Source organism: Nitrospira sp., assembly GCA_024760545.1.
GTDB lineage: Bacteria > Nitrospirota > Nitrospiria > Nitrospirales > Nitrospiraceae > Nitrospira_D.
Window position 1 is genome coordinate 2812588 of record CP060501.1, and the last position, 57671, is coordinate 2870258.

Here is a 57671-nt window from a genome sequence, read left to right on the forward strand (position 1 = left end):
TACCCCTCCCGTCGCATCTGTTCGATCAACACGGAGAGATGGAGTTCGCCTCGGCCGGCCACAAGAAAGCGATCGGCGCTGTCCGTCTCATTGACTCGGAGCGAGACGTTGGTCTCCAGTTCCTTGAAGAGTCGCTCACGCAAGTGGCGTGACGTCAGGAACTTGCCTTCACGTCCGGCGAAGGGACTGTTGTTAACCGAGAAGGTCATCTGAACCGTCGGCTCATCGATGGAGACGCGCGGGAGGGCGACCGGACGATCAGCATCCGCAATGGTATCGCCAATGCTCACGTCATCAAGCCCGGCGACCGCGACGATCTCTCCGGCGGCTGCCTGTTCGGTGTCGGCTCGTTCAAGGCCTGAATAGACCGCGAGATCGGATACTCTTCCGGGAATCTGAGCGCCGTTCTTGCCGAGGACCATGACATTCTGCCGGCGGGCAATGGAACCGGACTGGATCTTGCCGATGCCCATCTTCCCTTTGTAGGAATCTTGCACAAGGGCCAGCACAAGAATCTGGAGCGGGGCCTCGACGGTAATGGCTGGGGCAGGAATCTTCTCCAGCACCGTATCGAGGAGCGGTATGATATCGGTACCGGGCTTGTTGACATCGAGTGTGGCGATCCCTTTAATCGCCGACGTATAGACGATCGGAAAATCGAGTTGTTCGTCGGTGGCTCCCAGATGAACGAATAGGTCGAAGGTGCGGTTGACGACGTCGTCGATGACGGCGTCCGGCCGGTCAATTTTGTTGATGACCACGATGGCTTTGTGCCCAAGCGCCAAGGCTTTCCGCAACACGAAAGTCGTTTGCGGCATGGGGCCTTCTTTCGCATCGACTAAAATCAATACACCGTCCACCATCCGAAGCGTGCGTTCCACTTCACCGCCGAAATCGGCATGGCCCGGAGTATCGACAATATTGATTTTCACCCCGTTGTAGATGACGCTGGCATTTTTGGCCCGGATCGTGATCCCACGTTCCCGTTCCTGGTCCATTGAGTCCATGATGCGTTCGCCCATATCGTCGATCTTGCGATGGACGTGCGTTTGGCGGAGCACCGCATCGACCAGCGTCGTTTTGCCGTGATCCACGTGGGCGATAATGGCGATGTTACGGATATCGCTCCGGCGGTCATGAGGGGCGCGTAAGGTCGTCATGGTGAGGGTACTTCCGTAATGACAAAAAAAAGACGCCCCATGAGTGAGGCGTCGGCGGAAGTATACATGAGCACCGGCCATCTCACAAGCGATCATTCAGGTGACATTAGACGGCGGAAGCTTGAGTTTTGGGAAGACGCATTGTAAGGTTTTGGTAACCTCAGGTTCACGTCTACTGGACTCCATACCCGATGCCGGACGACGGTCGATTCGTAGAGAGAGCTTTGCAACGGCCACGCCCTCGGCGCCGGTGGCCGATTGTCTTGATCAGTTTGGTGGCCATCGTCATCGTCGGCGCGACATCGGTCGCGGGAGTCATTTGGCATTTTGCGCAAGATCTGCCTTCGCTCGACCTGCTCCAAAACTATCAACCCAGTCTGGTCACGACCGTCTACTCGGATGATCGCCGACCAATCGGCCAATTCTTCATCGAACGCCGCATTCTGACTCCTCTTCCTGAGATTCCCAAAGCGCTGACGCAAGCGGTGATCGCGACGGAAGACGCGCGGTTTTTCGAACATCCGGGGTTGGATGCGATCGGAATGCTGCGGGCGGCTTGGACGAACATTCGGCATGGCGGCAAGAAAGTCGAAGGCGCGAGCACGATCACCCAACAGTTGGCCCGTTCGCTGTTTCTTTCGTCCGAGCGGTCCTATGAACGCAAGATTCGCGAGCTGATTCTCGCCTACAAAATGGAGGTGGTCTCCGGCAAGGAACAGATTCTCGAAACCTACTTGAACCAGATCTACTTCGGACAGGGAGCCTACGGGGTAGCCTCGGCCGCTCAATCCTATTTCGGGAAAGACATCAGAACACTGACCCTGGCGGAATCCGCATTCTTGGCCGGACTGCCGAAGTCTCCCAGCCGGTTTTCCCCTTTCACCGCTTATGAGCTGGCGAAAAAGCGGCAAGAGCATGTTCTAAGCCGCATGGAAGAGGTCGGGTTTATTACTGCAGCTGAGCGGGAAACGGCCGCGCAAGAGAAATTGAATTTCCATCGACCTGGGAGCGAGCATCTTGCACCGTACTTCGTCGAATATGTTCGCCAATTGCTCGTCGCAAAGTACGGTGAGTCGATGGTGTACAAGGGCGGCCTCCAAATCTACACGACCTTGAATTTGGAGATGCAAAAGGCGGCGGAAACAGCGTTCTTGTCCGGGATTCGTGAGCTCGACAAACGTGAGGGGTGGCGAGGATCTCGACGAACCGTAGACTTGGCGACTTTTCAGCCTTCCCAGCAGGCGTCGTCGGATCAACCGCTGAAGTCCGGGAGTTTGGGCGAGGGAGTCGTCTTGAGGGTGGCAAAGGATCACTATGTGGTTCAGGTCGGGGCATTTACCGCGAAGCTGGCGTTCGACGACATGGCGTGGGCGAAGCGGATTCTTAAGGGACCAGATCCCACCGTCGACTTCGTCGTCAATCCGAATCTGAAGCAACTCCTGAAGCCGGGAGATGTCATAGAGATCGCGATCAAAAAAATCACGAAGGAGGGCATCCTCCTCACTCTGGAGCAGACACCCATTGTCGAAGGCGGCTTGATTGCGATCGATCCGAAAGTAGGCGCAATACGGGCGATGGTCGGAGGCTATGATTTCTCCCGCAGCGAGTACAATCGTGCAGTCCAGGCGCATCGGCAACCCGGATCGGCGTTTAAGCCGCTCATTTATGCCACGGCGATGAGCCAGGGGTTGAGTCCGGCGACCCAGATTCTTGACGCCCCGGTCGTGTATGAGCAGGAAGAGGACGACAAAATTTGGAAGCCTGAAAACTACGGGCGAAAGTTTCACGGCATGGTGAGTCTTCGGGATGCGTTGGCCCACTCGCACAACCTTGCGACCGTTCGGTTGTTGGACAAGGTCGGAGTGAAGAACGTGATCGAATTCTCGAGATCAGTCGGAGTGACAAGTCCGCTCCCTGCCGATCTGTCCCTAGGGCTTGGTTCATCTTCGGTCGGTTTGATGGAGTTGACCTCGGTCTATGGCGTATTTTTGAATCAGGGAAGTCGAGTGGAGCCTTTTGCCGTCAAATTAGTAAAAGATAATACCGGCAACACACTCGAGGTGGTCGAATCCGACCCCCATGAAGTCATTGCCAAAGAGACCGCCTACCTGATCACCAACATGATGGAAGATGTCGTGCAGAAGGGAACCGGGCAGGCCGCAAAAGTTCTGGATCGTCCGATCGCGGGGAAAACCGGCACGACGAACGACTACATCAATGCCTGGTTCATCGGCGGCACACCGAACTTGGTCACCGGTGTGTATGTCGGGTTCGACGACCGTCGTTCGCTCGGGGAAAGCGAAACGGGCGCTCGTTCGGCCTTGCCGATCTGGATCGCCTTCATGAAAGAAGCCCTCAAACAGCTTCCCGTTGTGCCGTTCGAAATCCCGGACGGTGTGACCTTTGTAAAGGTTGATTCCTCGACGGGACTTCTGGAGTCGGAACAGGAAGGAGAAGGTCAAAAAGGAACGGTGGAACTCTTTGCGAAAGGCAGTGAGCCCACCCAAGCGGCTCCACGTCGATTGGATCCCACGGATTTTTATAAACTTGATCAGATTCCAGAGGGACAACCGGCGGGAGAGGGCGGTTTCTAGCGTCTCAGGCTACGACTTCGAATCCTGATATTCCTCATGCCAGGCCATTTGAATCGCTTCTAAGATTTTCTCGTTCGACTTCTTCGGGTCGTCCTTAAATTCCGGCAGGGCCACAATCCAGGCGTGCATGTCCGTGAAGCGCACGGTCAGTGGGTCCGTCTCGGGATGTTCTTCCACCAGCCGTATGGCGATATCTTGTACGTCTTGCCACTTGAGATCCATGGTCTCCTCGTCTTTCGTCGTCCCCGAGGCAGGGGTGACCGCGGACGGTCTTTCTATGACACCTCGGAGACTTTCTTTCCTTGCAGACTTTTCTTGAGAGAATCGTCCAGCATCACGACGTTCAAGCGCTTTGCGGCCTGCTCGAGCGCTGCCATGTGTGCACGGACGGCGCGAGGATCGGGGCCGTCCTTCGCGCTAGACAACTGAGAGAGTGCCGCACGTATGCCATCAGCTTCTTCCGGCGCGATCAGGTGGCCCGCGTCGACGAGCGATTTCTCGGTCGTTTTCATCAACGCTTCAGCGTCCAGTCGAGCTTCGATCAGCTTCCGGGCGTTGACATCCTCCGCGGCAAACTTGAACGAGTCCTCGATCATCCGCTCAACTTCCGTGTCCGAGAGTCCGTACGATGGCTTGACGTCGATCGACTGACTTTGGCCTGTTCGCATGTCTTTCGCCGTCACGTTCAAGATTCCGTTAGCATCGATCAAAAAGGTCACTTCGATGCGAGGCACCCCTGCAGGGAGGGGCGGCACTTTAAGGCGAAATCGCGCGAGGCTCCGATTATCTTTGACGAGTTCGCGCTCGCCCTGCAGAATATGGATGTCCACTCCGGTCTGACCGTCGACGTAAGTCGTGAACATTTCTTTGGCGCTCGCCGGAATGGTCGTGTTCCGGCGGATCAAGCTGCTCATGACCCCGCCCATCGTTTCGATGCCGAGAGACAAGGGCGTTACGTCCAACAGCAACATGTCTGTCGTCCCGCCGCTCAGAATATCGGCTTGAACGGCCGCCCCAAGTGCGACGACTTCGTCCGGATTCAAGTGGTAATGCGGCGGCTTTCCGAACAGCGCTTCCACACGTTGCCGAACCAGCGGCATACGGGTCGAGCCCCCCACCAATACGACTTCGTCGATATCTTTGGGTGCAAGCCCGGCATCCTTTAACGCCATACGACAGGGAGCCAATGTGCGTTCGATGACACTCATCGCCAGGGATTCGAGCTGATCACGTGTCAGCTCCCTGGTGAAACGTCCCTTGTCTTCCGGTAGCTCAATCGTGACGTCGGTCTTCAGCTCATCGGACAAGCGGACCTTGGCCCGCTCCGCCTCCAACCGAATCGCCTGCATGTGATCGGGGTGGTTGCCGACGTCGATTCCGTGCCGGTTTTGGATCTCTACGACGAAAAGATCGACCAGCAGACGATCGAGATCGTCTCCGCCGAGGTGTGTGTCACCGTTGGTTGCCAAGACCTCAAAAATCCCGTCTTTCAACTTTAAGATCGATATGTCGAACGTGCCGCCGCCGAAATCATAGACCGCGATCGTGCCTTGCGTTCTTTCCTGAAGCCCATAGGCCAGAGAAGCGGCGGTCGGCTCATTGATGATGCGCAACACCTCCAGCCCGGCAATGAGGCCGGCGTCTTTCGTCGCCTGTCGCTGGCTGTCGTTGAAATAGGCCGGAACGGTGATGACGGTTTTCGTGATGCTTTCGTTGAGATAGGCCTCTGCACGCAGCTTCAATTCTTTGAGGATCATGGCGGAGATCTGCGGCGGTGAATAGCTCTTCTGGCCGAGACGGATCCGAATGACACCGCCGGTCTCGGTCAGATTGTAGGGAAAATAAGCCAGCTCGTTCTGAACATCGGCCAATCCCTTGCCCATGAATCGCTTCACGGAGTAGACCGTCCGCTCCGGGCTTCGTGTCAGATGTTCTTTCGCAGGATCTCCAACAATCAAGCCATTGTCAGTCAAGGCGACGACCGAAGGCACCATCGTCCGACCGTGCCGGTCGGGAACGACGCAGGGCTGGCCATCCTTCATATAGGCGATCAATGAATTCGTAGTACCGAGGTCAATGCCGACTATACGTGCCATGTCAAAGATGTTGAAAGCGAGTTCCCTACTCGATGGTTGCAGCCAGGTCGTTGACGATATTGTTGACGTACGTCCGATGCGAGAGCAGATCACGCATCTGCTTCAAGATTCGGTCCCGCTCAGCTCTCGCCTGGCTTGTGGCTTCTCCACGGTCCTGCAGCGCATCCCAGTCCGTAAACAGCTGCCGAAGTTGACACGCCATTTCCTCCTTGCGTTGCTCTAATGCCTGTTGTTCTGTTTGGAGCGCGGTGCGGAGACGATGGCTATTATCGGAGTCGCGATCCGATGCCCGGTATTCTTCCAGGGTGTCCTGCAATTCCAGGATTTCTTCGAAGAGATCGGCAGGAGGAGAGGTTCGAATGTCTTTGACCGAGCCGGCTTCAAGACCCAAGAGATACTCAGCGCGCTGAATAGGGTCACGGAGTGTGCGATAAGCCGTATTCAGAACGGCAGCGTTGCTGAGGCTGATCGTCTGCTCCGTCGGACTCTTGGTCTGGTAAAAATCCGGATGAAAGGCCCGGCTCAATTCGTAGAATTTGGCTTCCAGCTGCTGTGGATCCAGCGAGAGACGCCGTGGAACCCCCAAACAACTAAAGTAGTCGGTGTCCTTCGAAACGGGCTGGACCTTTACACACCGTTCACAGAAGTATTCTCCCGACATCTCGGATTGGCAATGCCAGCACATGCTCCGTGCCATCTGCAGCTGGCGACGGGTATCGGGATGGGTCGATGGTTGATTGTTATCCATGAGTAAAAACGGGCATGGCGCATGAGCCATGCCCGGTGGTCTCTCCTACTCGTTTCGAATCAAGCTGAGAACGATTCTCCGCAGCCGCAGGTTTTGTTGGCGTTCGGATTGATAAACTTGAAGTTCCCGCCCATGAGATCTTTTTGGTAGTCCAATTGGGTGCCCTGGAGATAGATAGCGCTCTTGGCGTCGACGATCACTTTGACACCGTCGAACTCATAGACTTGGTCGTACTGTCCGATCTTTTCGTCAAAATTGATCGTGTAACTCAAGCCCGAACAGCCGCCACCTTTGACACCCAGGCGAAGTCCACCTTCCTCGATCCCTTGCACATTGATCAGTCGCTTGACTTCTTTCAAGGCCGCATCGGTGAGCGAGATGATCGGAGCCTGAGTCTCTACGTTCGTGGTGTCCATGTGGCGCTCCCTTCGTGGTAATTACTTGGTGCCGGTCGGCTGCGCGTCAGTCTTCTTCTGATAATCGGCCAACGCGGCTTTGATCGCATCTTCCGCCAGGACCGAGCAGTGAATTTTCACGGGCGGAAGATTCAGCTCCTGCACAATATCCGTATTCTTGATTTTCTGGGCTTCATCGATCGTTTTCCCCTTGAGCCATTCGGTGGCCAAGCTGGAACTGGCGATCGCCGAGCCGCAACCGAAGGTCTTGAACTTCGCATCGACGATCGTATCGTTTTGCACCTTGATCTGCAGCTTCATGACGTCCCCGCACTCCGGGGCCCCCACCATACCGGTGCCCACGCCTTCTTCGTCCTTCTTAAAGCTTCCCATGTTCCGAGGGTTGTTGAAATGATCGACGACTTTATCGCTGTAGGACATAGTATCCTCCGAAATTTGCGTTATATGTCAGTTAATGCGCCGCCCACTGGACGGATTTCAGATCCACACCTTCTTTTGCCATTTCATAGAGCGGGGACATTTCCCGCAACTTGGTCACTACCTCAATAACCTTCTTGATCGTATAGTCAATCTCGTCATCCGTATTGAAGCGGCCCAAACCGAAGCGGATTGAGGAGTGAGCGAGCTCGGTTCCGACGCCGAGTGCGCGCAAGACATAGGAAGGTTCCAGTGTGGCCGACGTGCAAGCCGAACCGGACGAGAGTGCGATGTCCTTCATGCCCATGAGCAGCGACTCCCCTTCGACGTAGGCGAACGAAATGTTGAGGTTGCCCGGCAAACGGTTCGTCGGATGGCCGTTGAGATAACTGTCTTCGAGGGCCGCCATGATGTCGGCCTGAAGGCGGTCGCGCATTTTAGACAACCTGGCCGCTTCCGATGTCATCTCTTGTTCGCAGACTTCACAGGCCTTTCCGAATCCGACGATCAGCGGTACCGCTAAAGTACCGGACCGCATACCGCGCTCATGTCCCCCTCCGTCCATCTGGGCCGCGATCCGTACGCGGGGATTCCGCTTTCTGACGTAGAGCGCACCGATTCCCTTCGGGCCATAAATCTTGTGGGCTGAGAACGACATGAGATCAATGCCCATGGCTTGTACATCGACGGGAATTTTGCCGACGCCCTGTGTCGCATCGCAATGAAACAGAATTCCCCTCGCTTTCGCGATCTTGCCGATTTCCTGGATGGGATTGATCGTGCCGATCTCGTTATTGGCGAGCATGACCGAGATCAGGATCGTCTTATCAGTAATGGCCTTTTCGATGTCTTGCGGATTGACCATGCCGTTCTTGTCGACCGGTAGATAGGTTGCGGTTGCCAGCCCCTTGGCCTCCAGGGACTTGGCCGTGTCGAGTACAGCCCGATGTTCCGTGGTCGCGGTGATGATATGGGTGCCCTTTTCCTTGTACATCTCCAAGACACCCTTCAACGCCAGATTGTCCGATTCAGTGGCCCCGCTGGTGAAGACGATTTCTTTTGAGTCGGCCTTGATGAGCCGCGCAATCTGTTTGCGGCCCTGTTCCACGGCTTCTTCCGCTGCCCAGCCAAAAGCGTGATTACGGCTGGCGGCATTGCCGAACTTCTCGGTAAAATACGGCAGCATGGCTTCCAGGACTCGGGGATCCATGGGAGTGGTGGAATGATTATCGAGGAAAATAGGAAACTTCATCGTTCAACTCCTTGTGCTGAGGGAGACTGGATCGTGATCAGGGGTGTGCCGCCCATCATGTCTTCCAACGTCATATTGTTCAGTAACTGGTAGATGCTGCCTTGGATCTTCAGCAACGGTGTGCGGATGTTGCAGTGCTCGCGCTGCATACAGAATTCGCCCTCTTTCTCATGCGAGCAGTCGGTGATGCCCAGAGGGCCTTCGATGCTTTCGAGAATCTGCGCGATCGTGATTTGTCCGGCATTGCGTGCCAGAAGGTAGCCACCCTTCGGGCCGTTGTGACTTTCGATCATGCCGTTCTTTGAGAGGACTTGGAGGACCTTCGCCAACAATTCCAACGGAATGTTGTATTCCTCGGCGATCTCTTTCGTATTCACAACTCTGCCCGGAGTAATATCCCCGAATTGCACCGAAGCGATGTGTTGGAGCGCCATGAGTGCGTAATCAGCTTTTTTTGAAATCTTTAACATCGCTATTGCCGATCTGTTAGATCGGAGACTATAATGATCTCCGATCATTCTGGTCGGATTAAGACTAGCACGCATGTTTCTCGGGTGTCAATACGCGGCTAGAGTCTAACGCTAGCTCGGAAAGGAATAGGCATATGGGCGGGACGAACCCGTATATTGAGAAGGCTGATTACGAACTTCCCAAAGTCTCCTATACCATCACATTTATTCAGCCGAATGGAACCTCGACCACCGTTGCTGTCGATCCTGAAAAAATCCCCTACGGCGCCACCGGGTTACCGGGGAGCGTTTTAGATATTGCGATGGGGCACGGGATTGATTTGGAACATGTATGTGGCGGGGTGTGTGCCTGCTCGACCTGTCATGTCATGGTGAAGCAGGGGCTGGAAACCTGCAACGAGGGCACGGACGATGAGTATGATCAGTTGGATGAAGCTCCCATGACGACATTACAGTCTCGTCTGGGATGCCAATGTGTGCCGAACGGAACGAAGGATATCGTCGTTGAAATTCCAGCCGTCAATAAGAATCTCGTCAGAGAAGGACACTGATTTAGTCGTAGGTTTCTATTTTCACTTCCTTCCGGTCGTAACCTTTTTCCTTAAAGTACGCGCGTAAGGGACGGACGAAGGCTTTGGTTCCACAGAGCATGGGAACCACTTTCGGCTGTCCCTGAATCAATGGAGTAAGGACGGACAAGGTTTTCTCCACGGCCTCCCTCTCACCATTCTCCGCGACCAAAGGGAGGTAGCGGAAAGACGAACATTGCACTGCCATCGTGAGCCATTCCTGATGAAACAATATCTCTTTCTCGCTGGGTGACACCGCAATCAATAAGACAGGCGTCTGGAGTTTGGCGAAAAATATCTGTTTCAACAGGCAGCGCATCGGAACAAGACCCGTGTAGCGAGCGATCAACACGAGTTCACGATCGAGGGGTTGGGGGAGGGCGAAATTTCCGTACGGGCCGGACAAGGAAATTTCATCGCCGGATTTCAGCTGACACAGATAATTGGAACCGAGTCCACCGGGAACACGATCGAAGACCAGCGTCAGCTCTCCATAGGGCGAGGAAGGGTCGGCCATGGAATATGCGCGATTGAGCGGTGGCTTTGGTCCGACCGGCAATTTGAGCGATACCCATTGTCCCGGCTGAAAAGAGATCTTGGTGGTCTTGGGTTTGACCACCAGTTGACGGACTTGGGGTGTGAGATCAGTGACCGAAAGCACTGTAGCAGGCTGAGTGAGTTCCGCCATCCCGACCTCCTGGCATGGTCATATCAGAAGCGGTTATGAGATGGAAGCGCCGGGGCCAAGTGCAAGGATTTTCACAGCGTGATATAGATGTCGGCGTCGATGACATGCCATGAAGGGATGACGCGATCATGAACCAGGTCCGTGTCCGGTTCGCTCCGAGTCCGACGGGATTTCTCCATATTGGGGGTGTGCGCACTGCCCTCTTCAATTGGCTCTTTGCGCGCCAACAACAGGGGACCTTCATTCTTCGTATCGAGGATACCGATCAAAGCCGGTCGACCGATGAATCGATTCAGGCCATCATCGAGGGGATGGAGTGGGTCGGGCTCGATTGGGATGAAGGTCCATTCCGTCAAACTGAGCGAATGGATCTGTATCGCAGTCACGCCATGAGGCTGCTCGAGGCAGGACAGGCGTACTGGTGCATATGTAAGGCGGAGGAGCTGGAGGCACGACGAAAAGAAGCCGAAGCCAAAGGGTTGTCGCCTCGTTATGACGGTCGCTGCCGCAACTTAGGAATCGCGAACCCGCCGAGTGATGCGGCGCTTCGATTCAAGGCTCCACAAGAGGGTCAGACGGTCGTCCATGATTTAATCAAAGGCAAAATTGTGTTCGACAACACCGTGCTAGATGATCTCATCATACTGAGGTCCAACGGATATCCGACCTATAATTTTTCGGTCGTGGTCGACGATGCGCTGATGCGCATCACGCACGTCGTGCGAGGAGACGACCATCTTACCAACACGCCACGGCAGGTTCCAATTTTTGAAGCGCTGGGGTTTGCCGTTCCCCGCTTTGGACACCTGCCGATGATTTTAGGATCGGACAAAACACGGCTCTCCAAGCGCCATGGGGCCACCTCGATCATGGCGTACAAAGATATGGGCTATCTCCCCGATGCCATGGTCAACTACCTGGTCCGACTCGGCTGGTCACACGGTGATCAAGAACTGTTTACCCGGCAAGAGCTGATTGAAAAGTTCTCGTGGGATCATGTGCAAAAGTCGCCCGCCGTCTTCAATCCGGACAAGCTACTCTGGATGAATGCCGAATACATCAAAACCAGCCCTCCGCACCAGGTTGCGCAAGCGCTCGTGCCATTGTTGGAGCAAGCCGGGTTCAAGAAGGAGGTCGAGTCTGTCTCTGATGATTGGCTCACCCAGCTGGTGGTTTTGGTGAAGGAACGAGCCAAGACGCTGCTCGAAATGGTGGAGTGGGTCAAGCCGTATTTCGGGCAATCCGTCATCTTCGAAGCGGAAGCGGCAAGAAAGTTTCTAACATCGGCCATCGCTCCGACCCTGAACAAGCTGACCACACGCTTGGAAGCGTTCCCCACCTTCTCCAAATTGGAATGGGAGCACAGCTTCAAGCAGGTGGTTGAGGAAGAAGGCATGAAGATGGGCCAGCTCGCCCAGCCGGTCCGCGTCGCCTTGACCGGACGAACGGCAAGCCCCGGACTGTTTGAGGTGATGGAGATCCTGGGTCGAGAACGGACCCTCTTTCGGCTCCGCGAGGGAATCGAACGCGCAAAAGCCAACCAGGCTTGACGGACCGAGTAGTCGTGTATTACGTTGAACGCCGGTTGGGGGATCGTCTAGCGGTAGGACGTCAGTCTCTGGATCTGACTACCTAGGTTCGATTCCTAGTCCCCCAGCCAATATCTTTTCTCTGCCTTCCCAACCGCGTGTCGCTTCAGTACCGCGCTGGGGGATCGTCTAGCGGTAGGACGCCAGCCTTTGGAGCTGGCTACCTAGGTTCGATTCCTAGTCCCCCAGCCATATCCTCCATTCGGTTGCATCCCCGCTACTTCAATAGTGACTTCATGTCGATGACGAACCGGTACTTTACATCGCCTCGGAGTACTCGCTCATAAGCCTCATTGACCTGTTGAATGGGGATCAGCTCGATATCCGACTCAATTTGATGTTGTGCGCAGAAATTGAGCATTTCCTGTGTTTCTTTGATCCCGCCGATGAGAGAGCCGGCGAGGCGCCGACGTTTGGAAATGAGCGAGAAGGCCTGGACCGGGGTTGGCCTCTCAGGCGCCCCCACGAGGATCATGGTGCCGTCGGTTTTGAGGAGGTTCAAATAGGCGTTGTAATCGTGCGGGGCCGATACGGTGTCGAGGATGTAGTCGAAATACTTATGCAGCTTGGTAAAGGTCTGGGGATTAGAGGTCACAGCAAAGCTCGTGGCACCCAATCGCTTCGCATCTTCCCGTTTCTTCTCCGACGTGCTTAACACCGTCACCTCGGTTCCCATCGCCTTGGCCAGCTTCACCGCCATGTGGCCGAGGCCGCCGAGTCCGACAACCGCCAATTTATGATAGCGACCGACGCCCCACTGGCGCAGGGGCGAGTAGGTCGTAATCCCTGCGCAGAGCAATGGCGCCGCTCCCGCTGGTGAAAGTGTCGAGGGAATATGCAAGACGTAGTTCTCGTCCACGACAATTTGAGTCGAGTAGCCGCCTTGGGTAATCCCACCGGACTTGTCCTGTCCGGCGTAAGTCCAGAGTGCACCGCCGTCACAATATTGTTCGAGGCCCTCGCGGCAGGCTGTGCACGTTCGGCAGGAATCGACGAAGCAGCCGACGCCGGCTCGATCACCGACTTTGAAGGCTTGAACGGCCGATCCCACCTGCGACACAGCGCCTACAATTTCATGTCCGGGCACCATCGGATAGAGGGAGATGCCCCATTCGTTCCGGGCTTGGTGGATGTCGGAGTGGCAGATGCCGCAATGTGAGATTGTGATCAGGACATCGCGCGGTCCGACGTCGCGTCGCTCAAAGGAAAAAGGTTGTAGTCTCTCCTTGGCGGCCAATGCCGCATAGCCTTTCGTCTCCAGCATAGAATAGTTCCCTTCGACAGATGGGTAGAGAGCAAGACCTTAGCAAGTTCGTCCAAACTTGCCAACAGGCAATTCACGAGCGTTTGCCATCGATGGGACTGATCGCTCGTGTAGAGTGCTTCCGCCAAGATTTTGCCCGAGGGGAATGATATGGCCGTGGTTTCAGGCAATCCATGCTCGATCAGCAGGCTACGGACCCCTTTGGCTATCCTTCGCCTTCACCTCCGTTCTTACTGTTCATCCTTGTGGGGTCAGCGTCTCCTTGGCCGGAGGTGGGACCTGGAATACGGTACTGTTCCGCCGCCCACGTCCCCAGGTCGATGAGCTGGCACCGTTCAGAACAGAAAGGGCGCCACGGGTTCCCTTCCCATGGTGCGGGTTGGCTGCACAGGGGACATGTCATGGGCCTAGTGTAATGTCGGTGCCGGAAGAAGAAAAGGTGTAGGCAGGCCGGTCAATCTTGAGGCACGGACCGCGGTGTAGCAATGTGAAGGAGCCGTTGCAACCGGTTCCGATCCACATCAGTGAGACGCACGAATTCGACTCCGAATTCCCCATGGTTGACCCATCGAACAGCAGCGGAATGGACGGTGATCGGGACCGCCAGATCGGTGGCCTGGATCAACAATTTGACACCGGCCCCCGGCGCAACCGGAGCGGTGCTGGTCACTGCGCAACCCCCAGCGGAAATATCGAACATCGTACCTTGACGGATATCCGTCTGATTGGTCGTTGAAAAGAAGACTTGCAAGTCAACGGCGATTCGCGGATGTTCCCGACATTCGATCATCGTGACCTCCACAACCGAGAGTAACCAAATGCCTTCCGCAAGATTGGCGATCATCGGACATAGTATAGCCCTACCGGCTCGCGGTGGCACGCATCGAGTGAGAATCAGCATGCCCAGCGGCTTTCGATCGCCAGGCCTCAGCGATCGTCAGTTTCGTGGTGTTTGCTGGGTTTTCTCCAGCTTGGCCCATGCATCTTTGAGAGACACGGTGCGGTTGAAAAGAAGGGTCTCGGATGATGAATCGGGATCGACGCAGAAGTATCCCTGCCGCTCGAATTGGAATCGAGAGCCGGGCGTAGCTGAACGAAGGCTTGGCTCAACCAAGCAGCCGCTCAACTGTTCGAGCGACTGAGGGTTCAATGAGTGAGTCCAGTCCTGGTCAGCCGAGGCTTTGGCCTGGGCAGGGAGAAGAAGCGCATGATACAGACGAATGGTCGCATTGACCGCATGGGAGGCCGACACCCAGTGAATGGTGGCTTTTACCTTGCGTTGTTCGTGCGCTGATCCGCTTCTGGTTTCCGGATCGTAGGTGCAGTGGAGTTCGGTGACCAGACCGGTCTGAGGATCTTTCGTGGTGTGCACACACTTGATGATGTACCCATAGCGAAGCCGGACCTCTCGGCCCGGCGCGAGGCGGTAGAACTGTTTCGGCGGATCTTCCCGGAAATCGTCCTGCTCGATGTAGAGCGTCCGCGAAAACGGGACTTTTCGAGTTCCTGCAGAGGCATCTTCCGGATTATTCACAGCGTCGAGCTCTTCAACGACACCGTCCGGATAGTTGTCGATCACGACTTTCAACGGCCGGAGTACTGCCATCACGCGTGGTGACCGTTTGTTCAAGTCTTCTCGGATGAAGTGTTCGAGCAGCTGCATCTCGACGATCGCGTCGCGCTTCGCGACGCCGATGTGTTCGCAAAAAGCACGAATCGCTTCCGGAGTCACGCCTCGGCGGCGGAGGCCTTTGAGTGTGGGAAGGCGTGGATCATCCCAACCGGCCACCAGTTTCTTTTCGACCAATTCCAGAAGCTTGCGCTTGCTCATCACCGTGGAGGTCAGATTGAGTCTTGCGAATTCGATCTGCTGGGGGCGATGCGGAGCATGGGCCTCCGCGACAACCCAATCGTACAAGGGACGGTGATCCTCAAATTCCAGCGTGCACAGCGAGTGAGTAATACCTTCGATGGCATCGGAGAGCGGATGCGCAAAATCATACGAAGGATAGATGCACCACGCGGTCTCTGTTCGGTAATGGGTCGCATGTCGGATCCGATAGAGAATCGGGTCTCTGAGGTTGATGTTGGGAGAGCCCATATCGATCTTGGCGCGCAACACATGGGCTCCGTCCGCAAACTCGCCGGCTCGCATGCGCGCGAATAGATTTAGATTTTCATCGATGGATCGAGCTCGAAAGGGACTGTTGCGGCCCGGTTCCGTCAGGGTGCCCCGGTATTCACGGATTTGATCGGCTGGGAGACTGTCGACGTAGGCTTTCCCGTTGTTGATCAGCACCATGGCGAACGCGTACAGCTGCTCGAAATAATCGGATGCATAAAACTTCTTTCCTCGCCAATCAAATCCCAACCAGCGGACATCCTCCTGAATCGCCTGCACATATTCCGGATCCTCGGTCGTGGGATTCGTATCGTCGAATCGAAGATGACAGACGCCGTCCGGGGTTTCGTTGGCGATCCCAAAGTTAAGGGCCATGGATTTGGCGTGCCCGATATGGAGGTATCCGTTGGGTTCAGGAGGAAATCGCGTCACGACCAGGCCGCCGTGTTTGCCGGCTGCACGGTCGGCCGCGACGATATCCCGAATGAAATCCGAGGGGGTGGTAGATTCTGGAGTGGTCATGAGGTCTTGTGGGAAAGTCTTTGCATAGTCATGTGCGGAGGCCACCTCCACGAGGCTGTTCTATCATAGAGTGGCTAATGGGAGGAATGGGGAATAGCTAGGCAGACGGTTCGGTGGAGGGAAGGTTCGGCCTCGACATGACGTTGAAATCTTTTTGCGCAATAAGATGGCCCTCCATGCGCAGCCGAAATTCATACCGACCAGGTGCAGGAAAGATCAACAAGGGGATGTTGATGCCGAAGTCTGAAATCTGAAGGCGATCACTGATTTCAATGTTGGGCAGCGTGGCCCGGCAGACGAGTTGCTCGGAGTTGAGGTAGATCAAGTCGATATCAAAGTGGTAGAGACCTTCGGCATCGGTTAAGCAGAAGTAGAGGCCCATCTGCTGATGTTGAAAGGGAAATGAGGCGGTTTGTAGATGGGTGAAAATCCCGATCAGGCTTTTCTTTTTCGTCAAGCTATCCTCGATGACTTGGTCGCAGACGAGAAACGCTTGGACAGTGGGCTTTGGGATATCGCTCATAGCCGCTATTCTAAGGAATAGGAGGGGGAACGGCAAAAAGGTTCTCGTTTTCCTGCAGGATGAACAGAAGATGCCGTGTCCGCGAACAAGCTCGACAGCACAGTCACTGCATGATTAATGAGGCGATAAGGATGGAGGAAAACTAGCAGTCCGTGAGAAACGCACGTTCAGCCCAAGACGACTGGCCCGCCTCGAGTTTCCAGGATGTCCCCAAACCGCGTGGTGACGGAGCTAATTCGACAGTAGTGAGAGGTAATCTCTACCAGTGCTCCTTTGTGTGAGCAAAACTTCCCGCATGTGATATGAACCCGGTTCTCCGAAGTCATCCGCGCTTCGAGAATGGTCTCGCTGGACTGCAGATCCGTCACGCGAACGGAAGGAATCACGACCGACGACAGGTTTTGACCGAACTGAACATCGACGGCGAATCGCCCGCCTTCGTTCAGTACGAAGGCGTTCCTGCGCAGGTGGGCGATGCGTGCTCCATGCTCATCATAGAAATCCGCGGTTGCAAACAGCAGTCTGTACTCGGGTTTTGCCTCAATAACGAGTTGCTCTTTACCCTGAATCGTGACCACACCACTGGTGTTTCGAAAAATGTTGGATCCAATGCGAAGTTCGAGCCCAGACTTTGGAAGCACTTCAGCGGTTGTCGCATGACCAACAGGGTCAGTCCTGCGAAACGCTATCGATTCATCCATGGACAACCTCGAACCATGATGTTCTTAGGTCGTGTGGAACTGATGCAAGGCATAAGGAGCTTCGTACAATATTCTGGGAAGGCTAGGCTTTCTGCTCCATCCTGTCAAGAGCACCTAGTGGGCGAATCGTCGTGAATTTTGGCCCGAGGCAAAAGGCCTGAGAGGAGGTTTTCAAAGAGGCTCCTTCCACGGTGGAACGCCCTTCGTTGCAAACCGAAAACCGCGTATGCTACGGTTCACGCTTCGATACATCTCCAGGATGGTCCCATCGTCTAGCCTGGCCTAGGACGGAGCCCTCTCAAGGCTTAAACACGGGTTCGAATCCCGTTGGGACCACCACCCTGAATTTATTGTAGTTTTAGACTCCTGGTTTGAGGAACATGCGCATGTTCCTCAAACACAGATTTCTCGTCACTCTCGAAAGCCGCCAGCATCAGCTTCGCCGGTTCCTCATAGAACGACATGGCTTGCTTCAGTTGAGCTGGACGAATCATCGTGTAGATTTGCGTCGTGTCGATACGCGCATGTCCGAGCAGCGCACGCACCTGTTCTAAGTCATGGCGCTGCTCCAGCACTTCCATCGCCACCCCATGGCGCAGATCATGCGGCTTCAGCATCGGGTACCCGATCATCCGTCCGTACAGCTTGCATAACCGCCAGATGTTTTTCCCGGTCATCGGGGCACGATGTTTCCCGACTGATCGGCGACCCCACACGGACCAGAACAACGGGGTCTCTGGTGTTAAGGTTCCGACTGCTGGGAGCACACATTGCTCGACGTATGCGTGGAGATACCGCATGACGGGCTTCGGTAATGGAATGTCTCGTGTCGCTCCACCCTTCACGCGCACGCGCCGCAATCCCCAGAGCGCGTCCAGGTGTCTCACTTGGAGCGTCGCCACAGATTCTCGCCGCATGCCCGTGAAGCGCAGGATCAAGAAGATGGCCACATCACGAGGCCGTCCGCGTTTCCTCGCGGCTTCAATGAGTGCATCCATCAAGCCCGGAGCCGGCACCTGCTTGGGTGGTTCGACCGCATGCGGAGGCCGATCCATCCCACTCACGGGATTTGCCATGAGCCACTCCCGTTTGACTAGCCAACCACACAAACTTGACAGCGTGGATTGTCGAATTCGCATCGTGTTCAACGAGAGATCCCGTGCCGCCATGTCATCCATCCATTCCTGAATGACGGATTTCGTGAGGTCGCTGAGCCGCCCCACGCGTCCCAATCGCGCCCGTGTGAAGACGAGAAACTGTTCCAGATTCCATCGATAGGCCTGTATGCCTCCTTCTGTCTTCCCTCGCTGTTTGAGTTGGTACTGACAAAACTGCTCTACGACTTCAACTAATGGTCGTGTCATTCCAGTGCCTTTCCGGTCCCTGTCACGACGACGACTTCGCCGAGGGGCAGTATGGGGAGGCACCAGCCACCCGTCAAGCGGCGAAGAGGGGAGAGGCAAATTAGATTTGGCGGTGACATTCGGTATAGTCATGGACAGGCGATATACCGTGACCACGTCAGGGCTCACAAATATCCGACCGATGGTCTGAGGGCGCAAACACAGGTTTGTAAAAAACATCATCTTGCCGCTTCGTATTCGGGGGTTGACAAGATATAGTTGTATATGCAACAGTATGACATGGCGACCACGGAAACAAATAAACGAATGAATCAAGGCAACGGTCTTATTGATCAGATCGCCGGTGAGTGCCTGTTGATGCGCGTGCGCAAACTTGATCGTGTGCTCACGAGTATTTACGATGCTGAACTTCGTCCATTTGGCTTGAAAGCAAGCCAAACAAATCTTCTGGTTCTTATAGCAAAGGCTGGCCCCGTTCGACGTATCGAGATTGGAAAGCGTCTGTGCCTCGACCCCTCCACGCTGACCCGGAATCTGAAGATCATGCTGACCAATGGTTGGATCCAAGAGATTGCCGATGGGGAAGACGGTCGAGGCCTTCCAGTGCAGATTACAGCCCAAGGTCGTGACCTCCTGAGCCAAATCGGTTCGGCTTGGCGGAAGGCCCAAACCCGCACCCAGAAGTTTCTCGGAGAAGATGGCACGACACTTTTACGAAGGCTTGCTGCAAATAGAATGGATGTGCCGTCAGCGTAGAGCGTTTTTTTGACCATGTACTTGTATATACAACTACATAAATGCCATCACGCCGTATCGTCCTCAATCCTCACAAGGAGCACATGTATGAAACTCGCTCGACCCTTCCTTGCCTATTTCGCCACGTATTTCAGTGGTGTGTTGCTTGTGGCAGTGATGGCGACCCTGGGATGCAGCCATCAAGACGAGCAAGCCCAACAGATTGTCCGGCCTGTGAAAGTGTCACGGATCGTGGACCAGAGTGACAGGGAGATGAGTTTCGCCGGAGACGTGCGCGCGCGCTATGAGACCATATTGTCCTTCCGCGTGGCCGGCAAGTTGTTAACACGACACATCGACGTGGGAGACCGCGTACGCAAGGGGCAGGTGCTCGCCCAGCTGGATCAGAACGACTATCGTCTCGCCGTTCAAGACCTTCACGCTCAGCTGGCATCTGCAGTCGCCAATAGAGACTTTTTACGAGACGATGTGGCGCGATACCGTGAGCTGGTGACGCAAAACGTCACCAGCTCACCTGAATTCGACCGCCACCAAACTGCCTACACCACGGCGCGAGAGCGGGCGGCGGCGCTCGAAGCCCAACTGGGCCACGCAGTCAATCAGTTGGCCTACACCGCGTTGTCGGCTGACCGGGACGGCGTCGTGACGGCACTGGAGGTCGAGAGGGGGCAGGTCGTCAGCGCTGGTCAGGCCATCGTCAAGCTGGCTCAACTCGACGAAAAGGAGATCCATTTCGATGTCCCCGAGCATCGCCTGCCGGGACTCAAACGCCAACAGGCAGTCAATGTCACTTTATGGACTGCTCACGAAAGGCGTCTAAAGGGCCAAATCCGAGAAATTGCTTCATCAGCTGACCCGGCCAGCCGCACGTATCGCGTCAAAGCGACACTGCTTGAGGACCAAGACACTGCGCAACTGGGCATGACGGCAACAGTCTGGATTTCTTCGAGCATGTCCTCTCGAATGACTATTCCGCTTTCCGCCGTGTTCACCCCGCAGAACAAACCGGGACAACCGCATGTGTGGCTAGTGGATGAGCAGACCGGCACGGTCAGATCTGTGCCGGTTCAAGTTGGAGAACCCATGGATGGAGAACACATTGCCGTCACGGGACTCGCATCTGGACAGTGGCTGATCACTGCCGGCGTCCAGCGCCTGGCGGAGGGACAGGCCGTGCGATTGCCGGATGCCATCGCCTTGGCGATGAATCGAGCAAGCGCTGAGAACGGAGGGCGTCAGCCATGAAAGACTTCAATCTGAGCGAATGGGTCCTCACGCACCGCGCGTTCACCAGTTTTGTGATGGTGCTGGTGCTGTTGGGTGGGATTTTCGCGTATTTCCAACTGCGACAGCGGGAAGATCCGGAATTCACGTTTCGGGTCATGGTCGTCAAAACCATATACCCCGGCGCCACCGCGCTGGAAGTGGAACAGCAAGTGACCGACCGGCTGGAAAAGAAAATTCAGGAACTGCCAAACCTGGATTATGTGCGCAGTTACTCGAAACCCGGCGAATCGGTGATTTTTATCACGCCCCGTGAAGATACGCCACCCAAAGACATTCCAGATCTCTGGTATCAAGTGCGCAAGAAGGTGGGCGACATCCGGATGACGCTTCCTCCGGGGATCGTCGGACCATTTTTCAATGACGAGTTTGGCGATACCTACAGCCTGGTCTATGCCTTTTCTGGCGAGGGCTATAGCTATGCCGAGCTTAAACAGATAGTCGATTCGACCCGTCAGCAACTCCTGCGCGTGAAGGATGTTGAGAAAGTCGAGCTCATCGGCGTCCAGGATGAAAAGATTTTTGTCGAGTTTTCCGACAAGCAGCTGGCCGAACTCGGCCTGGACGCTTCGGTGGTTGCCGTGGCCTTGCAGGCGCAGAACGGCATGGCACCGGCCGGAACGGTGATTTCCCCACAGCACAATATCCACCTCCGACTCACCGGCTCCTTCGACTCGGTGGAAAGCATGGCGAACCTTCCAGTGCGTATCGAAGGCCGAACCTTGCGCGTCGGCGATTTTGCCACGGTCACTCGGGGCTACATCGACCCGTCCGAATTCAAGATGCGCTTCAACGGCAAAGAGGTTATTGGCCTCGGCGTTACCATGAACAAAAACGGCGACGTGCTGGAATTGGGAAAGGCGCTGGAAGTAACCATGAGTCGCATCGAGGAGGGACTTCCTGTCGGCATCGACGTGGAACGGGTCGCTGACCAATCGCGGGTGGTCCATACCGCCATCGGCGAATTCATGCGCACCTTCTTCGAGGCCTTGGCGGCGGTGCTGCTCGTCAGCTTTCTGAGTCTAGGATTTCGAACCGGCTCCGTTGTAGCGCTCACGGTGCCCCTGGTTTTAGCCGGCACGCTGATATGTATGCTGCTGTTTGGGATGGACATGCATCGTATCTCTCTGGGGGCGTTGATCCTTGCCCTTGGCCTCCTGGTAGACGACGCGATGATCGCCATCGAGATGATGGCACGCAAACTCGAAGAGGGCTGGGATCGGATGCGCGCCGCCACCTATGCCTACCGCGCCACTGCGTTTCCAATGTTGACTGGAACATTGATCACCATTGCGGGCTTTCTGCCGGTAGGCCTGGCGAAGTCGCAAGCTGGGGAATACACGGTGGCGATTTTCCAGGTGGTGGCAATTTCGTTGTTGCTGTCATGGATCGGCGCGGTGACCTTCACGCCCTATTTGGGATTTTTGATGCTCAAAGTCCGTGCGAATTCCGGGACGCTCCGATACGACTTGTTCGATACACCGTTCTATAACCGGTTGCGCCGTTGGGTGGGTGCGTGTGTTGAGAATCGTAAGACCGTCATCATCGGCACGGTGGCATTATTCGGCGTCGGTGTCGCGACTCTGACTCAAGTTCCCGAACAGTTCTTCCCGCTCTCTAACAGACCCGAAGTCATTATCGACCTCTGGTTGCCGGAGGGTAGTTCCTTCACGCAAACCGAAGCCGCCGCCAAGCGCATGGAGGCGGTTCTCGCCAAGGATGAAGATGTGGTGAATTATGCGACCTATCTCGGTGGTGGGAGTCCGCGCTTTTTCCTGCTCATCGTCCAACAATTGGCGAATACTAATTTGGCCGAATTTGTGGTGATGACCAAAGACAACGGCGCACGCGAACGGGTGATGCAACGTATTCGATTGGCCCTCGCCACGGATTTCCCGGAGGTGCGCGGACGTGTCATGCGCCTCAATGTCGGACCGCCGATGGACTATCCGGTGGTGTTCAGGGTGTTCGGCGAAGATCCCATAGTCCTTCGAACCCTCGCGGACCGGGTGGCCGAGGTCGTGCGCGGCAACCCCCAGACAGTGGATGTCAACGATGACTGGCATGAGCGCCTCCCCTCGTTCCGTCTCATGCTCGACCAGGACAAGGCGCGTGCGCTCGGAGTCTCAACGTCAAGCCTCTCACAAGCATTGCAAGCTCACTACACGGGAATCCCCGTCGGGCAGTTCCGTGAGGACGACAAGCTCATCGACATCGTGTGGCGGGCGCAAAAGAACCTGCGCGTCACAGCCGACGGATTACCCGGCGTTACGATTCGCACGGCCAACGGGCGGTCGGCACCGCTAGCCCAATTCGTCAAGTTTGAAACCGTGTTCGAGGACGGCGTGCGCTGGCGCCGCAACCGCTTCCCGGCTATCTCGATCCGCGCCGACGTGATTGAGGGCAAGCTCGCCCCTGACGTGGCGGCGCAAATCATTCCTCAGCTCAAATCCATCGAAGCACAACTACCCGCCGGCTATTTCATCGAGACCGGCGCAGCTAAGGAGGACGCCTGGATCGCCCAGAAATCCATCATCATCTGGATACCCTTGGTGGTTATCGCGACACTCGTGCTGCTGATGGTGCAGTTGCAGAATCTGTCCCGGACCTTCCTAGTATTCGTCACTGCGCCCTTGGGGGTGATTGGCGCGGCATTCGCCCTGCTACTGTTCCGGGCTCCCTTCGGCTTTGTGGCCCTACTCGGTATCCTCGCGCTGGCCGGCATGATTATGCGCAACTCGGTGATCCTCGTCGATCAGATCGAACAGGACGAAAAGGCCGGACGTGACACCTGGTCCGCCATCGTCGAATCGACGGTGCGACGTTTCCGGCCCATTTTGTTGACGGCGGCGGCGGCCATTCTGGCCATGATACCGCTGTCGCGCAACGACTTCTTTGGGCCCCAGGCGATCGCGATCATGGGTGGGCTGACGGTAGCCACTGCGCTGACGATCTTCTTTGTTCCGGCACTCTATGCCGCGTGGTTTAAGGTCGAACGGACGCCTCAGGAGAAGAGCGCAGAGATGGCGCGTCCGTTGTATCCAACGCATATCGGTATGCCAGATGAACAGTCGGTTGCTGTTCCGGGAGGTGTCGCATGAAAGCCTGGTATTCAACGATAGTCTTGTTTTTGTCGTTAATGGGACTGGGCGGCTGTACGCCGACGCGGGTTAGTGATCACCTTACTCTCGTAGTTCCGGAACATTGGCAAAACGCCCCTGATACTCAACCGGTCTGGGCGTCCAAGAATCTCAGCGAGTGGTGGAAGGGGTTCGGGGACCCCGTGTTGAATGACTTGATCGGCCAAGCACTGGCCGCCAACCACGATCTCCGGCTAGCCAAGGCACGCGTGCGTGAAGCTAAGGCCATGGTCATAGTCACTGAATCGGCGCTCTACCCCAGCATTGATTTCTTCTCTTTCGGCGGCCGGGAAAAAAGAATAGACAGAATTGTTGGAGTGCCGGGTCAACAGGGCATTGAGCTGATTACTCCCACCGCCGATGTGATCACTGGCGGACTGGCGGCCCGGTGGGAAGTCGACGTGTTCGGTAGTAGACATCTTGAAGCGGAGGCTGCCATCGCGCAGTCCGCGGGAACCGAAGAGGCCCATCGTGCGGTGCAAGTGGGATTGTTGGCCCAGGTCGCAACGAATTATCTGGAACTGCGCGGGATACAGCAGCGTACCAATATCCTGCAGGACAATATTCAGGTCCAGCGTGAACGCCTGAGAGCCCTGCAAGCCTTCTATAAAGCTGGCTTGGTCAATGACATGGATGTTGCCCGTCAGGAGTCTCTGCTGCACAATACCGTGGGTACCCTGCCAGTCCTGACAAGCACGGCGAAAAACTTAATGCATCGACTCAGTGTCCTACTGGGAGAAACGCCGGCGAGATTGGAAGAACGATTGACTCATTCCATGCCGCTGACCGTCACCATGCCGAGCATCCCCACGCTTCTCCCGTCGAGTGTGCTGGAGCAGAGACCGGATTTACGGCTTGCACACACGGAAGTCAGTGCGGCCGCTGCCAGCCTCGGTGCGGCGCGAGCAAATTTACTTCCGAAATTCGTTTTGTCGGCGAGCGGCGGCTTCGGCGCACTGGCGGTCGGCGGATTTCCGGGTCTCGCAGAAGGTGTATATGCGCTTGGTGCGGGATTGACGGCGCCGATATTCAATGCTGGTCGCATCAAAGCCCATATCACCGCGGCGGATGCTCGGCTCGATCATGTAGCAGCCAATTACGAGAAGACCTTTCTGCTCGCCTTAGAGGATACGGAAAATGCCTATGTCGCGCATACCGCAGCCCTGGAGCGCCGCGATCAATTGGTCCTGGCTGAGACGGCGGCGGAGCGATCCCACACCCATGCCCAAGCCTTCTACCAACGCGGTGCTGCGGACTTCATATCGGTTCTCGACGCCCAGCGAACAAAGCTTTCAACCAGCGACGAGCGTACCCAGGCCGAGACTGCGGTGCGTGTTTCTCTGGTCTCAATCTACAGAGCTTTCGGCGGTGGTTGGTCTGACCAATCCATGGTGGGGACAGATTGATAAGTATTGATGTCGGGGACAATTCGCGACCTCACCTAAAACTCGGTGTGGTTGGTTTTACAGCATGTTTTAGTTGTGCCCGTTTCTGGCTTGAATAAATTCGTTGAACAGGTCGATAATAAAAGGCGAAGTCGTCGTCCAATTGAAACACGGGTTCGAATCCCGTTGGGACCACCACTCTTTCCTTTCCCCGAAGGCCTGGCAAGGGTCAGGATTCCCTCAAAGAGGGAGCTGAAAATGTTGCAGAAGGTGGTGTAGGTTAACCGTGACCGAGTACCTTCCTGAAGGTTCCAGGTATCGTTAATCTTAGTGACGGGGGTTAATTATGAACCTCGTGACCTTTCGCTTCCGCCAGTCGCAGGCCGTGGACTTCTATTGGAACCTCGAGTTGGCCAAGCGGGGAACCCTACGCGAATTCAGGGTGCATCCTAATATCATCATTTATGAGTCGGCTTTTGACCTCATGAACCCTATTCAAGTAGGACACGCCTTGTCCCTGGCCAAGGCCTTGGTGCTCGACAAGCGAGCCGAGGTTTTCTCGGGAAACGCGTCGTTGACCATGGCGACCGTCCGTGATGTGTTGCAGTGCTATCAGCAATCGATGCAGGTCGACGACCATCATGCGCATTGTTGGTTCAAGATTAAGCTCACATTTGATCTGATGGTGACCCGGTTCGAGGTCGACCTGAACGACGCGGACAAGTCGTTCGTATTTCCGTGTCGTAAGGCGGCCACACATGCCTATGGCATTCACTATGAGCACCCAGGGACCATCTACGACCAACTGGACTCGGCCTTGTGGCGTGCCGGCACACGTTGGTGTCCGCGGCTCGCGGATCTCTCCGAAATAAAACTCGTCAACGTGGAGTTGCAGACTAGAAAATGAAGAACCGGTCCCGACTTGGGGAAAATTGGCGGAACCAGCGATAACAAGCTGGCGAAGTCCTCGTCGTAGTCAAATACAGGCTCGAATCCCGTTGGGACCACACCAAGCTTGCTCGTGCCGTGCGTCTCTTGATGGAATCTTCTCAACCAGCTTGAACAATGGCGCTGTGCGGATGGGCTTCGACGGCCGGTGGCGCCGTGGTCGCGTATCGTGCGCATCCGAACATGACGCCTGCGACACCCAAATAGGCGAGGGCGACGACCGGTGATTGAGCGAGGCCGATCGCCTCGCCGTGCATGAATCCGAAGAACGTGAACACGGCACCGACAAGAGCAAACACACCTGCCTTGGAAAACGATCGGTCGATCACGAATACGGCAATCGAAGTCAACACCAGTCCGCCGAGAATCGCGCCACCGCCGATGACCTGAAGCCCGTGGTAGAGGACGCCGACCTGACCGAGTTTGTCGAGTCCGACAGCGGCAACATTGGTACCGGCGGCGCCCAGCGCGCCTTCGATCTGCAGCTTCCCCCACGCCGCGACATGCGGGACCAGCCCGAGGATAATGGCCGGAGCGTGGGTGCGCGGCGTTTCCAGGAACGCTTGCGACCCAATCAGCATGCCGATGTAGAGCAGGATCGGCGCGATAGCCACAACCGGGATCAGTGCCATCATGACTGAAATGATGCCGAACCAGGCCAGCACGATGACCAGCATGCCGGTTGCGGCGGAATAGCCGATGCGACCGCCGATCGCTTTCCACCCCGGCTGGCCGATGTAGACGGCGAGGATGAACGGATTGCCCATCAGGCAGCCGATCAGGCTGATGATGCCGTCGGCGGTGAGCACGCGTGTCGTCGGAAAACTGTCGCCGGCTGCGGCGGCACTTTCGACATTGTCGACGGCTTCCACCAAATCGTAGATCCCGAACGGGATGGCAGTGACCAAGATGATGCCGAGATATTCAAAACCGGCAAACACGTGACCGAGTGAGGGTATTGGAACCGAAAAACCAAAATTCGAGAAGGAGCCGACCAACTTGTCCAGGGTCATCCCACCATAGTTCAGACCAAATGCCGTTGAGCCCCAAGCGATCAGCGTGCCGAAGGCAATGGCCACCAGTCCCGCGGGGATGCCCTTGAAGTAACGCACTCCGCCCAGCCAGCTGACTAAGATGATTGCGAAACAGATGAGCCCGATCAGCGGCGTCATGAACATTTCCAGAGCTGGACGCATGGAAATGAACGCAATGGAAACACCGGCCAGCGTACCGAGCAGCGCTGCGCGGGGTGTGACTTTGCGGATCCATGGTGCGATGAAGCCGCCGATCATGAGCACGAAGCTCTGAACGAACACCCAGGTCAGGCCTGCTTCCCAGCCCTTGATCGGATCGCCGGTTTGCAGCGTAATCGGCAGCATGATCACAAACACCACCACGAACATATGTGGCACACTCGTGCCCGATGGGAGCGCGGTGACATCGTGGCGTCCGCTTGTTTTGGCCAATTGGTACGCGAGCCATGCGTAGTACATGGTACTCATGAACAGCATCAAGCCGCAGGCCGGTAGAATGCGGCCGAAGACGAGGCTGTCCGGCATCTTCAGCACGAATCGCAGCAGGCCGGTGAGGACCAGCAGGTTGAGCAAGATGTTGGTGCCGAATCCGAACAAGGCGTTCCAGTCGCCGGGTACCCAGACAGCAGGCTTGCTCGCGGTCATAGTCGCCTCCTTCTCACGATGCGCTGCACGTGTGTCGTGCGAGTGATTGTGCGGCATGCGCTTGATGTCGACCTGGCAACAAGCGTCCTGACGATCGCCGGCTCGGAGTCCGTCGATGTTGGAGATCAGAAAGAATCGAGGGTCGGTGGTCGTAGGGCATCGGTGCTGCTCAATGGCTCCATTGCATGCAGGACGATGCGAACGCTCGCAGCCTTGTCAGGCCTGCCTCTCCTGAAGGGAGACCGGATTATAGGTCTCGCCCATCGGAAAGGCTAGAGAAAGGCCAGGGTAAAAATTCCTGGCCGCACACGTCATACCGACCGTCGAGCCATTGCTTGCTACTACATGACGACAACTAAGTTTCAATTCGGAAGAGATTACGCACTCAACTTCTGTGCGCGTATGCAAGCTGCCGGACGAGCGAACCTTTCATTGACGCCTCTATTCACGGTTGTGTATAAACAAAAGCGGTTAGTAAGAGGTTCCTTTCCAAGGGCAGAGGTATGGCAACGCGCGAGTTTCATGACGGTGCTCGAGACGGGTTGGAAGCGCTTGAACCGCTTGATCCCGACAAGATCACCTCGTTCACCGATTTGCTCGAAGCCATGGGCAAGACCGCCTTCGGGGGACGGCATCTCGGTAAAGCGTTCGACGTGCTCTGGGCGATGATCGAGGACCCTGACTGCCATGTCGTCATGACGTTGTCCGGTGCGATGACGATCGCCAAGATGGGGAAGATCATCACGAAGATGATCGATGAAGGAATGGTGCAATGCATCATCTCGACCGGAGCGCTGATGGCTCACGGCCTCAGTGAATCGGTCGGCAAGACGCATTACCGGCATGACCCTTCGATGAGTGACGAAGAGCTCTTTAGGAAGGGGTACAATCGCGTCTACGACACGCTGGAAATGGAAGCGAACCTGAATTATGTCGAGCACGTTGTGACCCAGACGTTGAAACGTCTCGATCACGATCGACCGCTTTCATCAGAAACCCTTACAAGAGAACTCGGCAAGACTTTGGCAGAGGAATTCGGCGGCGATGGAATACTGAAAAGCGCCTACCTGAAAAAGGTGCCCGTGTTTATTCCTGCGTTCACCGATTCAGAGGTAGGACTCGATGTGGGAACGTGGGCGATGGCGCGGGAAGTTGATCGGGCACGATCACGTGCAGGACAAGGAGGTGACTTGGCCGTCTTGCGAGCCATTCACCAATCTTGCCCGTCGTTCAATCCCTATCTGGATCTCAATAGCTATGCGGACCATGTTCTTTCGGCCAAACGACTCGGAATTTTTACGATCGGAGGGGGCGTCCCACGGAACTGGGCTCAACAGGTCGGTCCGTACATCGAAATCGGCAATCTTCGTTTGGGGCTCACCGTGAAACCCCCGCGATTCCATTACGGAGTAAGAATTTGTCCAGAGCCGGACTATTGGGGTGGTCTCAGCGGCTGCACGTATCAAGAAGGGCTTTCCTGGGGAAAATTTGTCACACCGAATGACGGGGGACGATTCGCTGAAGTGTTGAGCGATGCGACGGTGGTATGGCCCCTGTTGATGATGGGGATTTTGGAGAGAAAGAAAGCCGGTGCTGTGGATCGGGTGGGCGATCGATGATGGGGCGACGATTGATTCAGTCTGTCATTTGCGGTGGCCTCTTGTGGTCCTCCGTTGTCTTTGCCGGAGATTCGCTTGAGGCCGATGTTCGGATGAGGGGACAAGCGAATGCTCCCGTGACGTTGATCGAATACTCGGACTTCACATGCGGATATTGCTTGAAATTTTTCAAGGATACGTGGCCGCGCATCCAGGCCCGCTATGTGGATACCGGGAAAGTGCGATTCGTCTATCGGGATTTCCCTCGTGCGGATCAGGGCCCGGGTGTTGACGCCGCCACGGCGGCGCGCTGTGCCGGCGCGCAGGGAAAATACTGGGCGATGCACGACCGCTTGTTTGCCGAAAGAGGCCGACTCGACAAGGACGTCTATCTCCGGCATACAGCGGCACTCGGTCTTGATCAGTCCGCGTTTGAACGGTGCGTGAAGGACGGGCGATATAGCAAATCGATCTTTGAAGATCGGCAGGAGGCCAATCGGTGGGGGTTTCATGGAACTCCGGGCTTCATTCTCATGAAAACGGCCAGTGAGCCGACGGACAAAGAGCCGGCCGTCGCGATTCCCGGAGCGTTTCCATTCGAGATGTTTGCGGAAGAAATTGACCGGCTTCTGGCAAGTGTTCAGCAGTAGCGAGATGGCGCCGGCGACGGGTAAACGGGTGGGTATTAATGATAAGGTAGGTAGTAGTCCCTCGGTCCTGAGTCCTGTTCGTAATCAAAGGTAAGGTGGCTTATGACTTCGACGCAATCGTTCTGGCCCGTCTCCCATCGCGACGATGATTTCTGGGTGTGTATGTCGTGCCTGACGGAAGTCTTCTACAGAAAAGTTCCGATGCCGGATTGTCCGTCCTGTCACGGCGTGTCAACCTACGAAGGGTTTACCTTGGAAGCCATTCGTGATTGGGGCACAGAGGAGCTGATCGCGAAGGCCGTGACCGCGCAAGAGACGGCCGCCTCTTCCCAGCCTACCGTTCAATCCGCTGCTCCGGTCGAAGCGGCGGATTAATACTAACATCGTCACGGACTCCAGCGAGTCTTCCAGTGCAGGAATCACGTCCGTTTCTGGTTCACGGTCAATGGAAGCACGGCGAGGCCACGGCCTCTGTTGTTGATCCGTTCACCGGACAGCTCATCGCCGAGGTCGCCCAGGCGACGGAGGCTGATGTAGACCAGGCCATTGCATCCACCTACAGTGCGGCTGCGACCATGGGGCAACTCCCGTCGCATGCCCGATATAATATTCTCCAACAGATCGCCGCGCTGATTTATCGACGCCGAGACGAGTTTGCCCGAACGATCACCATGGAGGCGGGCAAGCCGATCTCCGATGCCAAGCGTGAAGTCAGCCGGGCGGTGCAGACTTTTACCGTCGCAGCCGAAGAAGCGAGGCGTATCGCGGGTGAGGTTGTGCCGCTGGATTGGACGCCCGGCTCCGATACGCATTTGGGTGTGCTGCGCCGTTTTCCGATTGGTCCCGTTCTCGGCATTACTCCATTCAACTTTCCGCTGAATCTTGTGGCGCACAAAGTGGCGCCGGCGCTGGCTTCCGGCAATTCAATTCTCATCAAACCGGCTCCTCAGACTCCTTTGACGGCCCTCCTCCTTGGAGAGGTGGCGATGGAAGCGGGACTTCCTGCTGGCGCGCTCAATGTGGTGCCGTGCGACAATGTTCTTGCCGAGCGGATGGTCGTCGATCCGCGGTTCAAGTTGCTCAGTTTCACGGGAAGCGCCTCGATCGGATGGATGTTGAAGGCGAAGTGCGGGAAGAAGAAAATAACACTAGAGCTCGGCGGCAACGCCGGCGTCGTGATCGAGCCGGATGCCGACATTGAACTTGCGGCACAGCGTTGCGCTGCGGGAGGATTTGGGTACGCCGGCCAGACGTGCATTTCGGTGCAACGAATCTTCGTTCACCATTCGATCGCCGATTTGTTTACGACCAAGCTCCTCATGCATGTCGCCCGGTTGAAGACCGGAGATCCGAACGACGAGACGACGAGCATCGGCCCGCTCATCGACCACGCGGCCGCCCAACGGGTGGAAAGTTGGATCGGCGAAGCCGTGGCAGAAGGAGCGCGCGTCCTGTTGGGAGGCAAGCGGATGGGTTCCTTGGTGGAGGCGACGGTACTGTCGAATGTGAAGCTCGACATGAAGGTCTCGTGCAACGAGGTCTTCGGACCGGTCGTCACCGTCACTCCGTATCGTCAATTGAGCGAGGCTGTGGCACTGCTGAATCAATCCGATTTCGGATTGCAGGCCGGCATTTTCACGCAAGACATCAACAAGATCTTTTACGCCTTCCGTCATGTGGAAGTCGGCGCTGTCTTGGCGAATGAAATTCCCACGTTTCGAGCGGATCATATGCCCTATGGAGGCGTGAAAGATTCCGGATTAGGGCGAGAGGGTGTTCGCGCGGCGATTGAAGATATGACGGAGCCGCGGTTATTGATCATGAACCTCAAAGACCCGTCAGGCCAGCCCGAAAAAAGTGTCTAGAAGATATTGCGAAGCCAGTCCAATCTTGCTACAACAGGCGCCCGATACTGTGATGATCTGGTCCGGTTTGTTTGTCTGGCTGGCCGCTTTGCAACACGTCACCAAACAACTTCCGAACAACCAGAACGCTCGCTTACCAGACGAAAGGGGAGATGATGGTACCTACGCATATGTTTTTAACGAGAGGGGTGGGGGTCCACAAAGAAAAATTGGCCTCCTTCGAAGAAGCGTTGCGCAGCGCCGGTGTGGCCTATTGCAACCTCGTCAGCGTCTCTTCCATCCTTCCACCGAATTGTAAGATCATCCCCCGAAAGCGCGGTGAAAAGCTGTTGAAACCCGGAGAGATTACGTTTTGCGTCATGGCCCGTTCCGAGACCAACGAACGAAACCAACTGGTTTCGGCTTCGGTCGGCCTCGCCAAGCCCACTGATCGAGGCACCTATGGGTATCTCTCAGAGCATCATGCTCATGGTGAGACGGATGAGGAAACCGGAGAGTATACGGAAGATCTCGCCGCGCAAATGCTGGCGACGACGTTAGGAGTTGAATTCGATCCGAATGTCGCCTGGAAAGAGCGCGAACAGGTTTTTAAGATGGGCGGAAAGATCGTGCGAACCCTGAATATCACCCAGTCGGCTGTCGGCAAGAAGGGGAAGTGGACAACGGTCATCGCGCTGGCGGTCTTCATTCCGGCTGAGAATGTGCCCAACCGCTCTCGCAAGTAACAACCTGTCGTTCTTGGCTGTATTGGTCAGCCGTAGTCGTCGGGTAAGGGAAGAGAAGAACGCATGACGCTTCCCTCGGGTTGGGAGGGGCCGGAGCACAATTTCCTGGGGATCGACGAACCCTGGTGTCATCCGGACCAAGCAGGCGTCTACGTGCTGCCGGCTCCCTACGAACACACCTCCAGTTACATCCAGGGATCAGACCGCGGCCCATCCGCCATCCTGGAAGCTTCGAGCCAGGTTGAATTCTATGACGAACAGCTGCGGTTTGAGCCCTATCAAGAATGGGGCGGAATCGCGACGGCTTCGCCCTTGGATCTCAAGGGGAAGGTCGATCGTGCCGCAGTCGATGCCATTGAAGCGTTTGTCTCACCGCATGTTGGAGTAGGGCGGTTTTTAGTCACGTTGACGGGTGAACACACTGGTGCGCTGGGAGCCATTCGAGCCCACGCGAAACGATACCCTGACATGACGGTTGTCCAGATCGATGCGCACGGCGATCTGCGAAATGCCTATCAAGGCAATCCGTTCAGCCACGCCAGTGTCATGGCGCGCGTCGTAGAGGACGGCTTAGCATTGGTGCAGGTGGGAATCCGATCGATCAGTCAGGAAGAGATTGCTTGTATTGACGCAACGGATCGGATCAAGACATTTTTTGCTGCAACGATCCTTGACCCTTCAGGTTCGTATGAAGGCAAAGCGGGAAAGTGGATTCCTGACGTGGTCGCCGCCTGTCGAACGCCGGTCTACTTAACGTTCGACTGCGACGGATTGGATGCGTCGATCGTTCCTGCGCTTGGAACTCCGGAACCAGGCGGCCTCGGATGGTACGATACCCTTAATCTCGTCACGGCGCTTGCCAACGGGCCGGGCATCGTGGGAATGGATGTCAGCGAGATCGCTCCAATCGAAGGGTTTGTGGCGCCACAATTTTCCATCGCGCGTCTGATCTATCGCATCCTGGGTCGAGTGAAGGCTGGCCGTCGCGTGCACTAACGATCCGATCACTCGTCATTCATCCTGTCGTCTCGTGGATCACACCATCCGCATCAATAAGTTCTTTACCGAGCACGGGATCTGTTCCCGGCGCGAAGCTGACCGTTTGATTGAGTCAGGCGCCATCACGATTAACGGCAGGGTCGCCAAACTCGGGGACCAGGTAGAGCCTGGCGACATCATTGCTCGTGAAGGCAGGGTGATCCTCTGGGGTAGAGCAAGCCTTTACATTAAGTACCATAAGCCGGTCGGCGTCACGACAACGAGCGAGTCGCACGTCGCTAGAAACATCATTGCGGAGATCGGGCATCCCGAGCGGATCTTCCCGATAGGCCGGCTCGATAAGGATTCATCCGGTCTCATTTTGCTGACGAACGACGGCGACATCGTGAATGAGATTCTTCGTGCCGAATTCGGGCACGAACGAGAGTACCTCGTACAGGTCGATCGTCCGTTCGAACAGTCCTTCTTGGAGCATCTATCGCAGGGCGTGGTCATTCTTGGAAGCAGGACGAAGCCCTGCCGGACGATGCGCGTGGGGCGTGATCAGTTTCGCATCATTCTGACGGAGGGACGCAACCGGCAGATCAGGCGCATGTGCCGGACGCTGGGTTATCGAGTGATGACGTTGCACCGAACGAGGATCATGCACATTACTGTCAACGGGCTGAGCGCCGGGAGTTGGAAAGAACTCACGAGTCTGGAGCGGGAAGAGCTCCTGAGAGCGGTAGGACGGCCTCACATCTGACGCGTCTTGTCGAGTCGAAGCCCAATTGACGGCTAACTGAGCAACTCGCGACGGGCGGTTCGAACGAGGGCGAGAACGATCGGGTGCTTCAGCCGCCGCTCCACGGTGATGGCGTAGAAGTGCTGCTTGAGCCCTTCCGCTTGGCCGACTACCTGCACTCGATATTGGCGACAGATTTCCTTCTCAATCACCGATGCGCCGGGGAAGATCCCGTGCCCGTCCTGTCCGAACGCTTTTAATGTCGCGCTGTCGTCGAACTCCCCCACTATGTTGGGTTGCATTCCGTAGTTGACCAGCCATTGATCCAACAGCCGCCGAAGCATGGCGTTGGAGGTAGGAAGGAGTAATGGTGCGTCGCGAAGCGATTGGGGAAAACCTCGGCGATACTGCGAGGCCAGCTTTGCCGTGGCAAACAGCGTGACTCCCGATTCGCCCAAGGGGTGGTTATACGTGTGCTCCTTGATGCCCGGCGGGGCCGGTGTGTCGGCGATCACCAGATCCGAACGATGGGCGGCCAGATCGGTCAGGAGTTGGCGCAATTTGTCTTCGTTGCAGATCAACCGCGTCGGCCGATACAGCTTCAGAGCCGATTTGAGGAGCTGAGTCGCCAACGGTTTCGGCACCGCGTCCGCAATGCCGACGACCAGCCGCGTCGGATGCCCATTGCCCTGCCCCTTCACCGTGTTCATCAGCTCTTGACCGGTCGCGAAGATGTCCTCCGCGTACTTGAACACGAGCTGGCCCATCTCCGTCAGCGCCAGCTGGCGGCCGGACCGGATGAATAACTTCTCTCCCAACGTATTTTCCAAGAGATGGATCTGTCCGCTGATCGTGGGCTGCGCCAGACGGAGTTCCTCGCAGGCTTTGGTCACAGTCCCGTGCTTAGCGACGGACCAGAAATACAGCAGGTGGTGATAGTTCAGCCAATCCATATGGCCCTAGGTCTCGAATTAGGGAAGTTACTATACATCGGATTAGCCGATAACTCCAATCCGTTTTATCTATTTTGAAAAATAAGCGGGAGATTGCTACTGTGGGCGCCGTCCGCCACCTGATGTGAAAGGAGCATCCCTCATGATCGCTCTGGTGTTGGCCATTGTGACTCTTCTGCCAATGACCGCACTGGCGGAACCGGTGATCGACTCGCGTGCCGTACAAGCGCAGTCGACTCGCACCGCACCACTGACCATCAGCGAAGTGCTGGCTCGCATCGAGTTGACGCATCCACTGCTTCAGGGGATGGGAGCCGAGCGATCGAAGGCCCGGGCGAAGATCCTGAAGGCGCTCGGAGCCTGGGAACCGATGGTCAAGAATTATACACAGACCGAACGCTATAACACGTGGAATCTCACGACGGCGTTCAACATTCCGAGTCAACAAACGGGTGGATATGCCGACAGCACGGTCCAGGTCGGGCATCCCTGGGGCTTCACGGTCGAAGGCGGGCTCCGCAGCGGCTTCGGCGATCACCCCAACAGTCGCATTGCGTTTCCCCCTGACCTACTGGCCACCTATCATTATCAGCATTTCTACTACGGCGGGACAGTCCATCTGCTGCGAGGCTTCATGGTCAACGAGGAGAACGCCCAGTTTCAACAGGCGGAACTCGCGGGGCCGCAAGCGGAGATCAAAGTGGCGCAGAAGCGGCAAGATCTCTACCTGGCCGGAGCGGTGCAGTATTGGGATTGGCAGGTCGCTGTGAAACAAGCGGATGTGGTGAAGCGTGCCTTGGGCGTTGCCGAAGAGCGCTTGGTCCAGGTCGAAGGGTTGGCCAAGGGCGGGAAGGTCGCGCCGCTCGATGTCGTCGAGGCGAACCAAGAGGTTCAGAAACGGCAACAGGCTGCGATCGCCGCGCAACGGAAGGTGGAGTATGAACAGTATAAATTGTCCCTGTTTCTCTGGGAAAACGGCGAACCGGTGACGCCGCGAGCGGAATGGGCGCCGGAATTCCAGGGGGAAACGCCGCTTCCGACCAACGAGGAGGTTGCCGGCTATAAAGTAGAGGCGAAAGAAACACGGCCTGAAGTGCGGGACCTCTACATCGAGGCCAAGCTGAACAATATCGACATTAAGCTCGCCAAGAACAAACTGCTCCCCACGTTGGATCTTGAAGGGGGGCCGACCAAGGGCGTTGCGGACTGGGTCGTGGGACTCGGGTATCGGGTCGGTCTGCATAGTGAGATGCCGGTGTTCCAACGGGAAGCGCGTGGGAAGATCATGGCTGCGGAAGTGAGCCAGCAACAATTGGCGTTGAAACAGCTATACACCGAACAACAAGTCAGCTTCGACGTGGATAACTGGCTCTCGGCCCAAGTGCGGGCCAGAGACCGGGTGACGGCGGCGACGGAGGCCCTACGGCTGGCCAAGACGCTGGAGGAAGGCGAGCGCACGAGGTTTAACTTGGGATCTACCACCGTCTTATTCGTGAACCTCCGTGAGCGCCACGTGGTGGAACAGGCGTACCAGCTGTATCGGGCGCAGGCCGACTACGCCGTGTCGCGTGGAGGTATGTTGTGGGCCAGGGGAGCGCTGTCTAAGCCCTGGGCCGAAAGCGAGTTGAGCAAGTACGGAAACCCGCTGACGGCGGCGGGCATGAACGGCTTCAAACGACCGGGCCGCGATTAATCCGGCACAAGGAGCATCCGTCGATGGCCGCTCTATTACTCGTGATTCTGATCTTGCTTCCCGTGGCGACGCTGGCCGAACCGGTGCACGATTCCAGCGCGTTGAAGGCGCAGTCCTCCCGCACCGAGCCTCTGACCATCAGCGAAGTGCTCGCCCGCATTGAGTTGACGCATCCGTTGCTGCGGGCGACAGGGGTGGAACGGATGGATGCCCGAGCGAAGATCCTGAAGGCGCTCGGGGCCTGGGAACCAAAGTTCAACAACCGGACCGAGGCCGATCGATATCAGTCTTGGAATTTCCTGGCCTTCGTGAATGAGACGACGGGGGGATATAACGATTCCACGATCGCGATGGGGCATCCCTGGGGCTTCACGATCGAAGGCGGGATCCGCAACGGGTTTGGGGATCGCACGAACCAAGGCGCCCATGCTCTCCTCGCGAATGATGGCCTGTTGTTCTGGCATAACCAGCAAATGATCATAAGTGGGTCGGCCCACCTGCTGCGCGGCTTCATGATGAATGATGAGTACGCCGACTTCCAGAAGGCTGAACTTGCGGGACCGCAGGCGGAGATCCACGTCGCGCAGAAACGGCAAGACCTCTATCTCGCCGGCGCCGTGCAGTACTGGGATTGGCAAGTGGCAGTGAAGCAGAACGAAGTCCAGCAACGGACCCTGGCTGTGGCTGAAGAACGGTTCAAGCAGATCGAGGGCCAGGCGAAGAGGGGACTGTCCTCGCCGCTCGATGTGATCGAAGCCACTCAAGAAGTCCAGCGACGGCGAGAGGCAGCCATCGCCGCCCAACGGAAAGTGGAGTATGAGCAGTACAAACTGTCCCTCTATCTCTGGGAGAACGGCGAGCCGGTGTCGCCGCGACCGGAATGGGCACCTGAATTCCAAGGAGAAACGCCGCTCCCGACCAAGGAGGAGATCGCGGCCTATAAGGTGGAGGCTAAAGAGGACCGGCCGGAAGTGCGGGAGCTTTACATCGACGCCAAGATCAACAATATCGACATCAAGCTCGCAAAAAACTATCTGCTCCCAAAGTTGGATTTTAAGGGTGGACAAATGGACGCCGGCTCGGACTGGAATGTGGGTGTCGGGTATCGGACGGAATCGTGGTTTGCGATGCCGCTGTTCCAGAGAGAAGGGCGGGGGAAGGTCCTCTACGCGGAAGCGGACCAGCAACAATTGGCCTTGAAACAGCTGTACACCGAGCAACAAGTCAGCATCGACGTGGACAACTGGCTCTCCGCCCAAGTGCGGGCCAGAGACCGGGTGAAGGCGGCGACGGAGGCGCTGCGGTTGGCCAAGACACTGGAGGAGGGAGAACGAACCCGATTCAACATGGGTGCGACCACCGTTCTCTTTGTGAACCTCCGTGAGCGCAACGTGGTGGAACAGGCGTACCAGCTGTATCGGGCGCAAGCCGACTACGCCGTGTCGCGTGGAGGCATGCTGTGGGCGAGGGGCTCATTGTCGAAGCCGTGGCCCCAAAGCGAGTTGGCCAAGTACGGGAACCCGCTGACGGCGGCGGGCACGAACGGCTTCAAACGACCGGGACGCGATTAATTCAGCAACATAAGGAGCATCCTTCCTTGATCCTTCTTTTGCTGTTCTCGTTGATGATGGTGCCGGCGACCGCACTAGCAGAACCGGTGCTCGACTCGACCGTTGTGCGGACACAGTCAGTCCGTACCGCTCCCCTGACCATTGAAGAGGTGCTGGCTAGGATTGAGTTGACCCATCCGCTGCTCCAGGCGACCGGACTGGAGCGGGCGCAGGCCCGGGCGAAGGTCTTCAAAGCATTGGGTGTGTGGGAGCCGAAGATTCGGAACGAGCTCGAGTTTGACCGGTATCAAACGTACAATCTGACGAACGCCAGTGGCGCGCCGAATCACTTAAGTTCTGGCTATGTTGATACCTTTCTCAAGATCGGGCACCCTTGGGGGTGGGAGATCTTCGGCGGTATCCGTAATGTCTTTGGGGATCATGCGACGCTCAGTGGGCAGCTTGGTAATGGTGACCGTAACGTCGTGACTCCCTCGATAGCGGTCCCTCAAGACTTTCAACTGTTCTATCCGCAGCAAATGGGCCTCGTCGGCGGAAAGTTGAATCTCCTGCGGGGATTCATGGTCAACGAAGAGTTTGCCCAATTTCAACAGGCGGAAATCGCCGGGCCGCAAGCCGAGGTGAAGGTGGCCCAGAAACGGCAAGACCTTTATCTCGCCGGGGCCATTCAATACTGGGATTGGCAGGTCGCCGTCAAACAAGCCGATGTGGTGAAGCGTGCGCTGGACGTCGCAGACGAGCGCTATCGCATGGTTGAGGGTAGGTCCAAAGCCGGTGCGGTCGCTCCGATCGACGTGGTCGAAGCCAGAGAAGAAGTTCAGCGGCGTCGAGAGGCTGCCATTGCCGCGCAACGAAAGGTCGAATATGAGCAATATAAGCTGGCGCTCTTTCTCTGGGAAAACGGCCAACCTGTAACACCTCGCCCTGAATGGGCACCGGAGTTTCAAGGGGAAACGCCGGTGCCGACTGAGGAGGAGATAGCGGCCTTCAAGGTGGCAGCCACGGAGGACCGGCCGGAAGTGCGCGATCTCTACATTGAAGCCAAATTGAACAATATCGAACTGAAACTGGCGAAGAATAATCTGCTTCCAAAGCTCACGGTTGAGGGAGGGCCTGCGATCGGCTCTATCTATTGGGTTGGAGGCATCGGCTATCGAATGGCCACGTTCTTCAGTATGCCGTTGTTCAATCGGGCTGCCCGAGGGAAAGTCCTTCACGCCGAAGCGGAGCAGGAGCGATTGGCCTGGAAACAAGCATACGCGGAGCGACAAGTTCAGATCGACGTTGATAACTGGCTCTCAGCGATTGTGCGGGCCCGAGACCGAGTGAAAGCCTCAACAGAGGCTCTGCGATTGGCCAAGACGTTGGAGGAAGGCGAACGGGTTCGGTTTAATATGGGAGCGACGAGTGTGCTGTTCGTCAACCTACGAGAGCGTGCGGTGGTCGAATTGGCTTACGAACTCTACCGTGCCCAAGCCGACTATGTGGTGTCCCGAGGAGGGATGCTGTGGGCAAGGGGGGCACTGTCGAAACCACTGGCTGAAAGTGTGCTTGCCAAATATGGCGAGCCATTAAATGCCGCAGGCTCGTCCGGTCGTAAACTACCTGGACGTGACTAAATGTTGAAGAAGCGGCTTGGTACTGACGTATAGTTCATTCGATGGGCTTGGAAGTAGGTTCCAAAACGTGATTAAGTTCAGCCGTCATTAAGTTCAGCAAGGTGCCGATCAATCACATTCTGACTTATTACTGGGGGTGCTCATGAAAGAACCTCAGGGCAAAAGTAGTTATCCGGGCCTGTTCGACGCGCTGATGAAGCAGCTCTCCGTGGCCATGCGGGCTGAGAAAAGGATCATGCATTTGATTCTTTCTTATGCTCTGGCCGTCGCATTCTTTTCTCTCATCATTCCGTTGACCGTGCAGGAGTTGGTCAGCACGTTTTCATATGCGATTCAGCCGGTCATGATTTGGACGTTGACCGGTATCATGCTGCTGGTACTGTTATTTGTCGGCTTGTTCAAGACGTTCCACTTTTATGCCGTGGATGTCGTGCAACGCCGTCTTTTTGCCAGAGTCTCGGTGGCGATGGTTGAACAGATCCCTCGGAACCGATTCAGAGGGTCCCGAGGAGACCTTTCAAACTTCTTTATTGAAACGGTCTTTATGCAGCGGGCGTTGTCCACGTTACTCATCGATCTGGTAAATGTCGTAGTGGGCGGGACGGTCGGCATGATCTTGCTGATGGTCTACCATCCCTATTTTCTCACGTACAACCTGGTGCTCATGGCCGGATTCCTGGTCACATTTTTCGTGCTCTCCCGCGGTGCACTGAGGGCGACTCTCGATATGTCTCACGCGAAATACGATGTGTTCAATTGGATTCAAGAGATTTCACACAATGCGTTGCAGTTGAAGGCCACGGATAGCCGACCGTTTGTCATGCAACGGACGAATGACTTGGTCAACCGGTATGTAGAAGCTCGGAAGGCACGGTTTGCCGTCCTCGTGCGTCAATACATCGGTTCTGTGGGGGGACAAGCTATAGCGCATGCGGGTGCGCTTGGTATCGCCGGCTATCTTATGGCCCAGGGGCAGTTGACACTTGGACAATTGGTAGCCGTCCAAGCGGTCGTCAGTGCACTGGTGATCAATTTTGACTCCCTGATCAAGAACATGGGCCATGTGTACTATTTCTTCGCCTCCCTCACTCACCTTGATGAGGTCTTTACACAGGAGCAAGATTTCGTTTCGACCGAATCGGCTGTGGCACTGCCGAAGCATTTGAATCAAGGAGTCCGTGTTACCTGCAAAGGCGTCAGTCTCACTCACGGTGGTGCATCTGTGTTTGACGGTTTCAACTTGGATGTGGCACCTGGGGAAAAACTTGGGATCTATGCCCGGACAACAGCGGCCAAAACGGCTTTGGCCAGGGTATTGGGTGGTCTCGAAACTCCGACCACGGGTGTTGTTCAGTACAATGGAGTCGATCTCCGGTACATCGAGCCTAATGCGATCAATCAATGCCGTAGCGTCATGATCGATTCACAGTTGTCTTTGATCGAGGGAACGATCGAAGAAAATATAGTCATGGGTCGCTCGTATGTTACCTATGATGATCTCAACTGGGCCCTCCGCTTCACGGAGCTCGAGGAAGATGTCGAAACTCTGCCACGCGCAGCTAAATCGGATATATCAGCGCTGGGCGAGTCCCTTTCGCCGACTCACATCGTACAGATCCTCTTAGCTCGCGCTATCCTCGGACGTCCCCAAGTTCTCATATTCGATGGCTTGATTCACTCACTCGAACCATCGTTACGCGAAAGAGTGCTACGCCGGTTGTGCTCCAAGGATGAAGCATGGTCGGTTATCTTTGTATCAACGGATCCAAACCTGACGGATCATGCTGATCGTCGTATTATGCTTCATCATGCCAATGCATAAGCGTTTAGAATGGCAAACCAACGCCGGTAAATTAATGGAGGCTCCATGGCTAGCCTAAGTGGTGGTCTCGAAAACAGTGGGGGACGTGCGCTGATTAAGCGAGGGGTCGGGTTAGAGGCGATCACTATTGAACAGGGACCCGCATTGGCCAAGTTGCCATGCTGGGAAGCCGTACAAATTCCACGGGGTATGTTCACGGCTTCACGCGCGATTCTAACGATTCTTCTGGTGTTTCTGATTATCCTCGAGTTCGTACCCTGGACGCAGACCATCCAGGCGTCCGGGAAGGTTTCCGCGTATACTCCCTATGATCGCCCTCAACAGCTCGAGTCTAGAATCACCGGCCGTGTCAAGGCCTGGCATATTTATGAAGGCGTCAAGGTGAAAAAGGGAGAACTCGTCGGCGAGCTGGAGGACTACGATCCAACCTTCATGGCGCCTGAGATCCTCCCACTGTTCGAACAACGGAGGGTGGCTCTGGAGCAAACACGCCAAGCGGCACTGGCCCGGGCGGATCAGCTCACCAAGAGAATTGGAGAGATGAAGAAGTTGGTCCAAGCCGCCGTCCCCTCGGCAGAAGCCCGAGTAGTGGAAGCTGACAACAAGGTTCGTGAGGCTCAACAGAAGGTCGAGCAACTTAAAATTGATGTGCATACGGCACAACTCAATGTCGACCGGCACAGACAACTTGTCAGGGATGGATTGGTCTCTCAACGTGAACTTGAGTTGACGATTCAAACGGAAATCGGGACCAAGGCCGGTCTCCAGGCAGCGCAGGCCAGCCTTTTGGCTGCTGAACAAGCCAGGTCGGCTTTAAGCTTCGGTCGCGATCAGATCACGGCAGACGTGCAGCAAAAGCTCATGGATGCCATAGCGTCTCGAGATGCTGCGGTGGCTGAAGCTGCCAAGGCGACAGAGAGTTTGGCAGACATATCTTACCGGCAACAGGGCGTCCAACAACGTATCGAGGCCGCGAAACTCATAGCGCCAATGGATGGGACGGTTGTCAAGATGGCTAAGGTTGGAATCAATGAAACGGTCAAGCAGGGAGAGAATCTGGTCACCATTTCTCCACTCGCTTCCGATCCGGCCATCGAAATGACAGCTGAAGGGTTGGATGCTCCGCTCTTGACCCCAGGCCGAAAAGTGAGGATCCTATTCTTCGGCGTGCCGGCCATTCCATTACCAGCCTGGCCTTCATTGATGGCGGGTACCCGAGGCGGCGTCATCAAAGTGGTCGATCAAATCGACGATGGAAAGGGAAACTATCGCTTCTGGGTGGTTCCCGATCCGGATGATCCTCAGCCCTGGCCGGAACAGGCCAAGGTGCGCCAGGGTACGAGAGTGTTGGGCTGGGTGATCATGAATCGTGTGCCACTCTGGTACGAACTGTGGCGGCGGTTCAACTTCTTCCCACCGGACTATATTGAACGGTCGCCCAGTGTGTTTGAGATGTTCGCTCCCAGGGCGGCTGGGCAGGGCGTCAAGTAATTAGAATGCGCCGTACGCCTTGTGCGGCGCAGAAGTCTCTCCCAAGAAGATGGCTCAGGGTAGAACCTGAGCCATCTTCGCATTTTTCGGATCAAATAACGTTTTGTATTTCTTGCTCCCGCACTAACATTATTTCCTCCATGTCGGTCTAGCCATAGTGCTAGCTCCTGCGAGCGCTACCACATAAACCTTCCGCTTTTTCAATTTGGTTTTGGCGCAAGCCGGCGCTCGGCGATTGACGAACAGCGAAGAATGAGACTAGTGACACGGATCTTGGTTCCCATTCGGTGTACCTCCTTGACCACACCACAAAGACTCGCTAATGTGCCGTTATTCAGTCACTGCTGAGTTGATCAGGATTGAAGGAGAAGTACCTTATGACCAAGACGGGGCGCGTACCGGGCCGCTCCCGGCACAAGGCTAGCCGAACGTTTCAGAACGGTAAGCCGGTTGTCGGGGTGCTGGGTGGGAGTAAATCTGATTTCCCTGTTTTAGAAAAGGCGGGAGCGATCTTGGCACAGTTTGGTATTCCGTATGAACTCTTAGTCGTCTCTGCTCATCGAACACCGGATCGCCTATTTGAGTATGCCACAACAGCTCCCGGTCGTGGAATCAAGGTGATTATCGCAGGCGCCGGCGGAGCGGCTCACCTTCCCGGTATGTTGGCGGCGAAAACTCATCTCCCGGTAATTGGCGTACCCATCCCAACCGAAAATCTTCGTGGTCTCGATTCCTTGTTGTCGATTGTCCAGATGCCCAAAGGGATTCCCGTCGCCACTGTCGCAATCGGTGGTGCCGAGAATGCCGGGATCCTTGCGGCACAAATTCTTGCCGGTAGTTATCCCGAAATTGCTGAACGGATCAAAGACTATCGGACGGTTCAAACGGAGAGCGTGCTCAATTCCCCTGAGGCCAAGGGCAAGAGTTTTGGCAATCTTGGAGCCGATGAGACGAGTCGGCGGTCGTGACCAAACAAATCCTTGAGCCCGGATCCGTTCTCGGTGTGCTGGGTGGCGGCCAATTGGGCGCAATGTTCGCCGGGGCTGCGCGCCGCATGGGCTACCGTGTCGCTGTCTGGGATCCAGACCCAGACGCTCCTGCACATCAAGTAGCCGCGTACTCGTTTACCGCGTCATTCTCGGATGTTACGGTCCGCGAACAATTCGCGAGCATTGCCCAAGCCATCACTCTAGAATGGGAAAACGTGCCGGCCGAGCTTTGTGAATGGTTAGAAGGGTGCCGCTCAATCCGACCGTCCAGTGCTGTCCTACGGACCCTTCAAGATCGGATTGAACAGAAGCAGTTCTTATCGTCTCGACACCTCTTTGTTCCCCCCTTCGCCGTCGTCGAATCGGCCGGCCAGCTGACTCAAGCAGTCGGGCGTCTGGGCCTTCCCGCCATTTGCAAGACAGCACGGAGCGGCTATGATGGGAAAGGTCAGTGGCTACTCAGAGAAGCTTCTGATGTGGCACAGGCTGAGCAAGTCTTGGCAACGGCCAAGTCCGGCCATCGATGGATTCTTGAACAGTTCATTCAGTTTGTAAGAGAGCTCTCAGTTCTGGTCGTACGAAGCAGTACTGGCGAGTGTCAGGTTTATCCGGTCGTCGAGAATCGGCATGAAAAGGGTATCTTGCGTGACACCATCGTACCCGCACCTGTTTCTCCTGATATAGCTGAAAAAGCGAGGCAGCTCTCAACCCAGGCCGTAACTGCGTTACAGGGTGTGGGAGTGTTCTGTGTAGAACTCTTTCACACCCAAGAGGGCAACCTGCTTATTAATGAGATCGCTCCGCGCCCGCATAACTCAGGTCACTATACGTTGGATGTTTGCACAGTATCCCAATTCGAGCAGCAAGTACGAGTGACCTGTGGTCTGCCGTTGGGAGAAACAAGACTCTTGAGCCCAGCGGTGATGGTGAATCTCATCGGTGAAGAAGTGACATGTGTGATGTCTGGCGAAGGTTGCTATGCCCTCCATTCGATCGCGGGAGCCGTGCTTCATCTCTACGGCAAAGGGCTGGTTCGTCCTGGTAGAAAAATGGGCCATGTGACCTTCACTGCTCCCAAGAGTGAGGACGCAGTATCACTGGCCCAACGGTTTATCACACGCATCAGAAAGCCCGCTTAGCTTTGGTTCCTTTATACCGCCCAGCTTCCATTCCAGCCTGAGTTTACAGCCGTTCGATTTTGTCACCACTTAGTTCGCAAGAGATCGGGAGGTTGACAGAAAACCTTACAAACGTAATGGTTAGTTAGGGGTTCTTGAGGTATGACATTTGCTCACCTTCGCGTGTTGTTCTAAATGGCGAAGGAGATACATGGTGCAAAATTTGACCCCGACTGGCAGCGGCGAATCGTCTGGAAGGTTCTACCGATCACTCACGAAACCCAGCTCCCGCTATCTCGTTCTCCAAGGCCTCGTCAGCATCATCTTGTCGTATGAGTTGCTCTTTGGTGCCGACTCCGTCATCAGTCGGGTCGTGAGCAACGGTCTGGTGACGGGGTTATGGCTGGGAATGGCCACGATGGCGATATTGCCCCAAGGAGTGTTGGGAGCGACCTGGTTCAGCGCCGGACTTGTAGCAGTCGATACAGTCCTCGTGACCGCCGTCATCTACCTTTCCGGAAATGCCCGATCCGACCTTTACATTGCTTATTTTGTTGTCATGCTGGTGGCGGCATCAGTCAGGCGGCTGAGCCATGTGCTGGGTCTTTCCCTACTCCTGAGTGTCGGATATGGAGTGGTACTGTATGAAGGGATGCTGCACACAGGTGTCATGGCCACTGGACAGTTGCTGGGGATCCCGGTTCTTCTTGTGATGGCGGTGTTCTATGGAATTGCACTGGAAAGTACAGCCGTGGCGCAAGAGGAGAAGGCCTCGCTTCGAAAAGACGTTGAGGCCTTGAAGAAGACGGAAGGTGAGTTGGAGTCGGAAAAAGTGAAATTGGAAGAACGGCTGAAGGCCTTAAAAGAAGACCTCGCAACGGCGAATGCCGAACTCCGCAATGGGCAAGCGGTTCGGCAAGGACTCGAGCGACAACTTCATGAAGCACAGAAAATGGAAGCGGTCGGACGAGTCGCCGCGAGAATTGCGGGTGAGTTTGGGGCGTTGTTTTCAGTCATTGGAAAACAGACCGGGGTCATGTTGTCGCGCCTGCAGCCGAGCGATCCTCTCAGGTCCTCAGCCGATGAGGTTTTTAAGGTCGGGGAAAAGGCCGCCACGCTTACGGCACAGCTGATTGCCCTGAACCTGGATAGCCAGCCCGTTCGAAAGACAGTGTCCGCCCATGCCGTGCTGGCGGATATGCATAGTATGATCACGAGTCTGTTACCTGATCATATTCAATTGACCGTCGAATCGGACAAGCGAGTGGTCTACGCCGAGGTGGATCGTGAAGGATTAGAAACCGTACTGTTTCAGTTGATTGTGAATGCGCGGGATGCAATGTCGCAGGGAGGTCGTCTGTCGATCGAGGTGAAGGTGATCGAGAAGGTTTCTACATCGAGCCAACCGTTACCGGCCGGCGTCGTGTATCCGCAGGTGCTGATTCAGATCAGCGATACTGGAACCGGAATGAATCTGGATACTCAGACTCACATGTTCGAACCGTTTTTCTCAACGAAGGAGAATAACATCGGTCTCGGTCTCACAGCAGTCTTTGGGATTGTCAAAAAGAACGGAGGTAGGCTGGAGGTGGAGAGTCGACCTGGGCAAGGGACGGTCGTCCGGGTCTTTCTCCCCGCCGCCGCGCCGTCTGCGACGCATGAGGAACTGATTCCGAAAACCATGCTAGCCAAAGGAAATGAAACGGTCCTGTTCGTCGAGGAGAATGAAATTGAACGTAAGCTGGCGCTGTCGGTTTTACAACGGTATGGCTACCGTGTCTTGGAAGCGGCCTCATCGGTCGAGGCGCTGATGCTCACGCAACGGTACAAAGGGATCGTTCATCTCACCGTAAGCCCATTAGTGATGCGGGAAATCGGCGGGCGTGAACTGGCTCGCCGGCTCTTGACCCAGCATCCGACGATGAAGGCGTTGTTTGTCTCCAGCTACGATGATGAAACGATTCTGCATCATCGCATCAACCAGCGATTTGTCTTGCAGCATCCCTATCGTCAGTCAGGGCTCGTGGAAAAGGTCAGGGACGTGTTGGACGCAGCTTGAAAGTGTTCGTCGCTGCTGAAGCTCTCATTATCCGCGCCACATTGATCGACCCGGTGAGAAAAAGCGCACGTCTCTCCGCTTGAAAAGGCCGATGAGGGCCATGCCCGCGATAAAGCCGCCGATGTGGGCAAAGAAGGCGACTCCGCCTCCACTGGCGCCGACGCTCATTCCTCCAATGATCAGTTGAGTAAGGAACCACATGCCGAGGACGATGCCCGCGGCCACGCGGGTCATCCCAATTCCCGGCAATAAGACCAGCACGTGAGCACGTGGAAATAACAAGAGATAGGCGCCGAGCACCGCGGAAATCGCTCCACTGGCTCCGACCATCGGAATTTGGGAGGAAGGATCGGTGAGCGCATGGCTCAGAGCGGCAAGGATTCCGGATAGGATGTAAAAGACCACAAATTTCGCGTGGCCCATCACGTCTTCGATGTTATTGCCGAAAATCCAAAGGTAAAGCATGTTTCCCAGCAAATGCATCCAGCCTCCGTGAAGAAACATGCTGGTCACCAGAGTTAGGGTTGCCGGAAAACCGACTCTGGCTTCCTCCGGGAGTGAGGCGTGGCCGAAGATGATGGAAGGGATGGCGCCGTATTGAAATGCAAACAGTTCGGCCGGTTCTTGGGGAAGATTCACTTGGTAGAGAAACACGGCGACACAGATACCGATGAAGGTCATCGTGACAATGGGAGTAATTTGGGTCGGATTATCGTCGTGAAGCGGAATCACGGTGATCCGTGGTTATGGAGTTCGGCGGTGATCAGTGATGAGACGAGGCAATTCGAGATCGGCCGGAGGCCTTCCGTCGCTTTGTAGTGGAACGGAGAATCCGGCTGCATGGGTATGACCGCCGCCTCCGAATGATGCGGCGATGGTACCGACATCTGTGCCTTCGGCTCTGGAACGCATGCTGAAATAGCGACGACCGTCGCGATCATGCCAGATCAAGCAAAAGGGATGGTGTGGTGAGAGCCGTTCGCCGATCTGGCTCGTGAGGATGGCGCTTTGCACAGAGGGAACGACGACACCTTGGAATTCCACCATAGCCGCCTGTGCGGCAAGCTTGCCGACCAGCTCATATTCATAGCGCAAGATGGCTCGACCCTCCTGCTCAAGCGTTGACTGGGAAAATCGGTCCCACACGGTGAAGTCGAACGGATAGGAAGCCAACGCCGCGTTGATTTCGCGACTCCCCGGCAAGGCCCACGCCCATAGATCTTTGTCTTGAATATACTGAAGCAGCCATGGAGCGGTCGTGCCATGAGCCCATTCCCAACTCAGAACGGCACCGGACTTCGTTTGATCGAAATACGCATGCGGAAAGCCATCCAAGATCCTCTCCGCGGTGATATGGTGGTCTAAAATCAACAGTTCTTTCGTTTCGGAGGCCATAGCCTCAAGAATCGATCGAGCATAGCTGAAGTCAACAATCACGACCCGGCGATCCTTCAGATCGGGTGGGGGAGGGTGGCCGTGTTTTACGGGCAAAAAGCTGGCACTTGGAAATTTTTTCCAGAGAGCCCAAGCCGCACCGAAACCGTCAGAGCAATCGGCATGATATAGGACAATGTCCGGAGAGTCATGGAATGGAGGGGCGGAAGATACGTTACTCATAGAGGTGGGAGAGAATAGCATGCCCAGGCCAGGACTAAAAGGCGTGTTTCAGGTCCGACTCCAGGAACAGACAGGATCACAGCTCGTTCAGATGATTGATCAGCTGCCGAAGTCGGCCGGCGCTACGTCGGTTAAAATTGAACACGAGTCGTTGAAAGTCGCGCAGGGCTGGTTCATCGAGCTCTTCCTCAAGAGAGCCTCGCAGTTCAAATGTGCCGTCGGATAGGAGATCGGTGAATTGGCTCCGGATCTGTTCGAGTTGCTCAAGAGAGATGGTTTGCCTCAGGCGGATCACAAGCTGTCGTCCCACAAAGCGCAAAGAGTGGTAGCGCCGATAGAACCGGAGAATGTGACTGACAGCCGCTTCCGCTGAAGTCACGATTGTAAAAAGATTCATGTCTTCTTCATTGATCAGGTTCCGCTTCAACAGTTGCTTCGTCACAAATGCCGCCCAATCATCCCAATAATCGCAGCCGGGAGCCTGAAGACAGACGATCGGCTGAGGATCGCTCTTGCCGGTTTGGGCCAGCGTGAGGATTTCAAAGCCCTCATCATGCGTGCCGAATCCCCCAGGGAAAAGGGCGATGGCGTTTGCTTCCTTTTGAAACATCAACTTGCGGGTAAAAAAGTATTTGAACGTGATCAACTTCGGATCATCGGCGATGGTGGAATTGGGACCCTGCTCAAACGGCAACATGATGTTGACGCCAAAGCTGTTTTCACGCCCGGCACCTTCCTGAGCGGCGCGCATGATTCCATCCGCCCCTCCAGTGATGACCATGAAGCCCTCTCGAACAATGGCCTGGGCAAACTGGTGCGCGAGTTGGTAATTGGGATCGTCGGCGTGGGTCCGTGCCGAGCCGAAAATGCTGACTTTCTGCCGATTCCGATAGTTGTGGAAGACGCCAAATGCATGACGCAATTCCTTGACCGCGCGGTTCACGATTTTCACATCCAGGAGATCTAAGTGTGCATCATGGAGTTTCAACAGACCGGTCAAGAGCTCTCTCATAAGGGCAGCATGCAAATCGTCATCCGGCCGGTCCAGAAGGGCGCTGATTTGATGAAGGATCTCGTCTCGCGATAACACGGGACGAGGTCGAACCTGCGAAGACTTACCGGTTGTATTCATAACCATCCTTTATTGTGAGTGACACCGAAAATTCTACCAATGGATCAGGCGTTGGTCAAAGATTGATAAGATATTGAGTCGTTAGGACAGGTTGGGCGATTGAGGCAGGTTCGTCAGCACCCAGGCTTTGATCCTGGACTGATCGGCGGGAGAGAGATCAATAAATTGGATCTCCACGCCCGGACGTGTGTCCAGGATGGAACGGGTTGTGCTGGGCGGGTGTTCGAGGGTTGTGTTATTCAGCACAGTCCCTCGGATTGTCAGGGGACTCATCGCCTCAGAGAGGCAAAAGCTCAAGATGACTTTGGTGCCAGGCAACAGTAATGCGGGAGACTCCACGGAAGCTCCGGCATGACTGAGTTGTGTGATGGCGACTTGATGCTCAGCTCCCACCCGCTCTCCATCCATGATGCTAATCGTCGCCGAAATGTGTGTCACGCATCGTTTGGGTAAAAGGACCAGGTCACGCGCAGTGAGGACGCCGACCGGCTGATCTTGTTTGGTGACGATGAGGATCGGTGTGCCTGTCGACATCATGAGCGTCGAGGCTTCCTCCATCGCCCGATCATACTCGATGAATTGAACTGGGCGTGTCATGATCGTCCGTACTTCGATGTCATCAGGTTCAAGGCCCTGCGCAACGACTTTCTTCACGATATCGGTCGGCGTCATAAGTCCGAAACGAGACTCCGTATCCTTGACGAGGAGACAGGGCATCCGTTCACGTTCCAGCAACGATGCCGCTTCAGTGACGGATACGTCCCCTGGAATCTGAACCACGCCAGGTGTCATCATATGTGAAACCAGAGTAACCTCGTAATGCGACGCCTTGGGCTGTTGATCGTCTTTGTCTGCCATGTCTCAGCCAAGCCCTTTTTTCTCACGAATCTGCCCTCCTGGCGGCTGGAACGTATGCCAAGTATAGCAGAAGGTTTCTCGGCCCCATGATAGGTTGAAAGCCTTGTCATGCAATGGTTTTACGGCATACACTAGGTGCAGATTTTGACTGCAGCCGAAAGAAAAAACATGGCTCTCACAGAGTTCTGCCATAGAGAATTCCTTCGTCGGCTCGGGGCAATTCCGGTGCATGGGCTAGGGCTTTCCGTTGATATCCATTCCCCCGACCTCACTAGCTTGCGGCGAAGACTGCAAGAACGTCAAGTGTCACCTGTTTATCTTGAAGTATTCCGCACCACCACGAAGGCCTTGGTCTCTGCCAAGAAGGAGATCGGCAACGGCTTGCTGGCCTACCATGGCGAAGGGTTGTGGGTCACTCATCCTGGGGTGACGGAGTCTCAGGCCTTTAGACAAGCCGTCAGCGAAGCGGTTGACCACCTTCAAGTATTGCAGAGTGCGTGGCTCAATCACGAATGTGCAACCAAATTCCTTGCCGGCTATTACTACGGCACCTATGTTCCCCCCCTCTACACTCAAACAAGCGCCGAAGTGGTCGCTGATAATACACGACTGACACAAAGTCTTCTCGATCAACAATGCTGTCTGCCGAATGGCGGCACACCATTGATGTTGCTGGAAATGCCGCCCCTCACATACTTTGTCGCCGGGACCCTATCTATCCCGGAGTTTTTTCGGGTCGTCACCGATCAATCACCATGTGGCCTGGTCTTGGATGTCGGCCATCTCTGGACGGTGTTTCGCTATTCCGGAGCGTATCGAGCGATGTCGCTCACAGAATTTGTCGACACCTTTCTCAGCGAGTTCCCCTTGCACCGTGTTGTGGAGATTCACGTCGCGGGTTTGGCCGTTCACGAATCAAGCGGAACTCTCGCCTCACGACCGTCAGGGTTGGCAAGCGAGGGGACCCTGCCTGCATGGATCGATGCGCATGCGGCGCCCATTCCATGTGTCTTATTCGAGATGCTCGATCAGATTCTGGCGCATCCACGGCTCACCAGCCTGAAGGGGCTTGCCTTGGAGGTGGACACGAAACCGGTAGAATTGATCGTCGATGAATTTGCCGAATTTTCCCGACGTTATGCGCATTTCTTCGAACGGAGGAGCATGATCGAAGAGGGCGCGCTTGAGCGCGACGAATTCTCATTTAAGAACCAGGCAAGGACGGCAACCACTACTCGGTCTCTCGAAGAAGGCTATGATCATTACGCGAATGTGCTGGCAAGGAAGGCTGAACCGTCCGGAGCGGAGTGGGGCCAAGACTTAACCCGCCTCCAAGATTTGGACCTCTATCGGTCCGCGTATCTTCCCCATGAGATCCTCCATTGGGGAGGTGATCTGGAAGACATGTTCGTGGAGTCCTGTCGTCGGCTCAGAGAACGAGGGGTGTCATTCGACGGATTTGTGACATTCTGGTTCCGCGAGCCACGGCCGCTCTGCGAGACCTATGATTTTTTTCTGTTGAAAGTGGAGCGGTTTGTGGAGTTTGTTCAGGAGATGGCGCCTGAGTTGCTGAGCATTGTCGAAAAAGAAGCCGAGGAGCTTCGGCAAGCCTACCGGTTTGCCAACGAGCCCGATCTTTCAGTGCACACGAGCTGCACATGAGCTTTTGGCTGAATCTCCCACGTCCGATCATCGGACTGTCGCCGATGGATGGAGTGACCGATGCCTGCTTCCGTTCCGTGGTCGCGCGTCAGAGCAGGCCGGATGTCATCTTTACCGAATTCACGCACGTGCATGACGTCTGCCGCGGGCCGGAGATCCATCTGGAGACGCTGCTGTATAGCGAGATCGAGCGACCGGTCATCGCGCAGCTATACGGCAAGGATCCGGACCTCTTTTATATGGCCGCGCACGCGGTGTGTGAATTGGGCTTCGACGGGCTGGATATCAACATGGGATGTCCCTCGAAGAGTGTGGCATCTTCCGGTTCAGGCGCGGGGCTCATCCGCACTCCCGAACTGGCTCGCGCCATCATTCAGGCGGCCAAACATGGCATCGACGACTGGGCACGTGGGCAAACGCTCGAACAAGCAGGTTTCAAGTCGGCCCGCGTCGACGCATTTGAACGTCTGAATCGACAACGCAACAGTGGAGCATTGGTCCAACGACGGCGACTGCCGCTTTCCGTCAAGACCAGACTTGGATACGATTCAGTCACGGTCGAAACATGGCTCGAACAGCTTTTGATGGAACAGCCGGTAGTGATCTCGCTTCACGGACGAACCCTCACACAGATGTACCGAGGGGCAGCGGATTGGTCGGCCATTGCACGGGCAGCCGCCTTGGCGAAGGCAACCGGAACGTTGCTGTTGGGGAACGGCGATGTGCAAAGCCCCGAAGACGCGGTGTCACGGGTCCGCGAGACAGGTGTCGATGGAGTGCTGGTTGGGCGCGCCGTGCTGGGTGCGCCATGGTTCTTTCGCTCCAAGGAACAGGTCCGGCAGCGGATTTGTGAATCGAACGGTGCCCCGGGCGCCTCAGAACCCGGGCCGGCAGTCTCACAGGAGGAACGTTTCGCCATTCTGGTGGATCATGCCCATCAGTTCCAAGCGCTCTATGGCCGACAACAATTCTATCGTATGCGCAAACATTTGGGCTGGTATTGCAAAGGCTTTGCGTATGCGGCCGCCCTTCGCGCACGAATGGTGCGGGTGTCTTCCGCCGAAGAATTGGACGAGGTTCTCGTGGACTTTCAGGACCGGGCCCAGGCCGGAATCGGAGCTCCGCAAGCTGAATCTCTCGACGAGTTGAGTCTTCCAGCGTCACGATGCAGCTAGTCCTGGCATCGAATTCCCCGCGCCGCCAAGAACTCCTCGCATTGCTGGGTCTTTCCTTTGAGGTCTGCCCGTCGAGCTTCCACGAGCGACCCATTGCCGGGTGGTCGCCCATTCAACAGGTCAGACATTTCGCTCTTGAAAAAGCACGATCCGTGGCTCGTGGGCAGCCACAGGTTCTTGTGCTCGGCGGTGATACCGTGATCGATCTCGATGGGGAACTCTTGGGGAAACCCGTCGATCTTCAGGACGCACGCGCGATGCTTGGACGTCTGGCCGGCCGTTCACATCGGGTTCATACTGCCGTCGCGGTATGCCACTGTGAACGAGGCATCGAATCGATGGATGTCGTTACGGCGACAGTGGAAATGAAAGCGGACGTCGAGTATGTTTATGAACGATATCTCGCAACGGAGGAATCGTTGGGCAAAGCGGGAGCCTATGCGATTCAAGGACTCGGCGGGGACCTCGTGGAGCGGGTCGACGGCGATTATACGACGGTGGTGGGCTTGCCCTTGAAACTCGTCACCCGGCTTCTTCGGTCGATCGGCTATCCTGTTCCTGTGTGCGTCGATGTTCTGTATGAACGTAAGCCGTATGCGAACTGGAGCCGGTTCGTCGGCTAATTGCAAAGAGGGGGGCCGTTCCCCTACAATGCCCGCCATTCATCTCTTGCCGCGCGCATCGGTACGCCGTCGCGTCTGAACAACAAAGGGAAGGCATGACTCTTCGCAAACATATGACCCTGGTACCGGTTTTCGGGCTGATCGGAGTCTTGGCAGTAGGGAATGGATCGTTGTGGGCGATCGACGTCACTCTGTCCTCAGAAGAGGCCCACAAAGTACTCGAAACCGGTCGACTTCCGATGGAAAAAGCCAATTCGCCCGAGGACGTGAAGAAAGTCCTTCAGCAAGCGTCCGTGGCCACTCGGGTCGGCGCCGATCCGGAGAAAGATCCCTGCGGAGCGAGCGCCGTGCTTCGTACGAAGCGGTATAGATTGGAAGCCTTCGGTCGTCAAGAAGCCGCAGAATCGAAAAAACGAAAAACCGAAGTGCGCATGCCGGAAGAGTTCATCAATAAAGTGATGGACATGCCCAACATGGAGATGGAAGTGCAATTGTGCGGCGATGACGAGTATTTTGCCGAAGGGGCGTTGATCGAGTTGCACCAGGGTTCGAAGCGGATCAAGCCTGTCGACGTTGGCAAGGCAGAACGCGGGCGCAAGAACGAAGGCAACGGTCCGGCCTTCCGGTCCCGGTTCACGGCGCTCTTCGCCTATGAGCAGTTCGACCCCAACGAAACGTCGGTCTTCGTGGTCAATCTGCAAGATGGAAAAGAGATCAGGATTCCCGCCGACCTATCCAAAGTGAAATAAGCCGGTTATCCCCACGCCTTCTTTCCCCGTTTCAACAACATCTTGAACAGTGGTTTCATGTCCTTACGAACGTTTTGGCGGCGGTGCCGCTGACGTTCGACCATGCGTCCTGCAACGAATCCGGCGCGGACGCTGGTCGAGTACTTGAGAAACTGTCGGATGTGAGCTTCCGCCTGAATCGCGTCCTGGTGCGTACCCAACAGATCTTGGACCGCCCGAGCGGACTTGATAAAACGGGTTGCGGGTTTGCCCACCGAGCTGCGAGCGAGCTCCGACGCGTAGCGTGCGCGTTTGGTCTTGATGCGGATATTGTGAAGTACGGCATCAGACGGAGAATGACGGAGACGCCTGATCACCTTGCGCAGTTTCTTGAATGCCCGCTTGGCCAGTTGCTGGACAGTCAGGGGAGATTCTACCACCGAAGGATCCTGCGCAGCTTGTTGAAGCCGCCGGATGAGTTCGAGATATCGGGCGCTCGTGAGTTCGCTGAGGATCATCTGCTGAACGGCATCCCGTTGAGTGCGAAGGTGAGAGATGAATTGCGCCAGCAGCTTGCGATCCCGCGCTTCGAACCCGGCGGATTCATCCGTAAAATACGAAATCTGTACATCGAGATCCCGGGCCGGCCCCAGCAGCTCACTGAGCCAATCGAGCTCCTGTTGCAATGATGTCACCCATGCCGGAAGGAGGATCGGCCGAGCCGTGCGGAGCACCGCGCGCAGGCGTCTGGTCGCCACACGCATCTGATGCAGACTTTCGCTCTCGGTTCCGAGCCTCGTCCCGGGATCATGAGCGATGAGCCACTGGACGTGCTGAGCGAGCGCCCACTTCAGGTGCTCGATCACCGGCGCCTCCGGCCCAGGCGGGTTCGGAAGAGTGGGGGTTGGGAGCGAGAGGGCCCGAAAGAATTTAGGCCGCCCGTCGTGATCGGAAGCACCGGCTTCGCGCATCCGCTGTTCGAGTGAACGAAGCGAAGTTTCATCGCCTTGGCGCTGTTCGATTTCGAGCTCACGAAAACGCTGGATGGTACGGCCGTTCTTGACCACCGACACCGTGTCGAGGGCGAGCTCGGCGATCGGAACTCGGTCATGGCGTACCAGAAGGCCGGTTCGCCAGACTCGCAGTGTGACTATCGGCACCACGTTCCGATGCCCAAGATGGAGTATCAACAGGCTGCGTAGTGAGGCGGGGGGCTTGGCTTGATCACCGGCCGTTTCCACTTCCTGCCGATCGTCGCCCAGCGGCACTTTAAGCTGCCACGCCTGTTTGCCCCGTTCGATTCGATAGCGAAGGGTAATTTGCGCATGGGCCAAGTCATAGGCGGTAGTGTCGTAATAGGTGGAGATCAGCTGCCGCCGAGGGAGCAGAGTGCCGGGAAGCCGAGGGAGTCGGAAGTCTGGATCAACGGACAGCTTGAGCTCACGCTCAGGCTGTGAGGAGATCTGGGAAGAGTGGTGCTCAGAAGCCGAACGTTTGTCCGATCGAGTCATTGCAAGACCTGTGTGTCAGATGGGTGTGTGTAAGTGTGAACGCTCGAGATGGGAGATGCAAGTCACGGTGGGTCTTCAGCGAAGACCAAGGTAGGTCGCACGAGCGGCTAGTGAGTTGGAAGGGAGAGGCGAAACTGCCTCGGGGATTAGAAGTCGTCGACCGAAACAGGTCGGAGAAAATCGCGCACGGATACAAGGCCCACAAGGGCTCCTCCTTTTGTCACTCCCAGATGGAGAGTGCGATGCTTGTCCATGAGGTCGGCTGCCTCCGTCAACGGTCGCCGCTCCTCAATGCCGGGAACCGGACTACTCATGATCTCTTCCACCGGCACGAAGTACGCCGCTTTCTCGGCCCCCACGAATTTCTTGACGACATCCGATTCCGTCACAATGCCGATGATCTTCGCTTGACGAGCCACCAGGACGCTTTCGACATTACAAGCTTTCATCACCTTTACGGCTTCCACGACCGATGTGCCTGTTTCGACCGTCACGAGCTCTTTTCTCATCAAATTACCAACTGTAACCATCTGATCCTCCTTTTTGTTATTTTAGTAGTGGTTCCAGGTTACCAATGACCTGTTGCATATGCGTTAGGCAGGCATTACACGGCGGTAAAATTTGGAGGACTCAACAAAGGACGGTTCACCCGGTCTCGGGGATTCAGTCATGACGCAGTGATGTATATAGAGCCGAAACAAGTCGGCTGAAAAACCGAGTGGCGGGGTGAGTGCGCTGCGAGATTTCAACTGAGAGGGTCGCCGTGCCCCCCACTTTCTGTTCGACTGATGAGGTCGATATT

The 57671-nt window shown here is 55.9% G+C and carries 51 protein-coding genes and 3 tRNA genes (1 of these 54 running past the window's edge); 30 read left to right on the forward strand and 24 right to left on the reverse strand.

The features are described from left to right. Nucleotides 1–1160, reverse strand: partial view of a translational GTPase TypA gene (gene typA / locus H8K03_13210; protein ID UVT18777.1) — the 5' portion only. It extends 697 nt beyond the left edge of the window; 1160 of the gene's 1857 nt are visible here — the first part of the coding sequence; it begins with the start codon at nt 1158–1160; its stop codon lies off the left edge, out of view. A gap of 191 nt (nt 1161–1351) precedes the next feature. Between typA and H8K03_13215 the strand changes: the two genes are divergently transcribed. Further along, complete coding sequence (locus H8K03_13215; GenBank protein UVT18778.1) at nt 1352–3754, forward strand: PBP1A family penicillin-binding protein; 2403 nt, start codon at nt 1352–1354, stop codon at nt 3752–3754. A 9-nt stretch (nt 3755–3763) separates the two neighbouring features. Here H8K03_13215 and iscX read toward each other — a convergent pair whose 3' ends face one another. From iscX to H8K03_13250, 7 genes are read right to left on the reverse strand one after another with little or no spacing between them, the layout of a single operon-like run. Next, entirely contained in the window at nt 3764–3976 is a 213-nt protein-coding gene (gene iscX, locus H8K03_13220; protein UVT18779.1) for a Fe-S cluster assembly protein IscX, read from the reverse strand. 53 nt (nt 3977–4029) lie between these two features. Beyond that, nucleotides 4030–5850: a molecular chaperone DnaK gene (gene dnaK / locus H8K03_13225; GenBank protein ID UVT18780.1), complete on the reverse strand. Its 1821-nt coding sequence runs from the start codon at nt 5848–5850 to the stop codon at nt 4030–4032. A 25-nt stretch (nt 5851–5875) separates the two neighbouring features. Further along, nucleotides 5876–6628 carry a Fe-S protein assembly co-chaperone HscB gene (hscB, locus tag H8K03_13230; protein ID UVT18781.1) on the reverse strand — a complete coding sequence of 251 codons (753 nt, stop codon included), beginning with the start codon at nt 6626–6628 and terminating at the stop codon, nt 5876–5878. 29 nt (nt 6629–6657) lie between these two features. Continuing rightward, nucleotides 6658–7014, reverse strand: a complete 357-nt coding sequence (locus H8K03_13235; protein ID UVT18782.1) for an iron-sulfur cluster assembly accessory protein — start codon at nt 7012–7014, stop codon at nt 6658–6660. Nucleotides 7015–7035: 21 nt separating this feature from the next. Further along, the gene (gene iscU, locus H8K03_13240) at nt 7036–7434 is read right to left on the reverse strand and encodes a Fe-S cluster assembly scaffold IscU (protein UVT18783.1); all 399 of its coding nucleotides are present in this window, start codon (nt 7432–7434) and stop codon (nt 7036–7038) included. Between the two features lie 31 nt (nt 7435–7465). Further along, complete coding sequence (locus tag H8K03_13245; GenBank protein UVT18784.1) at nt 7466–8683, reverse strand: IscS subfamily cysteine desulfurase; 1218 nt, start codon at nt 8681–8683, stop codon at nt 7466–7468. Beyond that, nucleotides 8680–9153, reverse strand: a complete 474-nt coding sequence (locus H8K03_13250; protein UVT18785.1) for an Rrf2 family transcriptional regulator — start codon at nt 9151–9153, stop codon at nt 8680–8682. Before H8K03_13250 ends, H8K03_13245 begins: the two co-directional genes overlap by 4 nt. Nucleotides 9154–9287: 134 nt before the next feature. Here H8K03_13250 and H8K03_13255 point away from each other — a divergent pair, with 134 nt between their 5' ends. Continuing rightward, a complete protein-coding gene (locus H8K03_13255; GenBank protein ID UVT18786.1) occupies nt 9288–9704 on the forward strand; it encodes a 2Fe-2S iron-sulfur cluster binding domain-containing protein in 417 nt (138 codons plus the stop codon). A 1-nt stretch (nt 9705) separates the two neighbouring features. On the opposite strand, the gene H8K03_13260 is transcribed toward H8K03_13255, so the two are convergent. Then, nucleotides 9706–10410 (reverse strand): FAD-dependent oxidoreductase, encoded by a 705-nt coding sequence (locus tag H8K03_13260; protein ID UVT18787.1) that lies wholly within the window; start codon nt 10408–10410, stop codon nt 9706–9708. Between the two features lie 128 nt (nt 10411–10538). Between H8K03_13260 and gltX the strand changes: the two genes are divergently transcribed. The 3 genes from gltX (at nt 10539) to H8K03_13275 (ending at nt 12191) form a co-directional block, all read left to right on the forward strand. Continuing rightward, the gene (gene gltX / locus H8K03_13265) at nt 10539–11960 is read left to right on the forward strand and encodes a glutamate--tRNA ligase (GenBank protein UVT18788.1); all 1422 of its coding nucleotides are present in this window, start codon (nt 10539–10541) and stop codon (nt 11958–11960) included. Nucleotides 11961–11996: 36 nt separating this feature from the next. Beyond that, a tRNA-Gln gene (locus tag H8K03_13270) sits at nt 11997–12070 on the forward strand. A 47-nt stretch (nt 12071–12117) separates the two neighbouring features. Next, nucleotides 12118–12191: transfer RNA gene (locus H8K03_13275), tRNA-Gln, on the forward strand. Between the two features lie 25 nt (nt 12192–12216). On the opposite strand, the gene H8K03_13280 is transcribed toward H8K03_13275, so the two are convergent. The 6 genes from H8K03_13280 to H8K03_13305 form a co-directional block, all read right to left on the reverse strand. After that, nucleotides 12217–13263, reverse strand: coding sequence for an NAD(P)-dependent alcohol dehydrogenase (locus H8K03_13280; GenBank protein ID UVT18789.1), 1047 nt, complete (start codon nt 13261–13263; stop codon nt 12217–12219). A gap of 205 nt (nt 13264–13468) precedes the next feature. Beyond that, the gene (locus H8K03_13285) at nt 13469–13666 is read right to left on the reverse strand and encodes a DNA gyrase inhibitor YacG (protein ID UVT18790.1); all 198 of its coding nucleotides are present in this window, start codon (nt 13664–13666) and stop codon (nt 13469–13471) included. Nucleotides 13667–13717: 51 nt separating this feature from the next. Continuing rightward, nucleotides 13718–14053: a PilZ domain-containing protein gene (locus H8K03_13290; protein ID UVT18791.1), complete on the reverse strand. Its 336-nt coding sequence runs from the start codon at nt 14051–14053 to the stop codon at nt 13718–13720. A 147-nt stretch (nt 14054–14200) separates the two neighbouring features. Further along, nucleotides 14201–15907 (reverse strand): glutamine--tRNA ligase/YqeY domain fusion protein, encoded by a 1707-nt coding sequence (locus H8K03_13295; GenBank protein ID UVT18792.1) that lies wholly within the window; start codon nt 15905–15907, stop codon nt 14201–14203. Nucleotides 15908–16004: 97 nt separating this feature from the next. Then, nucleotides 16005–16430 carry a hypothetical protein gene (locus H8K03_13300; protein UVT18793.1) on the reverse strand — a complete coding sequence of 142 codons (426 nt, stop codon included), beginning with the start codon at nt 16428–16430 and terminating at the stop codon, nt 16005–16007. A 167-nt stretch (nt 16431–16597) separates the two neighbouring features. Further along, nucleotides 16598–17131: a hypothetical protein gene (locus H8K03_13305; protein ID UVT18794.1), complete on the reverse strand. Its 534-nt coding sequence runs from the start codon at nt 17129–17131 to the stop codon at nt 16598–16600. Between the two features lie 261 nt (nt 17132–17392). On the opposite strand from H8K03_13305, the gene H8K03_13310 reads away from it, so the two are divergent. Continuing rightward, nucleotides 17393–17470, forward strand: a tRNA-Glu gene (locus H8K03_13310). Between the two features lie 8 nt (nt 17471–17478). Here H8K03_13310 and H8K03_13315 read toward each other — a convergent pair. Then, nucleotides 17479–18495 (reverse strand): tyrosine-type recombinase/integrase, encoded by a 1017-nt coding sequence (locus tag H8K03_13315; GenBank protein UVT18795.1) that lies wholly within the window; start codon nt 18493–18495, stop codon nt 17479–17481. Between the two features lie 306 nt (nt 18496–18801). On the opposite strand from H8K03_13315, the gene H8K03_13320 reads away from it, so the two are divergent. From H8K03_13320 to H8K03_13340, 5 genes are all read left to right on the forward strand, one after another. Continuing rightward, a complete protein-coding gene (locus tag H8K03_13320; GenBank protein ID UVT22477.1) occupies nt 18802–19251 on the forward strand; it encodes a MarR family transcriptional regulator in 450 nt (149 codons plus the stop codon). Nucleotides 19252–19407: 156 nt separating this feature from the next. Beyond that, nucleotides 19408–20496: an efflux RND transporter periplasmic adaptor subunit gene (locus H8K03_13325; GenBank protein ID UVT22478.1), complete on the forward strand. Its 1089-nt coding sequence runs from the start codon at nt 19408–19410 to the stop codon at nt 20494–20496. Next, nucleotides 20493–23636, forward strand: a complete 3144-nt coding sequence (locus H8K03_13330; GenBank protein UVT18796.1) for an efflux RND transporter permease subunit — start codon at nt 20493–20495, stop codon at nt 23634–23636. The genes H8K03_13325 and H8K03_13330 overlap by 4 nt, the downstream gene beginning before the upstream one ends. After that, nucleotides 23633–25081 carry a TolC family protein gene (locus H8K03_13335; protein UVT18797.1) on the forward strand — a complete coding sequence of 483 codons (1449 nt, stop codon included), beginning with the start codon at nt 23633–23635 and terminating at the stop codon, nt 25079–25081. Before H8K03_13330 ends, H8K03_13335 begins: the two co-directional genes overlap by 4 nt. A 325-nt stretch (nt 25082–25406) precedes the next feature. After that, nucleotides 25407–25967 carry a hypothetical protein gene (locus H8K03_13340; GenBank protein UVT18798.1) on the forward strand — a complete coding sequence of 187 codons (561 nt, stop codon included), beginning with the start codon at nt 25407–25409 and terminating at the stop codon, nt 25965–25967. 142 nt (nt 25968–26109) lie between these two features. Here the strand turns inward: H8K03_13340 and H8K03_13345 are convergent, their stop codons facing one another. Continuing rightward, nucleotides 26110–27687 carry a regulator gene (locus tag H8K03_13345; protein ID UVT18799.1) on the reverse strand — a complete coding sequence of 526 codons (1578 nt, stop codon included), beginning with the start codon at nt 27685–27687 and terminating at the stop codon, nt 26110–26112. Between the two features lie 503 nt (nt 27688–28190). Here H8K03_13345 and H8K03_13350 point away from each other — a divergent pair. The 7 genes from H8K03_13350 (at nt 28191) to H8K03_13380 (ending at nt 34269) form a co-directional block, all read left to right on the forward strand. After that, a complete protein-coding gene (locus H8K03_13350) occupies nt 28191–29306 on the forward strand; it encodes a deoxyhypusine synthase family protein (protein UVT18800.1) in 1116 nt (371 codons plus the stop codon). Continuing rightward, a complete protein-coding gene (locus H8K03_13355; GenBank protein UVT18801.1) occupies nt 29303–29935 on the forward strand; it encodes a thioredoxin domain-containing protein in 633 nt (210 codons plus the stop codon). The genes H8K03_13350 and H8K03_13355 overlap by 4 nt, the downstream gene beginning before the upstream one ends. A 102-nt stretch (nt 29936–30037) precedes the next feature. Continuing rightward, entirely contained in the window at nt 30038–30310 is a 273-nt protein-coding gene (locus H8K03_13360) for a hypothetical protein (protein ID UVT18802.1), read from the forward strand. 35 nt (nt 30311–30345) lie between these two features. Beyond that, nucleotides 30346–31800, forward strand: coding sequence for an aldehyde dehydrogenase family protein (locus H8K03_13365; protein UVT18803.1), 1455 nt, complete (start codon nt 30346–30348; stop codon nt 31798–31800). 152 nt (nt 31801–31952) lie between these two features. Beyond that, nucleotides 31953–32525, forward strand: a complete 573-nt coding sequence (locus H8K03_13370) for an arginine decarboxylase, pyruvoyl-dependent (GenBank protein ID UVT18804.1) — start codon at nt 31953–31955, stop codon at nt 32523–32525. A gap of 63 nt (nt 32526–32588) precedes the next feature. Next, nucleotides 32589–33521, forward strand: coding sequence for an agmatinase (speB, locus tag H8K03_13375; GenBank protein ID UVT18805.1), 933 nt, complete (start codon nt 32589–32591; stop codon nt 33519–33521). A 46-nt stretch (nt 33522–33567) separates the two neighbouring features. Then, a complete protein-coding gene (locus H8K03_13380; GenBank protein UVT22479.1) occupies nt 33568–34269 on the forward strand; it encodes a pseudouridine synthase in 702 nt (233 codons plus the stop codon). 32 nt (nt 34270–34301) lie between these two features. Here H8K03_13380 and nhaR read toward each other — a convergent pair whose 3' ends face one another. Next, nucleotides 34302–35201, reverse strand: a complete 900-nt coding sequence (gene nhaR, locus H8K03_13385) for a transcriptional activator NhaR (GenBank protein ID UVT18806.1) — start codon at nt 35199–35201, stop codon at nt 34302–34304. Between the two features lie 142 nt (nt 35202–35343). Here nhaR and H8K03_13390 point away from each other — a divergent pair, with 142 nt between their 5' ends. From H8K03_13390 to H8K03_13425, 8 genes are all read left to right on the forward strand, one after another. Continuing rightward, complete coding sequence (locus H8K03_13390; GenBank protein ID UVT18807.1) at nt 35344–36894, forward strand: TolC family protein; 1551 nt, start codon at nt 35344–35346, stop codon at nt 36892–36894. 23 nt (nt 36895–36917) lie between these two features. Further along, nucleotides 36918–38465, forward strand: coding sequence for a TolC family protein (locus tag H8K03_13395; GenBank protein ID UVT18808.1), 1548 nt, complete (start codon nt 36918–36920; stop codon nt 38463–38465). Next, complete coding sequence (locus H8K03_13400) at nt 38354–40084, forward strand: TolC family protein (protein UVT18809.1); 1731 nt, start codon at nt 38354–38356, stop codon at nt 40082–40084. The genes H8K03_13395 and H8K03_13400 overlap by 112 nt, the downstream gene beginning before the upstream one ends. 142 nt (nt 40085–40226) lie before the next feature. Beyond that, nucleotides 40227–41906: an ATP-binding cassette domain-containing protein gene (locus H8K03_13405; protein UVT18810.1), complete on the forward strand. Its 1680-nt coding sequence runs from the start codon at nt 40227–40229 to the stop codon at nt 41904–41906. A gap of 45 nt (nt 41907–41951) precedes the next feature. Further along, the gene (locus tag H8K03_13410) at nt 41952–43397 is read left to right on the forward strand and encodes an ABC transporter permease (protein UVT18811.1); all 1446 of its coding nucleotides are present in this window, start codon (nt 41952–41954) and stop codon (nt 43395–43397) included. A gap of 377 nt (nt 43398–43774) precedes the next feature. After that, complete coding sequence (gene purE, locus H8K03_13415) at nt 43775–44365, forward strand: 5-(carboxyamino)imidazole ribonucleotide mutase (GenBank protein UVT18812.1); 591 nt, start codon at nt 43775–43777, stop codon at nt 44363–44365. Then, nucleotides 44362–45525 carry a 5-(carboxyamino)imidazole ribonucleotide synthase gene (locus H8K03_13420; GenBank protein UVT18813.1) on the forward strand — a complete coding sequence of 388 codons (1164 nt, stop codon included), beginning with the start codon at nt 44362–44364 and terminating at the stop codon, nt 45523–45525. The genes purE and H8K03_13420 overlap by 4 nt, the downstream gene beginning before the upstream one ends. A gap of 190 nt (nt 45526–45715) precedes the next feature. Beyond that, entirely contained in the window at nt 45716–47563 is a 1848-nt protein-coding gene (locus H8K03_13425; GenBank protein UVT18814.1) for a response regulator, read from the forward strand. 27 nt (nt 47564–47590) lie between these two features. On the opposite strand, the gene H8K03_13430 is transcribed toward H8K03_13425, so the two are convergent. The 4 genes from H8K03_13430 to H8K03_13445 form a co-directional block, all read right to left on the reverse strand. Next, the gene (locus H8K03_13430; protein UVT18815.1) at nt 47591–48295 is read right to left on the reverse strand and encodes a rhomboid family intramembrane serine protease; all 705 of its coding nucleotides are present in this window, start codon (nt 48293–48295) and stop codon (nt 47591–47593) included. Between the two features lie 12 nt (nt 48296–48307). After that, a complete protein-coding gene (locus H8K03_13435) occupies nt 48308–49000 on the reverse strand; it encodes a phosphoesterase (GenBank protein UVT18816.1) in 693 nt (230 codons plus the stop codon). A gap of 256 nt (nt 49001–49256) precedes the next feature. Beyond that, complete coding sequence (locus H8K03_13440; GenBank protein UVT18817.1) at nt 49257–50312, reverse strand: LOG family protein; 1056 nt, start codon at nt 50310–50312, stop codon at nt 49257–49259. An 81-nt stretch (nt 50313–50393) separates the two neighbouring features. Beyond that, a complete protein-coding gene (locus H8K03_13445; protein ID UVT18818.1) occupies nt 50394–51170 on the reverse strand; it encodes a CBS domain-containing protein in 777 nt (258 codons plus the stop codon). A gap of 168 nt (nt 51171–51338) precedes the next feature. Between H8K03_13445 and H8K03_13450 the strand changes: the two genes are divergently transcribed. The 4 genes from H8K03_13450 (at nt 51339) to H8K03_13465 (ending at nt 55379) form a co-directional block, all read left to right on the forward strand. Beyond that, nucleotides 51339–52832: a DUF692 family protein gene (locus H8K03_13450; protein ID UVT18819.1), complete on the forward strand. Its 1494-nt coding sequence runs from the start codon at nt 51339–51341 to the stop codon at nt 52830–52832. Next, nucleotides 52829–54007, forward strand: a complete 1179-nt coding sequence (locus tag H8K03_13455) for a tRNA-dihydrouridine synthase (protein UVT18820.1) — start codon at nt 52829–52831, stop codon at nt 54005–54007. Before H8K03_13450 ends, H8K03_13455 begins: the two co-directional genes overlap by 4 nt. Beyond that, a complete protein-coding gene (maf, locus tag H8K03_13460; protein ID UVT18821.1) occupies nt 53998–54630 on the forward strand; it encodes a septum formation protein Maf in 633 nt (210 codons plus the stop codon). The genes H8K03_13455 and maf overlap by 10 nt, the downstream gene beginning before the upstream one ends. A gap of 95 nt (nt 54631–54725) precedes the next feature. Continuing rightward, complete coding sequence (locus tag H8K03_13465) at nt 54726–55379, forward strand: hypothetical protein (protein ID UVT18822.1); 654 nt, start codon at nt 54726–54728, stop codon at nt 55377–55379. Nucleotides 55380–55384: 5 nt separating this feature from the next. Here the strand turns inward: H8K03_13465 and H8K03_13470 are convergent, their stop codons facing one another. Continuing rightward, complete coding sequence (locus tag H8K03_13470) at nt 55385–56869, reverse strand: CYTH and CHAD domain-containing protein (protein ID UVT18823.1); 1485 nt, start codon at nt 56867–56869, stop codon at nt 55385–55387. 146 nt (nt 56870–57015) lie between these two features. Beyond that, a complete protein-coding gene (locus tag H8K03_13475; GenBank protein UVT18824.1) occupies nt 57016–57399 on the reverse strand; it encodes a CBS domain-containing protein in 384 nt (127 codons plus the stop codon). Nucleotides 57400–57671: the final 272 nt, after the last annotated feature.

Excerpts from the sequence above, each read along its gene's own strand:
- H8K03_13260 (UVT18787.1), bottom strand. The coding sequence starts at position 10,410 with ATGGCGGAACTCACTCAGCCTGCTACAGTGCTTTCGGTCACTGATCTC.
- H8K03_13325 (UVT22478.1), top strand. The coding sequence starts at position 19,408 with ATGGCGACCCTGGGATGCAGCCATCAAGACGAGCAAGCCCAACAGATT.
- H8K03_13370 (UVT18804.1), top strand. The coding sequence starts at position 31,953 with ATGATGGTACCTACGCATATGTTTTTAACGAGAGGGGTGGGGGTCCAC.
- H8K03_13390 (UVT18807.1), top strand. The coding sequence starts at position 35,344 with ATGATCGCTCTGGTGTTGGCCATTGTGACTCTTCTGCCAATGACCGCA.
- iscU (UVT18783.1), bottom strand. The coding sequence starts at position 7,434 with ATGTCCTACAGCGATAAAGTCGTCGATCATTTCAACAACCCTCGGAAC.
- H8K03_13345 (UVT18799.1), bottom strand. The coding sequence starts at position 27,687 with ATGACCGCGAGCAAGCCTGCTGTCTGGGTACCCGGCGACTGGAACGCC.
- H8K03_13445 (UVT18818.1), bottom strand. The coding sequence starts at position 51,170 with ATGGCAGACAAAGACGATCAACAGCCCAAGGCGTCGCATTACGAGGTT.
- H8K03_13300 (UVT18793.1), bottom strand. The coding sequence starts at position 16,430 with ATGAGCGATATCCCAAAGCCCACTGTCCAAGCGTTTCTCGTCTGCGAC.
- maf (UVT18821.1), top strand. The coding sequence starts at position 53,998 with ATGCAGCTAGTCCTGGCATCGAATTCCCCGCGCCGCCAAGAACTCCTC.
- H8K03_13355 (UVT18801.1), top strand. The coding sequence starts at position 29,303 with ATGATGGGGCGACGATTGATTCAGTCTGTCATTTGCGGTGGCCTCTTG.
- H8K03_13250 (UVT18785.1), bottom strand. The coding sequence starts at position 9,153 with ATGTTAAAGATTTCAAAAAAAGCTGATTACGCACTCATGGCGCTCCAA.
- H8K03_13405 (UVT18810.1), top strand. The coding sequence starts at position 40,227 with ATGAAAGAACCTCAGGGCAAAAGTAGTTATCCGGGCCTGTTCGACGCG.
- H8K03_13455 (UVT18820.1), top strand. The coding sequence starts at position 52,829 with ATGAGCTTTTGGCTGAATCTCCCACGTCCGATCATCGGACTGTCGCCG.
- nhaR (UVT18806.1), bottom strand. The coding sequence starts at position 35,201 with ATGGATTGGCTGAACTATCACCACCTGCTGTATTTCTGGTCCGTCGCT.
- H8K03_13315 (UVT18795.1), bottom strand. The coding sequence starts at position 18,495 with ATGACACGACCATTAGTTGAAGTCGTAGAGCAGTTTTGTCAGTACCAA.
- purE (UVT18812.1), top strand. The coding sequence starts at position 43,775 with ATGACCAAGACGGGGCGCGTACCGGGCCGCTCCCGGCACAAGGCTAGC.
- H8K03_13360 (UVT18802.1), top strand. The coding sequence starts at position 30,038 with ATGACTTCGACGCAATCGTTCTGGCCCGTCTCCCATCGCGACGATGAT.
- H8K03_13440 (UVT18817.1), bottom strand. The coding sequence starts at position 50,312 with ATGAATACAACCGGTAAGTCTTCGCAGGTTCGACCTCGTCCCGTGTTA.
- H8K03_13470 (UVT18823.1), bottom strand. The coding sequence starts at position 56,869 with ATGACTCGATCGGACAAACGTTCGGCTTCTGAGCACCACTCTTCCCAG.
- iscX (UVT18779.1), bottom strand. The coding sequence starts at position 3,976 with ATGGATCTCAAGTGGCAAGACGTACAAGATATCGCCATACGGCTGGTG.
- H8K03_13295 (UVT18792.1), bottom strand. The coding sequence starts at position 15,907 with ATGACCACTCCAGAATCTACCACCCCCTCGGATTTCATTCGGGATATC.
- H8K03_13340 (UVT18798.1), top strand. The coding sequence starts at position 25,407 with ATGAACCTCGTGACCTTTCGCTTCCGCCAGTCGCAGGCCGTGGACTTC.
- H8K03_13305 (UVT18794.1), bottom strand. The coding sequence starts at position 17,131 with ATGGATGAATCGATAGCGTTTCGCAGGACTGACCCTGTTGGTCATGCG.
- H8K03_13255 (UVT18786.1), top strand. The coding sequence starts at position 9,288 with ATGGGCGGGACGAACCCGTATATTGAGAAGGCTGATTACGAACTTCCC.
- H8K03_13465 (UVT18822.1), top strand. The coding sequence starts at position 54,726 with ATGACTCTTCGCAAACATATGACCCTGGTACCGGTTTTCGGGCTGATC.
- H8K03_13235 (UVT18782.1), bottom strand. The coding sequence starts at position 7,014 with ATGGACACCACGAACGTAGAGACTCAGGCTCCGATCATCTCGCTCACC.
- H8K03_13280 (UVT18789.1), bottom strand. The coding sequence starts at position 13,263 with ATGCTGGAGACGAAAGGCTATGCGGCATTGGCCGCCAAGGAGAGACTA.
- H8K03_13245 (UVT18784.1), bottom strand. The coding sequence starts at position 8,683 with ATGAAGTTTCCTATTTTCCTCGATAATCATTCCACCACTCCCATGGAT.
- hscB (UVT18781.1), bottom strand. The coding sequence starts at position 6,628 with ATGGCTCATGCGCCATGCCCGTTTTTACTCATGGATAACAATCAACCA.
- dnaK (UVT18780.1), bottom strand. The coding sequence starts at position 5,850 with ATGGCACGTATAGTCGGCATTGACCTCGGTACTACGAATTCATTGATC.
- H8K03_13450 (UVT18819.1), top strand. The coding sequence starts at position 51,339 with ATGGCTCTCACAGAGTTCTGCCATAGAGAATTCCTTCGTCGGCTCGGG.
- gltX (UVT18788.1), top strand. The coding sequence starts at position 10,539 with ATGAACCAGGTCCGTGTCCGGTTCGCTCCGAGTCCGACGGGATTTCTC.
- H8K03_13475 (UVT18824.1), bottom strand. The coding sequence starts at position 57,399 with ATGGTTACAGTTGGTAATTTGATGAGAAAAGAGCTCGTGACGGTCGAA.
- H8K03_13215 (UVT18778.1), top strand. The coding sequence starts at position 1,352 with ATGCCGGACGACGGTCGATTCGTAGAGAGAGCTTTGCAACGGCCACGC.
- H8K03_13350 (UVT18800.1), top strand. The coding sequence starts at position 28,191 with ATGGCAACGCGCGAGTTTCATGACGGTGCTCGAGACGGGTTGGAAGCG.
- H8K03_13330 (UVT18796.1), top strand. The coding sequence starts at position 20,493 with ATGAAAGACTTCAATCTGAGCGAATGGGTCCTCACGCACCGCGCGTTC.
- H8K03_13425 (UVT18814.1), top strand. The coding sequence starts at position 45,716 with ATGGTGCAAAATTTGACCCCGACTGGCAGCGGCGAATCGTCTGGAAGG.
- H8K03_13335 (UVT18797.1), top strand. The coding sequence starts at position 23,633 with ATGAAAGCCTGGTATTCAACGATAGTCTTGTTTTTGTCGTTAATGGGA.
- H8K03_13290 (UVT18791.1), bottom strand. The coding sequence starts at position 14,053 with ATGATCGAATGTCGGGAACATCCGCGAATCGCCGTTGACTTGCAAGTC.
- H8K03_13320 (UVT22477.1), top strand. The coding sequence starts at position 18,802 with ATGAATCAAGGCAACGGTCTTATTGATCAGATCGCCGGTGAGTGCCTG.
- speB (UVT18805.1), top strand. The coding sequence starts at position 32,589 with ATGACGCTTCCCTCGGGTTGGGAGGGGCCGGAGCACAATTTCCTGGGG.
- H8K03_13285 (UVT18790.1), bottom strand. The coding sequence starts at position 13,666 with ATGACATGTCCCCTGTGCAGCCAACCCGCACCATGGGAAGGGAACCCG.
- H8K03_13410 (UVT18811.1), top strand. The coding sequence starts at position 41,952 with ATGGCTAGCCTAAGTGGTGGTCTCGAAAACAGTGGGGGACGTGCGCTG.
- H8K03_13395 (UVT18808.1), top strand. The coding sequence starts at position 36,918 with ATGGCCGCTCTATTACTCGTGATTCTGATCTTGCTTCCCGTGGCGACG.